Source organism: Nonomuraea monospora (genome assembly GCF_039531895.1).
Classification (GTDB): domain Bacteria; phylum Actinomycetota; class Actinomycetes; order Streptosporangiales; family Streptosporangiaceae; genus Nonomuraea; species Nonomuraea monospora.
Window position 1 is genome coordinate 334782 of record NZ_BAAAQX010000009.1, and the last position, 49133, is coordinate 383914.

General features: G+C 70.5%; 53 protein-coding genes, 1 tRNA gene and 1 pseudogene (1 of these 55 only partly in view). 21 read left to right on the top strand and 34 right to left on the bottom strand.

Features of this window, described 5'->3' with window-relative positions:
- Both ABD331_RS20745 and ABD331_RS20750 read left to right on the top strand, forming a co-directional pair.
- Positions 1-1225: the 3' portion of a peptide MFS transporter gene (locus tag ABD331_RS20745; protein WP_344477118.1), read on the top strand. Its footprint begins 275 nt before the window's first position; 1225 of the gene's 1500 nt are visible here — the last part of the coding sequence; its start codon lies off the left edge, out of view; it ends in the stop codon at positions 1223-1225.
- Between the two features lie 177 nt (positions 1226-1402).
- Entirely contained in the window at positions 1403-2254 is an 852-nt protein-coding gene (locus ABD331_RS20750; RefSeq protein WP_344477120.1) for an AfsR/SARP family transcriptional regulator, read from the top strand.
- A gap of 60 nt (positions 2255-2314) precedes the next feature.
- Here ABD331_RS20750 and ABD331_RS20755 read toward each other — a convergent pair whose 3' ends face one another.
- The 12 genes from ABD331_RS20755 to ABD331_RS20810 all read right to left on the bottom strand — a co-directional run bounded on the left by ABD331_RS20755 (position 2315) and on the right by ABD331_RS20810 (position 11834).
- Positions 2315-3670 carry an acetyl-CoA carboxylase biotin carboxylase subunit gene (locus ABD331_RS20755; protein WP_344477122.1) on the bottom strand — a complete coding sequence of 452 codons (1356 nt, stop codon included), beginning with the start codon at positions 3668-3670 and terminating at the stop codon, positions 2315-2317.
- A gap of 41 nt (positions 3671-3711) precedes the next feature.
- On the bottom strand, positions 3712-4371 hold the full coding sequence (accB, locus tag ABD331_RS20760; RefSeq protein ID WP_344477124.1) for an acetyl-CoA carboxylase biotin carboxyl carrier protein: 660 nt from the start codon (positions 4369-4371) through the stop codon (positions 3712-3714).
- The gene (locus ABD331_RS20765) at positions 4368-6032 is read right to left on the bottom strand and encodes an acetyl-CoA carboxylase carboxyltransferase subunit alpha (protein ID WP_344477126.1); all 1665 of its coding nucleotides are present in this window, start codon (positions 6030-6032) and stop codon (positions 4368-4370) included. Before ABD331_RS20765 ends, accB begins: the two co-directional genes overlap by 4 nt.
- A gap of 165 nt (positions 6033-6197) precedes the next feature.
- Positions 6198-6506 (bottom strand): antibiotic biosynthesis monooxygenase family protein, encoded by a 309-nt coding sequence (locus ABD331_RS20770; protein WP_344477128.1) that lies wholly within the window; start codon positions 6504-6506, stop codon positions 6198-6200.
- Positions 6503-6835, bottom strand: a complete 333-nt coding sequence (locus tag ABD331_RS20775; RefSeq protein ID WP_344477130.1) for an antibiotic biosynthesis monooxygenase family protein — start codon at positions 6833-6835, stop codon at positions 6503-6505. Before ABD331_RS20775 ends, ABD331_RS20770 begins: the two co-directional genes overlap by 4 nt.
- Position 6836: 1 nt before the next feature.
- Positions 6837-7574 carry an SDR family NAD(P)-dependent oxidoreductase gene (locus ABD331_RS20780; RefSeq protein WP_344477132.1) on the bottom strand — a complete coding sequence of 246 codons (738 nt, stop codon included), beginning with the start codon at positions 7572-7574 and terminating at the stop codon, positions 6837-6839.
- A 55-nt stretch (positions 7575-7629) separates the two neighbouring features.
- Positions 7630-8091, bottom strand: a complete 462-nt coding sequence (locus ABD331_RS20785) for an anthrone oxygenase family protein (RefSeq protein ID WP_344477134.1) — start codon at positions 8089-8091, stop codon at positions 7630-7632.
- A gap of 69 nt (positions 8092-8160) precedes the next feature.
- Positions 8161-8628, bottom strand: a complete 468-nt coding sequence (locus ABD331_RS20790; protein ID WP_344477136.1) for an SRPBCC family protein — start codon at positions 8626-8628, stop codon at positions 8161-8163.
- A gap of 2 nt (positions 8629-8630) precedes the next feature.
- On the bottom strand, positions 8631-8885 hold the full coding sequence (locus ABD331_RS20795) for an acyl carrier protein (protein ID WP_344477138.1): 255 nt from the start codon (positions 8883-8885) through the stop codon (positions 8631-8633).
- A complete protein-coding gene (locus tag ABD331_RS20800; protein WP_344477140.1) occupies positions 8882-10141 on the bottom strand; it encodes a ketosynthase chain-length factor in 1260 nt (419 codons plus the stop codon). Before ABD331_RS20800 ends, ABD331_RS20795 begins: the two co-directional genes overlap by 4 nt.
- Positions 10138-11409, bottom strand: coding sequence for a beta-ketoacyl-[acyl-carrier-protein] synthase family protein (locus tag ABD331_RS20805; protein WP_344477142.1), 1272 nt, complete (start codon positions 11407-11409; stop codon positions 10138-10140). The genes ABD331_RS20800 and ABD331_RS20805 overlap by 4 nt, the downstream gene beginning before the upstream one ends.
- Positions 11406-11834, bottom strand: coding sequence for a cupin domain-containing protein (locus tag ABD331_RS20810; RefSeq protein ID WP_344477144.1), 429 nt, complete (start codon positions 11832-11834; stop codon positions 11406-11408). The genes ABD331_RS20805 and ABD331_RS20810 overlap by 4 nt, the downstream gene beginning before the upstream one ends.
- A 183-nt stretch (positions 11835-12017) precedes the next feature.
- Here ABD331_RS20810 and ABD331_RS20815 point away from each other — a divergent pair, with 183 nt between their 5' ends.
- The 4 genes from ABD331_RS20815 to ABD331_RS20830 are packed head-to-tail and all read left to right on the top strand — an operon-like array spanning position 12018 to position 15277.
- Complete coding sequence (locus ABD331_RS20815) at positions 12018-12473, top strand: anthrone oxygenase family protein (protein WP_344477225.1); 456 nt, start codon at positions 12018-12020, stop codon at positions 12471-12473.
- Between the two features lie 23 nt (positions 12474-12496).
- Entirely contained in the window at positions 12497-12970 is a 474-nt protein-coding gene (locus ABD331_RS20820; protein WP_344477146.1) for a pyridoxamine 5'-phosphate oxidase family protein, read from the top strand.
- 32 nt (positions 12971-13002) lie between these two features.
- Entirely contained in the window at positions 13003-14214 is a 1212-nt protein-coding gene (locus ABD331_RS20825; RefSeq protein ID WP_344477148.1) for a cytochrome P450 family protein, read from the top strand.
- Positions 14215-14251: 37 nt separating this feature from the next.
- Positions 14252-15277, top strand: a complete 1026-nt coding sequence (locus ABD331_RS20830; RefSeq protein WP_344477150.1) for a methyltransferase — start codon at positions 14252-14254, stop codon at positions 15275-15277.
- Between the two features lie 293 nt (positions 15278-15570).
- On the opposite strand, the pseudogene ABD331_RS20835 reads toward ABD331_RS20830, so the two are convergent.
- A pseudogene (locus tag ABD331_RS20835) lies at positions 15571-16671 on the bottom strand (FAD-dependent oxidoreductase); the annotation flags it as partial.
- A gap of 128 nt (positions 16672-16799) precedes the next feature.
- Positions 16800-18572: a right-handed parallel beta-helix repeat-containing protein gene (locus ABD331_RS20840; RefSeq protein WP_344477155.1), complete on the bottom strand. Its 1773-nt coding sequence runs from the start codon at positions 18570-18572 to the stop codon at positions 16800-16802.
- A gap of 388 nt (positions 18573-18960) precedes the next feature.
- Here ABD331_RS20840 and ABD331_RS20845 point away from each other — a divergent pair, with 388 nt between their 5' ends.
- The gene (locus ABD331_RS20845) at positions 18961-19461 is read left to right on the top strand and encodes a hypothetical protein (RefSeq protein ID WP_344477157.1); all 501 of its coding nucleotides are present in this window, start codon (positions 18961-18963) and stop codon (positions 19459-19461) included.
- Positions 19462-19476: 15 nt separating this feature from the next.
- Here ABD331_RS20845 and ABD331_RS20850 read toward each other — a convergent pair whose 3' ends face one another.
- Positions 19477-20445: an aldo/keto reductase gene (locus ABD331_RS20850; protein WP_344477159.1), complete on the bottom strand. Its 969-nt coding sequence runs from the start codon at positions 20443-20445 to the stop codon at positions 19477-19479.
- Positions 20446-20504: 59 nt separating this feature from the next.
- On the opposite strand from ABD331_RS20850, the gene ABD331_RS20855 reads away from it, so the two are divergent.
- The 3 genes from ABD331_RS20855 to ABD331_RS20865 all read left to right on the top strand — a co-directional run bounded on the left by ABD331_RS20855 (position 20505) and on the right by ABD331_RS20865 (position 23037).
- Positions 20505-20966: a MerR family transcriptional regulator gene (locus ABD331_RS20855; RefSeq protein ID WP_344477161.1), complete on the top strand. Its 462-nt coding sequence runs from the start codon at positions 20505-20507 to the stop codon at positions 20964-20966.
- 116 nt (positions 20967-21082) lie between these two features.
- Positions 21083-22402 (top strand): serine/threonine-protein kinase, encoded by a 1320-nt coding sequence (locus ABD331_RS20860; RefSeq protein WP_344477163.1) that lies wholly within the window; start codon positions 21083-21085, stop codon positions 22400-22402.
- Positions 22403-22689: 287 nt separating this feature from the next.
- Positions 22690-23037 carry an STAS domain-containing protein gene (locus ABD331_RS20865; RefSeq protein ID WP_344477165.1) on the top strand — a complete coding sequence of 116 codons (348 nt, stop codon included), beginning with the start codon at positions 22690-22692 and terminating at the stop codon, positions 23035-23037.
- A gap of 56 nt (positions 23038-23093) precedes the next feature.
- Here ABD331_RS20865 and ABD331_RS20870 read toward each other — a convergent pair whose 3' ends face one another.
- From ABD331_RS20870 to ABD331_RS60980, 5 genes are all read right to left on the bottom strand, one after another.
- Entirely contained in the window at positions 23094-23501 is a 408-nt protein-coding gene (locus ABD331_RS20870; RefSeq protein WP_344477167.1) for an ATP-binding protein, read from the bottom strand.
- Positions 23502-23688: 187 nt separating this feature from the next.
- Positions 23689-24297, bottom strand: coding sequence for a cadmium resistance transporter (locus ABD331_RS20875; protein WP_344477169.1), 609 nt, complete (start codon positions 24295-24297; stop codon positions 23689-23691).
- 100 nt (positions 24298-24397) lie between these two features.
- A complete protein-coding gene (locus tag ABD331_RS20880) occupies positions 24398-24661 on the bottom strand; it encodes a hypothetical protein (protein ID WP_344477171.1) in 264 nt (87 codons plus the stop codon).
- 182 nt (positions 24662-24843) lie between these two features.
- A complete protein-coding gene (locus tag ABD331_RS20885; protein WP_344477173.1) occupies positions 24844-25950 on the bottom strand; it encodes an amidohydrolase family protein in 1107 nt (368 codons plus the stop codon).
- A gap of 417 nt (positions 25951-26367) precedes the next feature.
- Complete coding sequence (locus ABD331_RS60980; RefSeq protein WP_425566017.1) at positions 26368-26574, bottom strand: serine hydrolase; 207 nt, start codon at positions 26572-26574, stop codon at positions 26368-26370.
- Between the two features lie 491 nt (positions 26575-27065).
- On the opposite strand from ABD331_RS60980, the gene ABD331_RS20890 reads away from it, so the two are divergent.
- Together ABD331_RS20890 and ABD331_RS20895 are read left to right on the top strand one after the other, a co-directional pair.
- Positions 27066-27329, top strand: a complete 264-nt coding sequence (locus ABD331_RS20890; protein ID WP_344477175.1) for a hypothetical protein — start codon at positions 27066-27068, stop codon at positions 27327-27329.
- A 50-nt stretch (positions 27330-27379) separates the two neighbouring features.
- Entirely contained in the window at positions 27380-29305 is a 1926-nt protein-coding gene (locus tag ABD331_RS20895) for a WD40 repeat domain-containing protein (RefSeq protein WP_344477177.1), read from the top strand.
- A 6-nt stretch (positions 29306-29311) separates the two neighbouring features.
- Here ABD331_RS20895 and ABD331_RS20900 read toward each other — a convergent pair whose 3' ends face one another.
- From ABD331_RS20900 to ABD331_RS20910, 3 genes are all read right to left on the bottom strand, one after another.
- Positions 29312-29674, bottom strand: a complete 363-nt coding sequence (locus ABD331_RS20900) for a hypothetical protein (RefSeq protein ID WP_344477178.1) — start codon at positions 29672-29674, stop codon at positions 29312-29314.
- Positions 29675-29943: 269 nt separating this feature from the next.
- A tRNA-Pro gene (locus ABD331_RS20905) sits at positions 29944-30017 on the bottom strand.
- A 66-nt stretch (positions 30018-30083) separates the two neighbouring features.
- On the bottom strand, positions 30084-30947 hold the full coding sequence (locus ABD331_RS20910) for a metallophosphoesterase (protein WP_344477227.1): 864 nt from the start codon (positions 30945-30947) through the stop codon (positions 30084-30086).
- A 110-nt stretch (positions 30948-31057) separates the two neighbouring features.
- Between ABD331_RS20910 and ABD331_RS20915 the strand changes: the two genes are divergently transcribed.
- A complete protein-coding gene (locus ABD331_RS20915) occupies positions 31058-31513 on the top strand; it encodes a GatB/YqeY domain-containing protein (protein ID WP_148438131.1) in 456 nt (151 codons plus the stop codon).
- Between the two features lie 137 nt (positions 31514-31650).
- On the opposite strand, the gene ABD331_RS20920 is transcribed toward ABD331_RS20915, so the two are convergent.
- On the bottom strand, positions 31651-33924 hold the full coding sequence (locus ABD331_RS20920) for a transglycosylase domain-containing protein (RefSeq protein WP_344477181.1): 2274 nt from the start codon (positions 33922-33924) through the stop codon (positions 31651-31653).
- Positions 33925-34166: 242 nt separating this feature from the next.
- On the opposite strand from ABD331_RS20920, the gene ABD331_RS20925 reads away from it, so the two are divergent.
- Entirely contained in the window at positions 34167-34463 is a 297-nt protein-coding gene (locus ABD331_RS20925; RefSeq protein ID WP_020542548.1) for a WhiB family transcriptional regulator, read from the top strand.
- A gap of 48 nt (positions 34464-34511) precedes the next feature.
- Here the strand turns inward: ABD331_RS20925 and bagB are convergent, their stop codons facing one another.
- Together bagB and bagA are read right to left on the bottom strand one after the other, a co-directional pair.
- The gene (gene bagB, locus ABD331_RS20930) at positions 34512-35639 is read right to left on the bottom strand and encodes an ATPase BagB (RefSeq protein WP_344477184.1); all 1128 of its coding nucleotides are present in this window, start codon (positions 35637-35639) and stop codon (positions 34512-34514) included.
- Positions 35636-36637: an ATPase BagA gene (gene bagA / locus ABD331_RS20935; protein ID WP_344477186.1), complete on the bottom strand. Its 1002-nt coding sequence runs from the start codon at positions 36635-36637 to the stop codon at positions 35636-35638. Before bagA ends, bagB begins: the two co-directional genes overlap by 4 nt.
- 77 nt (positions 36638-36714) lie before the next feature.
- On the opposite strand from bagA, the gene sp36 reads away from it, so the two are divergent.
- From sp36 to ABD331_RS20955, 4 genes are read left to right on the top strand one after another with little or no spacing between them, the layout of a single operon-like run.
- The gene (sp36, locus tag ABD331_RS20940; protein WP_148438127.1) at positions 36715-36870 is read left to right on the top strand and encodes a Sp36 family protein; all 156 of its coding nucleotides are present in this window, start codon (positions 36715-36717) and stop codon (positions 36868-36870) included.
- A complete protein-coding gene (locus tag ABD331_RS20945; RefSeq protein WP_148438126.1) occupies positions 36867-37328 on the top strand; it encodes a RidA family protein in 462 nt (153 codons plus the stop codon). The genes sp36 and ABD331_RS20945 overlap by 4 nt, the downstream gene beginning before the upstream one ends.
- Before the next feature lie 56 nt (positions 37329-37384).
- Entirely contained in the window at positions 37385-38167 is a 783-nt protein-coding gene (locus ABD331_RS20950; RefSeq protein ID WP_344477229.1) for an NUDIX hydrolase, read from the top strand.
- Positions 38164-38955, top strand: a complete 792-nt coding sequence (locus ABD331_RS20955; protein WP_344477190.1) for an MBL fold metallo-hydrolase — start codon at positions 38164-38166, stop codon at positions 38953-38955. Before ABD331_RS20950 ends, ABD331_RS20955 begins: the two co-directional genes overlap by 4 nt.
- On the opposite strand, the gene ABD331_RS20960 is transcribed toward ABD331_RS20955, so the two are convergent.
- Positions 38937-39617, bottom strand: a complete 681-nt coding sequence (locus ABD331_RS20960; RefSeq protein ID WP_043629901.1) for a Crp/Fnr family transcriptional regulator — start codon at positions 39615-39617, stop codon at positions 38937-38939. The genes ABD331_RS20955 and ABD331_RS20960 overlap by 19 nt on opposite strands.
- A 158-nt stretch (positions 39618-39775) precedes the next feature.
- Positions 39776-40228, bottom strand: a complete 453-nt coding sequence (locus tag ABD331_RS20965; protein WP_344477192.1) for a hypothetical protein — start codon at positions 40226-40228, stop codon at positions 39776-39778.
- A gap of 87 nt (positions 40229-40315) precedes the next feature.
- Here ABD331_RS20965 and nth point away from each other — a divergent pair, with 87 nt between their 5' ends.
- Positions 40316-41038, top strand: coding sequence for an endonuclease III (nth, locus tag ABD331_RS20970; RefSeq protein WP_344477194.1), 723 nt, complete (start codon positions 40316-40318; stop codon positions 41036-41038).
- Between the two features lie 39 nt (positions 41039-41077).
- Positions 41078-41728: an NUDIX hydrolase gene (locus tag ABD331_RS20975; protein WP_344477197.1), complete on the top strand. Its 651-nt coding sequence runs from the start codon at positions 41078-41080 to the stop codon at positions 41726-41728.
- Here ABD331_RS20975 and ABD331_RS20980 read toward each other — a convergent pair.
- The gene (locus ABD331_RS20980) at positions 41714-42247 is read right to left on the bottom strand and encodes a HEAT repeat domain-containing protein (RefSeq protein ID WP_344477199.1); all 534 of its coding nucleotides are present in this window, start codon (positions 42245-42247) and stop codon (positions 41714-41716) included. The two genes, ABD331_RS20975 and ABD331_RS20980, sit on opposite strands and share 15 nt — an antisense overlap.
- A gap of 82 nt (positions 42248-42329) precedes the next feature.
- Between ABD331_RS20980 and ABD331_RS20985 the strand changes: the two genes are divergently transcribed.
- Positions 42330-43520: a MarP family serine protease gene (locus ABD331_RS20985; RefSeq protein WP_344477201.1), complete on the top strand. Its 1191-nt coding sequence runs from the start codon at positions 42330-42332 to the stop codon at positions 43518-43520.
- A 51-nt stretch (positions 43521-43571) separates the two neighbouring features.
- Here ABD331_RS20985 and ABD331_RS20990 read toward each other — a convergent pair whose 3' ends face one another.
- The 5 genes from ABD331_RS20990 to acs form a co-directional block, all read right to left on the bottom strand.
- Complete coding sequence (locus ABD331_RS20990; protein WP_344477203.1) at positions 43572-44015, bottom strand: DUF309 domain-containing protein; 444 nt, start codon at positions 44013-44015, stop codon at positions 43572-43574.
- Positions 44012-44932 (bottom strand): alpha/beta fold hydrolase, encoded by a 921-nt coding sequence (locus tag ABD331_RS20995; RefSeq protein ID WP_344477205.1) that lies wholly within the window; start codon positions 44930-44932, stop codon positions 44012-44014. Before ABD331_RS20995 ends, ABD331_RS20990 begins: the two co-directional genes overlap by 4 nt.
- Complete coding sequence (locus ABD331_RS21000; protein ID WP_148438115.1) at positions 44922-45362, bottom strand: phage holin family protein; 441 nt, start codon at positions 45360-45362, stop codon at positions 44922-44924. Before ABD331_RS21000 ends, ABD331_RS20995 begins: the two co-directional genes overlap by 11 nt.
- A 31-nt stretch (positions 45363-45393) precedes the next feature.
- Positions 45394-46596, bottom strand: coding sequence for a Na+/H+ antiporter NhaA (gene nhaA, locus ABD331_RS21005; protein WP_344477208.1), 1203 nt, complete (start codon positions 46594-46596; stop codon positions 45394-45396).
- Positions 46597-46737: 141 nt separating this feature from the next.
- Positions 46738-48711, bottom strand: coding sequence for an acetate--CoA ligase (gene acs / locus ABD331_RS21010; protein ID WP_344477210.1), 1974 nt, complete (start codon positions 48709-48711; stop codon positions 46738-46740).
- Between the last annotated feature and the right edge of the window lie 422 nt (positions 48712-49133).

The following is a 49133-nucleotide window of genomic DNA, read 5'->3' on the forward strand; positions in this document are numbered from 1 at the left end:
CGGCGGCGTCGTCATCGCCCTGGGCCACTACCTGATGATGGTGCCGGCCCGGCCCACCGCCTATCTCGGCCTGGTGACCATCGCCGTGGGCACCGGCCTGCTCAAGCCGAACATGCTGGCGCTGCTGGGCCGCTTCTACGGCCCCGACGAGAGCAACCGGCGTGAGGCCGCGCTCGTCGTCTTCTACATCGGCATCCAGATCAGCGCGCTGCTCGCGCCGCTCGTCACGGGCTTCCTGGGCGAGCGGATGAACTGGCACCTCGGGTTCGGCGCGGCGGGCCTCGGCATGACGTTCGGCGTCATCCAGTACGCCATCGGCTCGCGCAGGTTCGGCACCATCGGCCGCGCTCCCGCGCATCCGGCGAGCCGCGACGAACTGCGTACCGTGGCGAGACGGATCGCGATCGCCGCCGCGGTCGTGGGCGTGCTGCTGACCGGCGCCGTGCTGACCGGCGCCTTCGCGATCACGCACGGGATCGCGCTCGTCGGCCTCGTCACGCTGACCGCGCCGTTCGTCTACTTCGCGGTCCTGCGCCGCCGGGCCCGGCTCAGCCCGGAGGAGAGCCGGCGGCTGTCGGCGTTCCGCTGGGTGCTGCTGTCGGTGGCGCTGTTCTGGATGTTCGTCATCCAGGCCGGTTCGACGCTGAGCCTCTTCGCGCAGCGGCACACCGCCCGCGAGCTGGGCGGCTTCCTGGTGCCCGCGAGCTGGTTCCAGTCGGCGATCCCGCTGTTCATCCTCCTGGCCGCGCCCGGGGTGGCGTGGCTGCTGGTGCGTAAGGGCCGTCAGGTCGGCGTAGTGGACAAGATCGCATTCGGGCACTGGCTCGCCGCCGCCGGCTTCGGGGTGATCAGCGTGGCGGCCATGCTGGCGGCGGGCGGGGAGCGCGTCTCCCCGCTGTGGCTGCTGTTCGTGCTGCTGACGCTGGCGTGCGGCGAGGTGATACTCGGCCCGACGGTCATGAGCGCCACCGTGGACCTCGCCCCTTCCGCGTTCGCCGGCCGCACCATGGCGCTGTACTGGATGTTCGCGGGCGTCGGCGGCGGCCTCGGCAGCCTGCTGGGCAGGCTGGTCTCCGCCGGGGATCCACAGCCTGTGTACTACCTCGCGCTCGCCGCGCTGGCCCTGCTGACGGCGACGGGCTTCGTCGTCGCCCGCCGGCGGCTGGCGGCGGCCATGTCACAGCCGGCATTTCCGTCGCGTCACCGGGACCTCACGCCCAATTGAGCGCGAAAGAGAGACGAAAGCGGCGCTTTACCGCAGTCAACTAGAAAGGCATCCGAGGGGATCGCGAAATTCCTTCAGGTACGGGAAGACCCACAAGTCAACGCCGCTACGTGAGGATCATGCGAGATGCGTTTTCAGGTGCTCGGAACATTGGAGATCCACGATGGTCCGCGCCGGTTGACACCGAGCGCTCCGAAACAGCGCAGCGTACTCGCGCTGCTGCTGTCCTCGGCGAACGAGGTCGTGCCGACCGAGGCACTGATCGAGGAGCTCTGGGAGGGCCACCCGCCCGTGAGCGCGCTCACCACCCTGCAGACCTACGTCTACCAACTACGCAAGCTGCTGACACGCAACGGCGAGGAGGAGGACGGGCCCCGCCTCCTCACCAAGCACGGGGCCTACCTGCTGTCCGTGGACGGCGGCATGCTGGACGCCGTCGAGTTCGAGCGGCTGATCGACGTCGCCCGCCGGCACCTGCAATCCGACGACCTCGAACCCGCCTCCGCGACCCTGTGCGCCGCCCTGGACCTGTGGCACGGGTCGGCCCTCGCGGACGTGGTCGCCGGGCCCAGGCTGGCCATCTACCGGACCCGGCTGGAGGAGCTGCGCGTCCACGCCGTCAAGCTCAGGATCGACACGTGGTGGCGGATGGGGCGGCACCACGAGACGATCGCCGAGCTGAAGGAGCTGGCCGCGACCCACCCGCTCGACGAGTGGTTCCACCTGAGGCTCATGGAGGGGCTCTCCCGCGAGAGCCGGCGGCACGAGGCGCTGGAGGTCTACCACAACCTGCGCTCCATCCTGCGGGAGGAGCTGGGGCTGGAGCCGGGGTCCGAGATGCGGGAGCTGCAGCAGACGGTGCTGGCCCTCGACCACGCGCCGCACGCGCCGCACGCGTCCATCGACCGCTCGCCCGAGCCCGCCTTGGCCGGGCGGAACGGGCGCCGGCCGCTGCACGACCCAGTGCGTGACCCAGTGCGTGACTCGGTGCGTGACCGGTCACCGCGGAAGGCCGGCTGCGCCCTGTGAGACGCGAGCCGGGCCCGGCTCAAGGCCGGGCCTGGCGTTCCGCTTGAGAGCCCACGTTCCTTACGAGTCCGCGGCCACCATGACGTCGGCGAGCGACGTGGTGTGCCGCGCCTCCAGGAACCGCGCGTCGGCCATGATGTCCTGAAGGAACCCGATCGTCGTACAGATCCCGCGCCCCGACACGCGGAACTCGCTCAGGGCCCGCCGCATCCGGGCGACGGCCTGATCGCGATCCGGAGCCCACACGATCACCTTGGCCAGCAGGGAGTCGTACTCGGCGCCGATCGAGACGCCGTTCGCGCCGTGCGTGTCCACCCGGGTGAACGGCCCGCCCGGCGGCAGGAACTCCTCCACCACACCGGGCGTCGGCAGGAACCCGCGCCGCGGATCCTCCGTGTTGACCCGGCACTCGATCGCCACGCCCCTGAGCTCCACGTCCTCCTGACGCAGGCCCAGCGGGCGGTCGGCGGCGACCAGCAACTGCTCCCTGACCAGATCGACGCCCGTGACCATCTCGGTCACCGGGTGCTCCACCTGGATCCGGCAGTTGGCCTCGATGAAGAAGAACGCCCCCGCGGGATCGACCAGGAACTCGAACGTCCCGGCGCTCGCGTAGCCGACGGCCCGCGCCAGGGTCACCGCCGCCTCCCGGATCCGCCCCGTCAGCTCGGGGGACAGGCCGGGCGCGGGCGACTCCTCGATCAGCTTCTGCCTGCGCCGCTGGACGGTGCAGTCGCGCTCGCCCAGGCTCACGATGCCGCCGTGGAGATCGCCCAGCACCTGGACCTCGATGTGGCGGGCGTTCTCGACGTACTTCTCGACGAAGACCCGGCCGTCGCCGAACACCGCCTGCGCGCTCGTCCGGGTCTCGGCGCACGCCCGCAGGAAGTCCTCGGGGTCGCGGACGACGGCCATGCCCCGCCCGCCGCCGCCCGCCACGGCCTTGATGATGACCGGGTACCCGATCTCGTCGGCGACCTGCTTGGCCTCCTGCCCGGTGCGCAGCGGCGCGGGGCTGCCCGGCAGCACAGGCAGTCCCGCGGCGGCGGCCAGGTTGCGCGCCTGCGTCTTGTCGCCCAGCGAGGCGATCACCGACGGCGACGGGCCGATGAACGTCAGCCCCTTCGACTCGCACATCTCGGCGAAGTCGGCGTCCTCGGACAGGAAGCCGTACCCCGGGTGCACGGCCTGCGCCCCGGCGTTCAGCGCGGCCTCCAGGATCGCGGGCGGGTAGAGGTAGCTGCGCTTGGCCATCGCGGGGCCGATCTGCACCCGCTGGTCGGCCAGGCGCAGCGCGGGCGAGTCACGGTCGGCCGTCGAGTGGATCATGATGACGCGTACGCCCAGCTCGCGACAGCTACGGGCGATGCGCAGCGCTATCTCGCCACGGTTGGCGACGAGGACCGACGAGAACATGGAGCCTCCAGGCGCCTTCCCGGCGCGGTCGGAACGGTCGTTCAGTGGGTCGCGGGCGGGGCGACGGCGATCAGCTTCTGGCCGTACTCGACCGGCGTTCCGTCCGGGACGAGGATCTCGACGACCTCGCCTGACACGTCGGCCTCGATCGGGTTCATCAGCTTCATCGCCTCCACGATGCCGACCTGCTGGCCCTTCTCCACCGTGTCGCCCACGGCGACGAAGGGGGCGGCGCCCGGCTCGGGGGCCCAGTAGAACGTGCCCACCATCGGCGCGCAGACGTGGCGCAGCTCCTCGCCCTCAGCCGTCGCCGCGCCGTCCTGCGCGGCCCCGTCCTGCGCCACGCCCTGTGCGACGTGCGGCGCGGCGTAGGGCGCGGTGTGCGGTGCCGGGTATGTCACGCCGTGCGGCGCGGCGTAGGGCGGCGCGAACTGCGGGAGTGCGGTGTGCGGGAGTGCGGTGGCGGGCGGACCGGCGGCGATGACGGGCGGGCCCGCGGCGACGTCCGGCCATTCCAGCTCGACCACCGCGTCACCGGCCTGCAGCCGGACCCTGCGCATCCTGCCCCCGGCCGCGATCAGCTCAGCAGCCTGACGGCACAGCTCTCCCATCAGCGCCTGCGTGGAGCCCTCATCCGCCCGCCCCGCGGCCTCCTGCCCGGTGACGCCGTCCGCCCGCCCCGCGGCCTCCTGCGCGCTCATCGCGACCCCGCGTCGAACTGGCGGAACCGCTGCCGCCGATCCGCGATCAGCTTGCGCGGCTCATGAATGGCGAGGTCGTCGAACGCCTCCGCCACCGCCGCCCCCACCAGCCGAGCGGTGGCCGCCGGATCCGTGTGGGCGCCCTCCCCGGGCTCCGGGATCACCCCGTCCACGATGCGATGCCGCAGCAGCTCCCGCGCGTCCAGCCGCAACGCCTCGGCGGCGAGCGGCGCGGCCGACGGGCTCTTCCACAGGATGGACGCGCACCCCTCGGGGCTGATCACCGAGTACACGGCGTTGGACAGGGCCAGCACCCGGTTGGCGACGCCCAGCGCCAGCGCGCCCCCGCTACCTCCCTCACCGGTGACGACGGCGACGACGGGCACCGGCAGCGTGGACATCAGCCGCAGGTTCTCGGCGATGGCCCAGGCCTGCCCGTTCTCCTCGGCCTCCAGCCCGGGGTACGCCCCCGGCGTGTCCACCAGCGTGAGGATCGGCAGCCCGAGCTTGGCCGCCAGCCGCATCAGCCGGGCCGCCTTGCGGTATCCGGCCGGGGTCGGCATGCCGAAGTTGCGCTCCACCCGTTCCCTGGTGGTGTGGCCCTTCTGGTGGCCGATGAAGACGATCGGCCGGCCGTCCAGCCTGCCGAGGCCGCCCACGATGGCGGGGCAGTCGCCACCGAGCCGGTCCCCGTGCAGCTCCACGAACTCCTCGAGCAGGTGGCGCGCGTAGTCCAGCGACGTGGGCCGGTCGGCGTGCCGGGCGAGCTGCACGGCCGTCCAGCCGCTCCTGGCGGGCAGCCGTTCCGGCTGGAAGATCAGCCTGGACGGCTCCGCGGCGGGCACCCGCTCGGCTGCGGCCTGCAGCGAGCAGAGGCGGGCGAGCGTGGCGCGCAGCTCCGCGCGTGGACGCACGTCGTCGATGAGCCCTCTGGCCCGCAGGAACTCCGCGGTCTGGAACCCGTCGGGGAGCGCCTGGCCGATGGTCTGCTCGATCACGCGGGGGCCGGCGAAGCCGACGTGGGCGCCGGGCTCGGCCAGGATGACGTCGGGCAGGGTCGCGAAGGAGGCGGCCACCCCGCCGTACGTCGGATCGGTGATCAGCGCGATGGTCAGGATCCCGGCCTCGTCCAGCTCGGCCAGGGCCTGGCTGGTGGTGGCCATCTGCATGAGCGACAGAGCGCCCTCCTGCATGCGCGCCCCACCCGACGCCGTCACCAGCAGGAAGGGCACCCGCTGCGCCAGCGCGGCCTCGGCCGCCGCGACGATCCGCGCGCCCACGGCGGAGCCGAGGCTGCCGCCCATGAAACGGAAGTCCATGACGGCGGCGACGATCCCGTGGCCGTCGATCGTGCCGCGCACGCACAGCACGGCCTCGTCCAGCCCGGACTTGTGCCGCGCCTCGCGCAGCCGGTCGGGGTACGGCTTGCTGTCGGCGAACCCGAGCGGGTCCTCAGGGACCGGCGGCGCCTCGATGACCTGCGTCGATCCTTCGTCGAAGAGCTGGTCGATCCGCTCGCGGGCGGTGATCCTGGTGTGCAGCGCGCACCCGGGGCACACGCCGAGATCGCGGGCGAAACGCTTGCCGTACACGATCTCCCCGCACCGCGCGCACCGGATCCACTCGGCCGCCTCGGTCTTGGGGGGGAGGGTGATGGTCATCCTCGGTGCTCCTTTTCCTCGCTCAACCACCCGTCGGCGAAGCTGGTCCGCCCGATTGCCTGCAGTCCGGCCCACAGGTGCCGCCCCACCGCGCGCAGCGCCCGCCGCACGTCGTACGGGGGAGCGGGCGCTCCGGCGGGGCGGGCCCCACCGGAGCCGGGGCTGTCAGAACTGGTCCACGACTTCATAGATCCCGTAGCCCTTGCCGCGTTCGTCGTCGCGGTAGGAGCGCAGCGCGGACGTCTGCCCCTTGTGCCGCGACCCCTGCTCCCAGGCGTTGAACTCCGACAGGCTGCGCCATTCGCTCAGCACGGCGAACTCGCTCGGGTCCAGGGCCGAGCGCAGCAACTGGCTGCTCAGCAGCCCCGCGGTGCCGCGCATGCCCATGTTGACCCGCCGGTAGGCGTCGATCACGGAGCCCGCGTCCCCGTTGGCGGCCGAGTAGTAGACGAGCACCCGGACCGCTCCGATCATCGTCTGGCCTCCGCGCGCTCGCGGCCGAGGTCGAACACCACGTGCTTGGTCGTCATCGTGCCGTGCGAGCGGTAGGGGTGCAGCTTCTTGCGGTGCTCGACGTGCGCGTCGCTGCGCTCGAACTCGCGGAAGCCGGCCTCGTCGGTCCAGTCGCTCATGATGTAGTAGACGCCGTCCTCCTCGGCGCTCCTGGACAGCCACTGGCCGACGTTGGCGGGGTTCTCGCCGACCACGTCCGCGACGGAGTACCAGACCCGCTCGAACTCCTTCTCCTTGCCTGGATGGATCTGCATCCGCAGCATCACCCGGAACACCTGCGTGTCAGCCATCTCAGATCCCTCCATCGACGTGGACGGTCTCGCCGGACATGTAGCGGGAGCGGTCGCTGGCCAGGAACAGCACGACGTCGGCGATCTCGTCGGGCTCGCCGAGCCGGCCGAGCGCGGTCATGTTGCGGTAGCGCTGCTCCTGCTCGGGGCTGAGGCCCTCGGCGGCGTGGGTGGAGATGATGCCGGGGGCGATCACGTTGATCCTGATCCCGTGCGGGCCCAGCTCCTTGCACAGCGACCTGGCCAGGCCGAGCACGCCCGCCTTCGAGGCGGTGTAGTGGGTGCGCAGCGGCACGCCGACCATGGCCGCCTTGGAGCCGATGGCGACCACCGAACCGCCCTGCGACATCAGCGGCAGCGCGCCGTGCAGGACCAGGTACATGCCGGTGAGGTTGGTGTCCAGCACCCGCTGCCACTCGGCCAGTTCGAGCTGGGCGAACGGCACGTGGCTGATGGCGCCGGCGTTGTGCACGACGACGTCCAGCGAGCCGAGCCTGGTCCTGCACTCGTCGATCAGGCGGGTGACCTGGTCGGCGCGGCCCACGTCGGCCTGGATGACGCAGTGCTTGCCCGACGTGGCCGCCAGGTCGCTCTCCAGCCGCGCGGCCGCCTCGGCGTCGCCGCGGTAGCACGCGACGACGTTGCACCCCTCCTGGGCCAGGCTGAGCACGACCGACCGGCCGATCCCTCTGGTTCCTCCGGTGACCAGGACGTTCTTGCCCTCAAGCCGGAAACTCATGATTGCCTCTCCTCTTGGTCTGCGGGGCCGCGCAGCGGCGTTTCAGGGCCGCGTTTCAGAGCAGCGCGACGGCTGCGGAGCTGTTCAGGACGAGGGCGAGCACGGCCAGCCACGTCCTGGTCCCGTTCCACCGCGCCCACGTGCGGCGGAAGGCTTCCATGTCCCACCCGGCGGGCAGCGAGTCGGGGTTCTGCGCCTTGACCCAGCGGTTCATCGGCAGGGTCCTGGTCAGCGACACGACCACCACCGAGCCGGCCGCCAGGGCCGCCGCCGCGCACAGCACCCGGACCGCGATCCGCGGCTCCGCCACGGCGACGAGCACGTCGGCGGCCAGGGTGATGAGCAGGCAGGCGGGCTGGAACGGGTCGTAGCGCCCGACGGCGAAGGCGTGCGCCCTGACGTAGCTGGGCGCGGGGAGCGTCATGTAGAACGGCACGACGCCGAGCACCGTGGCCACCAGCACGCCCGCCGCCAGCCCGTTGGCCAGCAGCGCCAGCGGCAGCGCGACCCCGGTCACGGCACACCGCCCCGGCCCGTCATCCGGCCGGCCCGCTCCGCGCGGGCCCTGTGCGCGGGCATCCCGGCCTCACGCCTTCCTGACCCGACGCGCCGCCCGCTCCACCTTCTCCTTGATCAGTTTCATCTGGACGGGCGAGTTCCCGTCGATCCGCCTGGTCATCTGCTCCAGGCTCACGGGGGAGTCCGGCTTCATCCGGAAGTCCTGCAGCCAGCGCATCTCCACGCCGTCCGGCACCTCGCGGTACTCCCAGCGCAGGTTCATGTACTCGAACCAGCCCGTCTCGACGCGGTGCGCCCGCACGATGCGGGTGCGCGGGTCGGCGGTCCGCTCCGACACCCACGACCAGGCGTTGCCGTTCTCGTCGGGACGCATGGTCAGGCGGAAGCGGACGGTGTCGCCCGAGCGGTGCAGCACCTCGGTGCTGGCGTACTCGTCGAACAGCTCCGGCCACGACTCGACGTCGTTCGTCATGGACCAGACGAGGTCCATCGGCGCGGAGATGACGATCGCGTTCTCGGTGTGTCCGGCGGCCATGGCTAGTTCACCGCCGCCCGCTCGTTGACGTAGTCGAGCACCGCGCGGGGCGTCTCCAGCGTGGCGGCGACCTCGTCGGGGACGACCACGCCCCAGTCGCGCTCCAGGCGGCTGGCCAGCTCCAGCACCGCCAGCGAGTCGTAGCCCATGTCACTGAAGCCCGTGTCGATGATGTCGCCTTCGAGGTCGATCGACTCGTCCTCGCCGGCGCTGATCCGCATCAGGTGCCGCAGGTCGTCGAGCGTGAGTTCCTTCATCGGTCCTCTCCTTGTGTGGAAGTGCCGGTATCGGGGGCGCGGAGCACGAGCGCGGCGTTGAAGCCGCCGTACCCGCGCGCGATGATCAGCGCCGAGCGCACCACGGCGTGCCGGGGCTCGTCCCTGACCAGGTCGATCGCGTAGCCGGGGACGAGGTCGCGGACGCCGATCGTGGGCGGCAGCACCGAGTCGCGGATGGCCAGCAGCGCGGTGGCGACGTCCAGCGACGGCCCTCCCGCGTAGAGCCGGCCGGTCATCGTCTTGGGCGCCGTCACCGGCACGCCGCGGTCGCCGAAGACCGCCGCGATCGCCTCGGCCTCGACCCGGTCGAGGTCGGGGGTGCCGGCGGCGTCGGCGAACACCACGTCGATGTCGCCCGGCGCCAGGCCCGCCTGGGCGAGCGCCTGCTCGATGGCGCGGCGCAGCGCGGGCGGGCGTCCCGTGCCGGGCGCCGGGTCGAACGTGGCGGCGTGCCCGGCGATCACCCCGTACGTCCTGCGCGCCCCGCGCTCCCTGGCCTTGGCCGCGTCCTCCACGATGAGGATCGCGCCGCCCTCGCCGGGCACGTAGCCACCCGCGCCGGCGTCGAACGGGCGGTAGGCCAGCTCGGGATCGGTGTGGGTGCTCATCCGGCCGTTGGAGATCTGGCAGGTGAGCCCGTACGGGCTGAACGGCCCGTCGGTGCCGCCGCTGACCACCAGCCGCGCGCCGTCCTCCAGCACCCGCCGGGCCTGTGCGAGCGACTCCAGCGCCCCGGCCTGCTCGGCGACGACGACCCCGCAGGGGCCGCGCATGCCGTGCCGGATGGAGATCTGCCCGGTGGTCGCCGCGTAGAACCAGGCGATCGACTGGTAGGCGCCCACGTGCCTGGGGCCCTTGCTCCACAACTCCTGGATCTCGCGCTGGCCGAACTCCACCCCGCCGGACGAGCTGGCCGTGACCACGCCCATCTCGTACTCGGGCAGCGCCGCGGGGTCCACGCCCGCGTCGTCCAGCGCCATCTCGGCGGCCAGCAGCGCCATGTGCGTCCAGTGGTCGGTCTGCGGGATCAACCGGCCGGGCACGTTGCCCGGCGCGCTGAACCCCCGCGCCTCTCCCGCCAGGCGCACCGGGTAGGACTCCGCGTCGAACCGGGTGATCCTGTCGATCGCCCGCTTCCCGTTCAGCGTCGCGGCCCAGTGCTCCGCGACGCCGATGCCGGTGGGGGCGACGACGCCGATCCCGGTGATCACCGGCGCGTCCTGAGCCAGGCTCATGCCGCCTCCCGGCCGGGGGCCGTGAGCACCATCGCGGTCTGGAACCCGCCGAAGCCGCTGCCCACGCTGAGCACCACGTCCACCGGCTGCTCGCGGGCCACCTTGGGCACGTAGTCGAGGTCGCACTCCGGGTCCGGCGTCTCCAGGTTCGCGGTCGGCGGCACCGTGCCGTGCTCGATGGCCAGCGCGCTGGCGGCCACCTCGATGGCGCCGATCGCGCCGAGCGAGTGCCCCACCATGGACTTGATGGAGCTGACCGGCGTCCGGTAGGCGTGGTCGCCCAGGCTGCGCTTGAACGCGGCCGTCTCGTGCCGGTCGTTCTGCTTGGTGCCCGAGCCGTGGGCGTTGATGTAGGCGACGTCGTCCGGGTTCAGCCTGGCCCGGTCCAGCGCCACCCTGATGGACTCCGCCATCTCCCGGCCGTCCGGCTTCAGCCCGGTCATGTGGTACGCGTTGCCCCTGGTGGCGTAGCCGGCCACCTCGCAGTAGACGTGCGCCTCCCTGCGCCGGGCCCGCTCCAGGTCCTCCAGCACGAACACGGCGGCGCCCTCACCGAGGACGAAGCCGTTGCGGTCGCGGTCGAACGGCCTCGACGCGTGCGCCGGGTCGTCGTTGCGCGGTGAGGTCGCCTTGATCGCGTCGAAGCAGGCCACGGTGATCGGGGAGATCGGCGCGTCGGTCGCGCCGGCCAGGACGACGTCGGCTGAGCCTTCCGCGATCAGCCGCGCCCCGTACCCGACGGCGTCGAGGCCGGACGTGCAGCCGGTCGAGATCAGCGTGACCTGGCCCTCGGCGCCGCACGTCCAGGCGACCTCGGCGGCCAGCGAGCTGGGCACCAGGTGCCCGTACAGGTGCGGCATCCCGTAGGAGGAGTCGACGAGCCAGTTGCGGCCCGAGTCGCTGACGACGACGTACTCCTCCTCCAGGCTCATCGTGCAGCCGACCGCGCTGCCCAGCGTCACGCCGGTGCGCGTCGGCTCCAGGTCGGAGGGGTCCAGGCCGCTGTCCGCGAGCGCCTCACGCGCCGAGACCACGGCGAACTGCGCCGCGCGGTCCATGCGCCGGATCTCGCGGGCGCTGAGGCCCTCCGCGGCCGGGTCGAAGTCGCACTCCGCGGCGATCCGCGACCGGAACGCGCCGGCGTCGAACATCGAGATCGTCCGCGTCGCCGTACGGCCCGCGGTCAGCAGCTCCCAGAACGCCTTGCGCCCGGTGCCGCCGGGCGCCACGACGCCGAGGCCGGTGAGCGCCACCCGTCTGCCGGTCATTTCTGGTCCCCGACGTTGAGCGAGGGCTCCCCGGCGTTGGGGAGCGGCTCGGTGTCCACGTGGCCGAGCTCCGGCTTCGGCGCCAGCGGCCCGAGGTGGAAGACGGCGACGGCCTGCGTCTCGCCCGGGTTCTCCACCCGGTGCCGGACACCGATGGGCACGTGCAACGCCTCACCCGGAACCAGCCGCACCGGCGTGCCGTCCAGCCGCACGAGCAATTCCCCCTGAATGAGGCAGAGGAACTCCTCGGAATAGGGGTGGTAATGCTCGGACACGAACTCGCCGGGCTCCAGGGTGAGCCGCCCCATGAATCCGGAGGTGGCGCCGACCGTCGCAGGACCGAGCAGAACGCGAATGTCGCCGCCGCGCCGCCGATTCGGCTTGATCTCGTCGACATTCACCTTCGACGCCCGAGTAATCGTCATGTAGAGGCCTCCCTGCCAGGCGGACTACTTTCCTGTGCAGCATCATGACCGGGGCGGCTAGAGGAGACCTCGAAGCGGGCTCAAGCCCGCATTAGACCGCTTTTCCCCAGTCATATTCGAGTCCGCCTCAAGGGGCCGCCCGGATACTTCGGGGTGGTGGCAGAGGGAGGAGCGACATTCGTGATGGTCCAGATTCTCACCGCCGCGGTGCTGGTCACCAGCGGTATCGCCGCGGGTGTGCTGTTCACCCACGCCGTCGGCGTATGGCCGGCGATGCAGGCCATGACCCCCGAGCGTTACGTCGCGGCCCACAAGCTGCTGGGCCGCGCCTACGACCCGATGATGCCGATCATCGTCGGCACCTCGGCGGTCCTCGACGTCATTCTGGCCGTTCTTTCCGGGCCCGGCCAGGCGCGCACCCTGTTCATTGTCTCGGCCGTCTGCCTCGTCGGCGTCGGCGCCGTTTCACAGACTCGGAACGTGCCGATCAACCGGCGCGTGAAATCACTCGATCCGCAGGCCATTCCGGCCGACTGGAAAGACCCGCGCGGCCTGTGGGGGAAATGGAACATCGTGCGGACCTCGTTCGCCGTGCTCGCGCTCATAGGAAATGCCGCGGCCGCCGTATCCGCATTCTGAAACTCGTGCGAAAGGGATTCACCATGACCGCGCCCAGTGCCGCGCGGGGAGCCGGCCTCGCCCCTCCCCGCGAGCTCGCCCAGCGCAAGGCCGACGTGCTCGGCAAGCTCGCGAGCGAAAGGTTCGCCTGGCTCGCGACCGGCGGGGAGTCCGGCGCCCACCTCGTCCCGCTCGGGTGCGTCTGGGACGGCGCCCGCCTGGTGATGGCCACGCAGGAAAGCCACGTCACGGCCCGCAACCTGCGCAAGGACGGCCACTGCCGCGCCGCGCTCGGCGACCCGGCGGACGTTGTGCTCATCGACGGCACCGTGGAGATCGTGGCGCACGAGGACCTGCCCGCCGACGCGCCGTCCGTCCTCGCGAACCTGCCCGTGAACCCCAGCCGGGTGCCGGGCTGCGTCTACCTCTTCCTCACGCCTCAGCGCGTCCTCACCTGGCGGCACCGCGGAGAGATCCCCGACCGGACGGTGATGCGGGACGGCCGCTGGCTCGCCTGACGACGTTTTTTGAGACCTACTGAGGAGCACAGATGCCAGAGGCGGCGACCGTTCCGATCGGCAGCATCCCCCATGCGGCCTTGACCGACCCCTACCCCTTCTACGAGCAGCTGCGGGCGAGCGGGCGGGTGCACCGCCTCGGCACCCCCATCGGGCTGGAGGCGTGGTTCGTCCCGCACTACGAGGACGCCCGCCCGCTGCTCACCGATCCGCGCTTCAGCAAGGCCGCGCACCACTCCGACGTCGTGCACGAGGACGGGCAGAAGGCCGAGAGCTCCTTCGCCGACAACATGGTCAGCACCGACCCGCCCGAGCACACCCGGCTGCGCAAGCTGGTGCAGAAGGCGTTCACCCGGCGGCGGATCGAGCTGCTGCGGCCTCAGGTGGAGAGGTTCACCGACGAGCTGCTCGACAAGATGGAGCGGGCCGGCGAGGCGGAGCTGATGGAGGACTTCTCCTACCCGCTGCCCATGATGGTCATCGGCGAGCTCCTCGGGCTGCCGGTGGAGGACCTGGAGGACCTGCGGCACAAGAGCGTCTTCTGGTTCCTGGAGGAGGACTACGCGGGCAACCCGGTCGACCACTTCAGGGCGCGGCAGGCCGCCATCGGCGAGTACGTCCGCGACCTGATCAAGTACCGGCGCAGCCACCCCAACGACGACCTCGTCCAGGGCCTGATCGAGGCCCGCGACGGCGAGAACCGGCTCTCGGAGAAGGAGCTCGTCGCGACGGTGATGCTGCTCATCTTCGCCGGCTTCCTCACCACCGTGAACCTGATCACCAACGGTGTCCACGCCCTGGTGCGCAACCCCGGCCAGCAGGCCCTGCTCGTCGCCCAGCCCGACCTCATCGGCAGCGCCGTCGAGGAGTTCCTCCGCTACGACAGCTCGCTGTCCCTGATCGAGGGCCACGCGACGGAGGACATCGAGGTCGGCGGCACCGTGATCCCCGCGCACTCGCTGATCATCGTGCCCGTGCACTCGGTCAACCGCGACCCGCAGGCCTTCCCCGACCCGCACCGGCTGGACATCACCCGCAACCCCAACCCGCACCTGGCCTTCAGCCACGGCGTGCACCACTGCCTGGGCGCGCCGCTGGCCCGGCTCGAAGCGCAGGTGGCCATCACCGCGCTGCTGCGCCGCTTCCCCGACATGACGCTCGCCTGCGACCCCGGCGAGGTGCGCTGGCACCGCGACTTCTTCCAGCGCTCCCTGCACGCGCTCCCGCTGCGGCTCAAGCCCTGACCGCTGCTACTGCTGACCGTTTGAGAAAGGAAGCCCGATGTCTCTTCCCGAGACCGCAACGCCCCTTGTCAGGACGGCAACGGGATTCTTCCAGGCGCAGGCCCTGTTCGCCGGGATCGAGCTGGGCCTGTTCGCCCGCCTCTGCACCGCGCCCGCCACCGCCGAGGAGATCCAGCGCGAGTTCGGCCTGCACCCGAAACTGACGCGGGACTACCTGGACTCGCTGGTCGCCATGGAACTGCTCGGCAGGGACGGCTCCGCCTACAAGCCCTCCCCGCTCACCGCCACCTACCTCGACCCGCGCAAGCCCGAGTACATGGGCGGCTTCCTCGCCCACAACCAGCGCCGCCTGTATCCCGCCTGGGGCAAATTGCCCGGCTTCCTGCGCTCCGGCGAGAGCCTCGTGCAGCAGCTCTCCGAAGGCGACTTCACCGACGGCCTGTACGCCGACCCCAAGCGGACCCGCCACTTCGCCGACGCCATGGACGGCTACGCGGTGCTGCTCGGCCGGCCGCTCGCGCAGAAGTACCCGTGGGAGAGCGTCAAGTCCTTCACCGACCTCGGCGGCTGCCGCGGCCTGCTCACCATGCGGCTGGCCGCGGCCCACAGCCACCTGCGCGGCGTCACCTTCGACCTGCCGCCGCTGGAGCCGCTCTTCGACGAGCTCATCGAGAAGGAGGCCGGCGACAGCGACCTGCGCGACCGGGTGTCCTACCACGCGGGCAGCTTCTTCACCGACGACCTGCCCGACACCCAGGTGTACATCTTCGGGCACGTGCTGCACGACTGGGTGGACGAGCGCCGCCGGGCGCTGGTGCAGCGGGCCTTCGAGCAACTGCCCCCGGGCGGCACCCTGCTCATCTACGACAGCATGATCGACGACGAGCGGCGCGACGCGGCGTTCGGGCTGTTGATGAGCCTCAACATGGCGATGATCAGCGGGTCGTCGGAGTACACGGTGTCCGAGGGGGCGGGGTGGATGAAGGAGGCGGGGTTCGAGGTCGAGCGGCCGGTCCCGCTGAACGAGCTCAGCACCCTGCTCATCGGCAACAAGCCGGTCTGACCCTCTCTGTCCGGGCCTGACCAGGCTGCTCCCGCCTGGTCAGGCCGCCCGTCTGTGGGGAAAGGCCGCCTCAGCCCTTGTCAGGCCGCACCGGCCCCGAACGCGCGCTCTTTCAACATCGGCACCCGCTGGGCGGTGCGCAGAAAGGCCCGGAACCCCCGCCGCGCCAGCGGGCTCCGCGTGACGAACCGCCGGGCCGTCCGCAACGAGTCCCGCACGGCGGCGAAGCCGTACTCGCTCATCTGCCTCTCGTAGTCACCGACCGCCGCCACGACCTCCTTGCGGCCACCGGCGGCGGCGCTCAGCTCCTGGCAGAGCAGCCGCGCGTCGCGCAGCGCCGTGTTGGCGCCCAGCCCCAGATGCGGGGCCATGGTGTGGATGGCGTCGCCGAGCAGCGTGATGTTCGTGGCCTGCCACGGCTCGGCCGGCACGGCGCTGCGGATGGGCAGCAGGGACACCGTGTCGGGATCGGTCATCCTGATCATCCGCAGCAGGTCCGGATGCCAGTCCCCGGCCATCCCCAGCACCAGCTCCCGGATCTCCGCCCCGGACAGCTCGGCCGCACCCTCGGGGAAGTTCCGCGTCTCGGCGCCGAAGGCCCACAACACGTAGCTGCTGGTGTTGTCGTGCATCGCCCCGTCCCGCTCGGTCGCCCCGATCCCGCCGGGCAGCACGACCGGATCGCCGCCGAAGTCGTGCGGCGCGCAGAACATCGAATACCCCCTGGCCGGAACGACGTTCGTCAGCCCCTCGTAGAGCTGCGCCGGAACCTGCCGCTTCGTCTCCTCACTGAGCGGGAACTTCCCGGCCACCCGCGTGATGCCGGTGTCGATCCGCTCGGCCTCCGGCAGATACTGCTGCCGCACCCGCGACCCGCTGCCGTCGGCGGCCACCAGGACGTCGGCCGCGGCGGTGGACCCGTCCCCGAAGTGCAGCACGATCCGGCCGTCCGACGCGCGCTCGTACCGCTCGAAGGTCTTGCCGAAGCGCACCACCTGGTCCAGCCCGGTGAGCAGGATCTGGCGCAGCGTGATCCGGCTGACCGAGTGGTGGTCGCGCCAGTTGGCGTCCCTGCGGTCGGCCTCCAGCTTGATGAGCGGCTTGAGCTGCTCCGTCACGAAGACGAAGTCGAGCCCGCCCTTGCCGGTGGTGGACAGGAAGGCCTGCCACAACTCGGGCGTCAGGCACTCGCGCAGCGCCTGGGCGCCGAGCGGGTTGATGTGCAGGCGGTATCCCTGCAGGCGGTTGGCGGATGTGCGGTCGCGCTCGTAGACGGTGACGCGGACGCCGGCCTTGTGCAGGCCCTGCGCCAGGCAGAGCCCGCCTACTCCGGCTCCGACGATCGCTACCTCGATGGTCATGCTTCCCCCGTCCCGGGTCGGCTTATCACTCATTCAGATGACTGATTCCTCCATCGGTATGAGTAACGTAACCCGAGCCCCCGGCCCCTGGCAACGAGCCCGCCCGGCCCAGCGGCTGCGACGCGTCCTCCGCGTCGCAGCCGCCCTCACCTCAGCGACCGTCACGCGTCTGCGGCTCGAATCGCCAGGTCATCGATCTGGAACGCGGACCCGACGACACCCGAACTCCACACAAAGGTCCAGTCGACCCGGGTAGCCCCCGCGGGCGCCGTGAACGTCCCGCTGGCCTCGGTCCAGGCACTCTTCCGCGCCAGCGGAACGGCGTCGGTGCGCAACACCGTCCCCGACTCATCCCGCCACCGCACGTTCCACGTAACGGTGGGCATGGTCGCCACGGCCTCCCGATACCACAGCGACACGTCGTAGCTCGCGCCGGCGACCACACCGCGGTACCCGGGGTAGTTGTCGAGCGCCACCGCGCTGCCACCGGTCTGAGCGCTGGTGAGCTGCAGCGAGCCGTCGCCGCCGTGCGCGCCGCCGCTCTGGTGAGCCACGCCGGCCCCGTACCAGGCCGAGTAGGGCGAGGTGGTCGAGCCGTCCTCGAAGTCGTGCGCGGCGATCGCGGGCGGGGCCGGCGTGCCGCCGTCGAAGGTGCTCCCGGCGTCCTGCCCGTACTGGGGCCCGATCCAGTGGCCGGGCGCGACGCGCGTGTCCATGTCGCCGACCCTGAACTGCCACGGCCCCGTGTAGGTGTTGTCGTGCCAGGAGTTGTGCGAGTCGTGCACGATCGACTTCTGGATCACATCCCCCATGTACGGGGACCAGTCCGGATAGGTGCCCCAGTTGGACAGCAGGGCCATGTGCCCGCAGTACTGCGTCGGGCAGCCGCCGTTGACGTCGCCGGGGTCGAAGGCGAACGTGTTGTGGTGGACGTCGACGTTCTTCGTCCACCAGCGGCAGTCGGTGTAGAGCGGTTCGCTCTTGATGTCAGGGTCCGAGCACTTCGCCTTGTTCGCCGGCCCGACGATCATCGTGCAGTCGCCGGTCGTCGAGGCGGGGCTGTTGCAGAACCGGTCGGCGTTCGCCCACGCGGTGATCCCGCCCCAGTTGTTCTCCAGCAGGTTGCCGGTGATCTCGATCTTGCTGGTCCGTGCCGGCACCCGCGGCTCGCCGTCCGCCTCGGACAGGTAGATCGCCGCTTCGGGGAACGGGTCGCCCTTCGTCGCCCGCTCGGCCCCGGAGTCCCAGGCGTTGCGGCGGATCGTGTTGTTCCTGATCACGGCGTTGTAGCTGATCTCGTAGAAGATCCCGAGCGACTCGTTGTCCTCGATGAGGTTGTCCTCGATGAGGAAGTCGTTGTTGTTCGTGTCCGCCCAGACGCCGGGCCCGTGGTTGCCGTGCACCCAGTTCCCGGTCACGTCGGCGCCGTTCACCGCCCAGAACTTCATGGCGCCGGTGCATCCGCACCCGGGTACCTGGTGCTCCCAGTCGTCGGTGTTGTTGCCGGTGAACTCGTTGCCCGCCACCACCAGGCCGGTGATGGTGTTCCCGGCCTTGTACGCGTTCAGCCCGTACTGCCCGTTGTCCTTGAAGCAGTTCCCGCGGATCTCGTTCTCCGCCCCGGCCATCAGCCCGGCGCCGCCGTTGTCGCGGATCGTGTTGTGCTCCACCACCCAGCCGTCGCCGGAGTCGTGGTTGACCACACCCTCATCCTGCGGCGCGACGAACCCGGTGATGGTCAGGTACTTGATCGTGACGCCGGTCGCGTGCTGGGTGAACGCGTACTGATTCAGCTTCTGCCCGTCCAGCACCGCGCCGGGCGCTCCGATGAACGTGGCGCCGTCACCTGGCATGATCTGGGCGTACTTGTCGGCGCCCAGCGTGTGCGTGCCGGTCGCGAAGTAGTAGGTGGTGTTCGCCTTGCGCAAGTCCACGCCGCTGTTGTCCCCGGAGGGAACCACCACCGCCCCGGCGGGCGGTGTCGCGGGCCCGTTCAGTGACGAACTCCCGCAAACCGCCGCCGCTTCGGTCACCGTTCCCATCGCGATTTCGGTCACCGGATTACCTGCCTCGCCACTCGCCGGCGTCGCACCGCCTATGACGACCGTGGCGAGGGCGGCTAACGCCACCGGCCAAGTTCTTCGCATCCCTGTTCTCCTCCAGGTTCTGACCAAGCCTTGACCGATCTTGACTGCCGGCCGTCGCAAACTGTAGCCACCGCCCCCACCAACCCTCAAGATCGGATAAGGCGGTTCCCGGGCCGTCACCGTCCCTCTTCCAGGGCTTTCGCCGGCGATACGGAAGAAAGGAATTCATCGACCGATGACGCAGCGGCAAGCCTCCGGCCATCCCCCTGACCAGCTCGCGGCCTTACGCGACTGCCTAGCCCGTGCCTACGGCGACCTCGACCATCCGACCTGGCACTTCGTCACGGAGATGGCGGCGCGGCAGCCCTACGCGGACGTCCTGCGTCGTCTGAGAGCGGACGGCGAGGTCACCGACGACACCGACGTCAACTGCGACGTGTCCTTCACCTACCTCGCCAGACGCAGGAGATACCTGACCGTGCGCCTGTCCATGGTCGGGCCGTACGCGGCCATCCTGTCGTCCGGCGCGGACGGCCTCGGCCCCTTCCAGGTCATCTCGACGCGCGACCAGTGCGCGGACGCCTCCGAACAGGCGATCTTCGACCTTGTGAGCCGGAGCGGGTTCGTGATCCTCTCAAGGGAAGAGCTCCAAGAAAGGATGCCCATAAGCCTGCGTGAGACCGGCCGGCCCAGCACCGTCTATGCGGCGTTCTTCGAACCCGACGGGCACATCTGACCCCGCTCGAACCGGTCACCACGCGTACGCCTCGGGGGCCGGCCCCGGGCCGGGAAAGATCTCGTCCAGACGGGCCAGCTCGCTCGCGCCGAGCTCCAGTTCGAGCGCGTGCAGCGAGCGATCGAGCTGGTCCACGGTACGCGGCCCGATGATCGGGCCGGTGACACCGGGCTGGTGAAGCAACCAGGCCAGGGCGACATCGGCCGGGGGACGCCCAAGCTCATCACAGAACGCCTCATAAGCCGCCACCCGCTCACGGTTGGCCGCGAGCCGCTTGGACGTGAGGTCCGACCCCGAGACACGTCCTGTGCGGGTCTTGCGCAGGATGCCGCCAAGGACCCCGCCGTACAGCGGCGACCAGGGGATCACCCCGAGCCCGTACTCACGCGCGGCCGGCAACACCTCCAGCTCCGCGGTGCGCTCGGCGAGGTTGTACAACGACTGTTCGCTCACGAGACCGAGCGAGTGCCGTCGTCTGGCCGCCTCACTGGCCTGGGCGATGTGCCAGCCGGCGAAGTTGGAGGACCCGACGTACAGGATCTTGCCCTGCTCCACCAGCAGGTCCATGGCTTGCCAGAACTCCTCCCACGGCGTGTTCCTGTCGACGTGGTGGGCCTGGTAGAGGTCGAGGTGGTCGGTCCGCAGCCGGCGCAGGCTGTCCTCCACCTGCCGGCGGATGTGCCGGGCCGACAGTCCGCGGGTGTTCGGGCCCTCGCCCATCGGCTCGTAGACCTTGGTGGCCAGGACGACGTCGTCGCGCCGCCCCGTCCTGGCCAGCCAGCGTCCGATGATCTGCTCGGTCCAGCCTTCCCCCAGCCGCCAGCCGTAGATGTTGGCGGTGTCGAAGAAGTTGACACCGAGGTCGAGGGCACGATCCATGATCGCGTGGCTGACGTCCTCGGGGGCGTCGGGCCCGAAGTTCATGGTGCCCAGGACGAGCCGGGAAACCCGCAGGCCGGTGCGGCCCAAAGAGGTGTACTCCATGGGGCCGACGCTAAAGTTTCACATCGATGGGAACGTCAAGCTGATATGGGGCAGATCACATGCTCATCGGCGAGCTGGCGCGCCGCACTTCGGTCAGCACCCGGCTGCTGCGCTACTACGAGGACCAGGGCCTGCTCACCTCCGTCCGGCTGGCCAACGGCTACCGCGACTACGCCGACGACGCGCCGGTGATCGTCGCCCAGATCCGGGGGCTGCTCGCCGCGGGGCTGTCCACCGAGGTCATCCGTGAGCTGCTGCCGTGCGCGGCGGGCAAGCAGCCGCGGCTGACCATCTGCCCGGACCTGGTGGGAATCCTGGGGGAGACTCTTCAGAACATCGACGCGCAGATGGAGGTTCTGAGCCGTAACCGGCAGGCGCTCCTCCGCTACCTCGACGCCGAGGAGACCCTGCCCCAGCCCGCCTCGCCACGACCTCGCCGTACGATGCCTGTGCGGTGGAAGCGTGGCAGCCGGCTCAGCCCTTCTCAGGTGGCGGCAGCGGACATGAAGGCGCGTTCGTAACGCCCCCACGCTCGCTCGGAAGGACCCTCACGCTGATGGCAGGCGAGGGTTGCATGAGCGTCCAGTGATCGGGTAGGCCGGGCGCCATGTCGTTCTCGCGGTGTGAAGGCCGGCTCTTGGCCGGACGCTACCGGCTCCAGGCCGAGCTGGGGCGCGGCGGCATGGGCCGGGTCTGGCGCGGCCACGACGAGGTGCTGGACCGCCCGGTCGCGATCAAGGAGGTCACCCTCGACGAGCGGCCGCCGTCCGAACGTGAGGCGCTGCTCGGGCGGACGATGAGCGAGGCCCGGCTGGCCGCCCGGCTGTCGCACCCGCACATCGCCGCCGTCTACGACGTGGTGGAGGCCGATGGGCGGCCGTGGATCGTGCTCCAGCTCGTTTCGGCGCCCACCCTGGCCGGCGTGCTGGCCGAGCGCGGGCCGCTGCCGCCCGTCGTGGTCGCCCGGATCGGGCTGCAGCTGCTGGAAGCCCTGGGGGCCGCGCACGCCGCCGGGATCGTGCACCGCGACGTCAAACCGGCCAACATCCTGCTGGACGCCGGTCTCGGCCATGCCGTGCTGACCGACTTCGGCCTGGCCACCAGCCTGGAGCGGCCGGTGGACCTCACCGGGTCGGGCGTCGTGGTGGGCACTCCCGCGTTCATCGCCCCCGAACGTGCCCGCGGCGGCCCGGCCACCCCGAAGACGGATCTGTGGTCGCTGGGCGTGACCTTGTACACGGCGGTGGAGGGACGCTGCCCGTTCGACCAGGGCGGCGCACTGGCCACGATCAGCGCCGTGCTGACCGCGCAGCCGTCCCCGTTCGAGCGCGCCGGAGCGCTGGCTCCCCTCCTGGCGGGCCTGCTGCACAAGGACCCGGAACAGCGCATGGACGTCGGCGCCGCCCGCCGCCAGCTCGAACAGATCTGCGCCCCGTACCCTGGCGGCCTGCCACAGACCGGGGATCTGATGCCGGCAGCCGCCGCGCCGGTCGCGCCGTCGCCTCCCAGCCTGCCTGCGTCCGACGCGGGCCGCCCCCGCCGGTCTGAGTGCGCCCGCCCGCCCGGCCAGGAGCGGCGCGCGCAGCTACGGCACGTGGCCGTAGCCGCCGCGCTGACCGTCGGCGCGCTGGCCGCCGGCTTCTGGACGGACGCACCGGCCGAGCCGCCCTCAGCCGCACAGCGTCCCGGCAACCGATCCCAAACCGTGCCGGCCACGCCTGCGACGACATCAGCCCCCGAACCCGTCACTACGGCGACAGCCGACCCCGGAACACCGCAGACTCAGCAGGTCTCGATACGGCGCCGCACCGAGGACCGCGAGCACGCCGGCGCGCCACCCGCGGCGTCCCCGCTACCGCCGGGCCAGGCCAAGAAGTCGACCACCGCCCATGGCCGCATCCCGCCCGGACACAGTGCCGGGCACCCCGGCAAGGGCAAAGGGAAGGGACGTCACTGACGCGAGGACGATCGGGATCGACCCAGCTTGGTCTCATGCACCGCGTGGACGACGCCCCCGCTGACGACGCGCCGGGCAGGACCGGTGAGTGCTCAAGACAGCGATACGCACTCACCCAGCCGGCCTTCTGTTCGCCGGCGTGGGAGAAGCCCGCTCAGCAAGGCCGAGCACGACTCGTCTTTAGCGTCCGGCTGGCTGGGTAGAGGCAAGGGCCGAAGTGGCTGCGGCGGCACCCAACCGCAGCACGGGACAGGCTTCCTGCCCCGCGTCGACCCTCTCCGAAAGGCATGGCACAGTTAACGATCACCATCAAGCAGCGTTCCCACTTCTCGCTCCTGGGACTGGAGGGAGAGCTGGATCGCGAGACCCACACAGCCCTGCTGGAGGTCCTGGATCCGCTTCTGATCGCATCCCGACCGCGGATCGTGGTCGATACCGAGGAACTGAGCTTCTGCGACTCCCACGGCCTGTGGGTCCTCGTCGACGCCCAGCGCCGGGCCGAGAAACGCGGCGGAGCACTGCGGCTGATCGGCGTGCAGGGCACGTTGGCCCGGCTGCTCACGATCACTCAACTCGTGGATCTGTTCCCGCCCTACAGCGATCTGGCGCAGGCCTCGTCCTGGCCGCACGACTGACAGACCGCCGCACTGTCCGCCCCACCCCGCGCATCGCCGGTCCCCGGCGTCGCGGGTCAGGTCATGTCGGGAAGACGCCGGGTGAACCGCAGGCGCAGGCGGCAGCCGCCCTCAGGATGATCGATGAGCACCTCGTCGGACAACTGGGCGATCACCCATAACCCGTAACCACGGGAAGCGATCGGCGGAGGCACCGCGACGCGCTGCTCGAAACGCTCGCGGGTCAACGTGCCGGTCGGATCGATGACCTCGACCCAGATGCCCTCGGCATCAGCGTGGGCCACCACCGTGCCAGAGCCGCCACCGTGCTCCAGCACGTTGTCGGCCGCCTCATGCACCACCAGCACGACATCACGCAACCGCACACCGGCAAAGCCCGCCGCCGCCGCGAAGGAGCCCATCTGCTGCCGCAGGAGCCCCAGATCCGCGGTGATCGGGCAGCGAAATGTGGTCAGCTCGCCCATGCCCACCCTCCACACCTCTCACCAACCGGCCGCCGTCTACCCTCGGCAGGCTAATCCACGCCTACCTGCCCGGGGCGCGTGGTTCTTCACGGACCGCGGCCGGCCGTGGCGAGCACGTCGGCCGTGCCCGCCACCACCACGATGACCGCAGCGGCGGTGACCTCACGCGGCCGGCCAGCTCTGAACGTCATGACCAGAGCCGGCCGAAGGCGCCGCCCTCGATGAGGATGAGCAGCCCGATGCCGATCAGGACCACGGGCAGCAGGAGGTGGCCCCAGCGGCTCAGCGCCTTGGCGATCACCGGGCGGGTGGCGAAGAACCGCCCGGCCAGGCACCACACGGCGACCAGGACGAGGAAGACCACAATATAGATGATCATCCCGACGGTGCCGGCGGTGGCGAAGACCGGCACGTACACGCCGATGTTGTCGCCGCCGTTGGCGAAGGTGACCGCGGCGACCGCCAGCACTCCCGGCCCGCCGGAGTTGACCTGCCCTTCCTCGTTCTCCCCGTCGCGGCGACTCTTCCAGGCCTGCCAGGCGGCCTTCAGGCCGAGGGCGAGCGGCAGCAGACCCAGATAGGGGATGACGGAGTCGGGCAGGAACGTCGCCCCGAAGCCGGCGGCGACGGCCACGGCCAGGATGGCGGTGAAGCCGAGATACTGACCGGCCACGATCCGCGCGCTCGCGCCGCGGTGCCCGGCGCCCTGGGCGAAGAACAGCGCCAGGATCAGGATGTCGTCGATGTTGGTGACGGCGAACAGGGCCGCCGCCTGGCCGACGATGCCGGCGTTCACGACCGCGTCCCCGCCTCATCGGCGCGGTGGCAGGGGCAGGCGGGGAGATGACCGGTCCCACCGGAGCAGGCACGGCGGAACCCGGGAGGTGAACACATGATCAGCCTTCAGGTGGCGTGGTGCCCGTCAGGCACAGGTCGTCCCCGCCGGGCGGAGCATGCGCCTCAGCCCACTCGCGAGGCGCCATGGCCACCTCATCCGAGGCGGCCATGGACAGCCCGGAGTCATCATGCGCGGAATCAGCGGCCGATGTCTGCCCCGCATGGACACCGATGACGGGAAACGCCGCAGCGCTCGCGGAGGGCACGAAAGGGTCGGGCATGACGAGGTACACCAGCAGTGTGATGGCCTGCGGCACAACCACCGCCCACCACCATCGCCTCACCGAATCCTCCCCACGCCCGCCATGTCCCGTTGCGCGACCTGCCGTCACAGCGGCACAGCATCGTACGGACTCCCGCTCGCGTCGGCACCTGGCCCTCGGCCAGCCGGCGGCGCGGCCTGTCATTACTGCCCCGGCGACCCGTACCGGAAGCTTTGAGCCGGTCAGCTCGTGCAGACGGGCGGGGCGGTGTCGCGCAGGCCGAGCAGCCGGAAGTAGTTCTGGCCGAGGGCGATGTTGCGGAAGGACTCGTCGTTGACGTACTGGTAGATTCGGCTGTTGACCTCCAGCTCCTCCTGGTAGACGGCGTAGCTCTTGTCACGGGAGGCGACGAAGTCGGTGCCCGGGATGACGCGGGTGGAGTACTTGTCGAAGAAGGCGGCGTAGGACTCGCTGACGCCCGGCTTGCTGAAGTACAGGTCCTGCAGGATGCGCCAGCTCACGTCGAGGTAGAGGTTGGGGTGGCGCTTGAGCAGGCCGTCCAGGACGCGCTGGTGCAGGGCGGTGTCGATCGCGGGCAGTTCCCTGGACAGGCCCATGTGCGCCCACAGGATCTTGTTGTTCGGGTAGCGCTGCAGCACCTCGCGCATCAGGCCGAGGAACTGGGTGGGGTTGTCGGCGTTGCCTAAGTCGGAGTGCAGGGTGATGGGCATGTTCCGGTCGCGCAGGATCTTCATGAACGGCGCCCAGGCCTCGATGTCGGCCTTGGTGGCGGGCTCGAAGTGGTTGGGCAGGAGCGCCTGCTTCATCACGTTCGCCTCGCCCATCCAGGTGAAGATGCGCGGGTACCAGCCGTCGAGGGTCGCGATCTGGCCGGGGATGCCGGCGGGGTTGGCCAGGTCGGGGAACGTCATCGACATGCTCAGGCGGACGTCGTCCGGCTTGTCCTCGGTGTAGTTCTCGGCGTTGACGTAGTCGTTGTTCATGGTGGGCAGCACCGGGGTGCCGGGGCAGTTCAGGTAGTAGGTGCAGGGGGAGTCCACGGGCAGCGCCTGGCCGATGCCGAAGACGTTGGCGTACTTCACGCCCGCCTTGGCCAGGTAGCCGTTGACCTCGGTGAACGGGATGGCCGGGCCGCCGAAGGGGCGGTAGTGCAGGTGCGCGTCCACGACCATGGTGTAGGGCTGGGTCTTACGGTCGAAGCAGGCCGCGCCGGCGTCCGAGGCCGCCGTGACCAGGGTGGTGCAGGCCAGCGCGGCGATGGCGACGGCCGGCCAGCGGCGGCGGCTGGCCGGGCGCGGGGGACGGGGGTGGCGGATGCGTGCGAGCATGGCGGACCTCCGCAATGAGGGATGGCGAGGTTCAGGCGGCCGGCATCGGCTGCGCCGGCGGATATGGACGACCGGACAAGGCCTCCCGTCCGGGCACACCGCGCGCTGACGACCCCCGAGTGGCAAGCGGGCTCCTACCATGCGCGGCGATCTCTAGCTTCCGCCTGACTGATAGTGGCCGTCACCGGTCAGGCCCTGTCCAGATGCGGCCATCTGCCGCGGCCCAGGCGCGTCTCACCGGCAACGCCTCTTCCCACCCGACCGGTGGGAGGCGCCGTGAGGAACCCAGGCGGAGGTATCGCCCGCGAAGGGCGTTGCGGACGTCGGTCAGCTATTGACGATCTCTGCCGTAGTACAGCCGGTTTGGTGGTTGCGGCTCGCAGGAGATGGCGTAGGAAGAGCGTCAGGCCGCGTTCATCACGGAGAAGACGCCCGCGATGCCGCTGACGCCGCCAAGCGGGCGGGGTTCCTGAGGTCGGCGCGTAGTGGCAGGCCGGCGGTGTGGATGAGGAGCTGGTGTACGGTCACGCCGCCGAGCTGATGGCCGTCCAGGTTCGGCATGAGGCCAGAAAGCGGGTCATGCAGCTCCAGGCGGTGTCCTTGCCGGAGGGAACGCCCGTGCAAGCAGTCGAGCCAGCGCCATGACCTGTGGTGAGAGTGCAGGACGAGCGGCGGGGTTCAGCCCCCGTCACTGCGCAGGTGCCCAGACATGCGGTCTGAGCGCGGTCACGTCGGTTGTGTGCTCGGCGGCGCCTGACCGGACGGGGCGATGCCGGCGATCTCCTGCCAGGAACGTGTTTCAGACCTCCGCTGGAACGCACATCCTGGTCACGGCCGTCAAGAAGCGGACCGCCATACAGCGGGTGGCGGCGTCGTGCCACCCGAGGTACGGCGGCACCTGGAGACCCTGGGACGAGAGCTCGGCTGGCACGGCGCGCTGTTGGCCGACGTCATACTCGGCGAGCGGGGACCGGCGTTCATCGACCTCGACCCTCGCCTGGTCGAGCCGGTGAACGCTCTGCTGTCCGGGGTGGACCTCCGCACGCCGATGCTCGCCCTCGCACGCGGCCGGCCGCCTGCCCGGCAGCCCGCCGCCAGGCCAGGCCCGGCGTGGCGTGGCCACACACCAGCTGCTGCTTGTTGTCCTGGGTACGGCGCAGCGTTTCGGGCGGCGCGGGGCCGTACTGGGTGAACTCGCTGCCGCCGCCGCACGCCGGAGCCGCTACGCGAACAGCCGGGAAGAACTCACGCCAGCGTTCGACCCGCGCAGCACGCTGCTGCTCGCGCTCGCCGCGACCGCCACACTCGTACGTCCGGAGTTCTGGCAACGATTCGCCTCCGGCAGCGTGTCCGCGCACACCCTCAGCCAGGCAGGATGACGGCAGATTCTTGAGCACAAGCCTTCATGACCGGTTGTACGGTGTGCACCATGTCAAAGCGGGAGATCAAGGGATGGGGCCTGCGATGGGCCTGGCGGTCGACCGGGGAGGTGGCGTCCATACCGCCCCTTGGCCAGGCGGCTTACGGAAAGATCCACGCGGTCGCCACCACGGTCCTCGACGGCCTGCCCGTCGCCGTCACCGCCTCACAGGACGGCTCGTTGGCGTTATGGGACCTGGCTACCCAGCAGCAGATCGGCAGCACCCTCACCGGGCACGCGGGCTCGGTGTACGGCCTCGCCACCGCGACGCTCGACGGCCGGCCCGTCGCCGTCTCCGCCAGCAACGACAAGTCGGCGCGGGTGTGGGACCTCGCCACCGGCCGGCCAATAGGCAGCCCGTTCACGGCGCACGACGGGATCGTGCGAGGGGTCACGACGTCCACGCTGAACGGCCGGGCGGTGGCGGTCACCGGCGGCTCCGACGGCGCGGTGCGCGTGTGGGACCTGGCCACCGGCGAACAGCTCGCGAAACCGTTCATCCCTTACGAGTACGCGGCGAAGCACGTGGCCACGGCCGAGCTGGATGGCAGGACGGTGGTGGTGTCGAACAGCGCACTCGGGGAGATCCGGATATCGGACCTGGCCACAGGCGAACAGCTCGGTGAACCGTTCACCGCCCACAAGGACACCGTGTCCACGCTGGCCACGACCACCCTCCACGGCCGTCCGGTCGTCGTCACGGGAGGCCACTACGACGGCACGGTGCGAGTCTGGGATCTGGCCACCCGCCGAATGGTCGGAGAACCGTGGACAGGCCACGACCGAGGAGTGGACGGTGTCGCCTTCACCACGATCGACGATCGGCCGGTGGCGCTCAGCGCGGGCGTCGACCGTACCGTGCGGCTCTGGGACCTCGCCACCGGGAAGCAGCTCCACGTCTTCACCGGGCACACCGACTACGTGTGGTCGGTTGACGTGGCCGTGCTCGACGACCGGCCGGTCGCAGTCACGGGCGGCAGCGACGGCAGAGTGCGGGTATGGGACTTGCGGTTCGGGCTGGAGGCCGCGGAGTCCTCCGTGGGACAGATGCGAGCGGTGACCACCGCCACCGTGGACGGACAGCGCGTCGTGGTCACCGGCGGCGACGACCACAGCGTCCGGCTGTGGGATCTGACCTCGGGGCAGCCGATCGGGCAGCCGCTCACCGGGCACAACGGGCCGATCAGAGCCCTCGCCACCGTCGACGACCGCGCCGTCGCCGTCACCGGTAGCGACGACTGCACCGTCAGGATTTGGGACCTGGCCACCGGCAAGCAACTCGGCGCTCCGCTGACCAGGCACACAGCCGCCGTCAGCTCGGTCGCCACCTCCTCGGCCACCGGGCAGCCGCTCGCCGTGACCGCAGGGGCCGACAAGACCGTACGGGTGTGGAACCTCGCTACCGGCCAGGAGATCGGCGCACCCGGCGTCAGCCACCGCCGCTGGGTCCGCGCCGTCGGCACCGCTGTGGTCGATGGCGCACCCGTCTCCGTGTCCGGTGCCTTCCACGGCGGCCTCCGGGTCCGGGACTTGGCCTCCAACCGGGCAATCAGTTCGTCTCAGCACCACGGCACGCCTGTGCTGCAGCTCGCCACCACCGAGGTCGGTGGTAGAGCGGTCGCTCTGACCGCGAGCGAGGTGCGGTGGAACCGGCAAAGGGACGTGCCGGTGGAGCTGTGGGAGGTGGCCACGAACCGGCTCATCGGCAAACTGCCTGTCGTCAACGTGGAGTTGCTCGCGGTGGCATCGCTGGACGGTCAGCCCGTCGCTGTGACCACGAAGGGCTCTCTGGTGGAAGTGTGGGACCTCACCACCCGTCGGCAGCTCGGCCGCCGCCTTCAGCTCCCCGGGGTTGTGACAGCCATTGCCATGAACGAGTCCGGGGACATCGTCGGCTGCTTCGCCAGCGGCGTCGCCGTCTTCGCGGCCGAGTAAGGGAGCCTAGTCGGCGACGAGCCGGACCTGGCCCGCCTGCTCACGCTGCCGCCGCAGCTCGTACGTCCCGGGTGCGATGCCGGTGAAGGCGTGTTCGGGGTGCGCGAGGTAGGCGGTCGCGCTCTCCTCTACGGTCAGCAGGCCGAGCACCAGCGCGCGCCCGCTCCGGTCAGGGGTGAAGAACGCCGGGCCCGTCTCGACCCGGAGGCGGGTGTTGGCCTGGTCCTGCCCGCGCACGACCGGGACGCCGGAGGCGGGGATCGGGGTGCGGGACGGGTCCCTGGTGACCGGCACGACGGCCACGTCGCCCTGGAACTGCAGGCCGGACAGGACCGAGATCTCCGCCTGCCGGTCGAGGCGCTCATCCACAGGCCGTAGGGCTGATCGCGGGAACCTGACGCCGCTGAGCGCCGCCGGATACCAGCGAGGGCGTTGTCCAAGTTGGCAGGGCATCTCCTGTGCAGGTCCTCCGTCTGAACCTGCCCCCGCCGACTGCACGCTTGCAGTTGGGATCACGGTGCCCTGCAAACCTGTTTGAACCCGTCAGTGTCCCCGGGCGGCGTTCATGCGGACGGTCAAACGATCAAGGGCCTAGCTCTCGATCTTGAGAACCAGGCCCTTGACTTGCGGTACAGCTGTCGGGGTGGCGGGATTTGAACCCACGACCTCTTCGTCCCGAACGAAGCGCGCTGCCAAGCTGCGCTACACCCCGGCGCACACACCCGTCGTGTGCGTGCTTGAAAAGTCTAGCGGACTCTCAAGGTGGTTGTGACCGCCTTTATCTCCGAGGCACCAGCGTCAGCAAGGTGGCCTCGGGGAAGCAGGCGAACCGCACAGGCGCGTACGGCGAGGTCCCGAGCCCGGCGGACACGTGCAGCCAGGCGGAGTCGTGCCGGTTGAGGCCCTTGACGCGGGCCCGGTCGATGCCGCAGTTGGTGACGAGGGCGCCGTAGAAGGGGATGCAGAGCTGGCCGCCGTGGGTGTGGCCGGCCAGCAGGAGCTGGTAGCCGTCGGCGGCGAAGCGGGTCATGTTGCGGGGTTCTGGGGAGTGCATGACGCCGAGGCGGAGGTCGGCGTCGGCGGGGGCGGGGCCGGCTACGAGGTCGTAGCGGTCGCGGTTGATGTGGGAGTCGTGGATGCCGGCGACGGCCACGTCGAGGTCGCCGACCTTGACGCGGGCGGTGGTGTTGTTCATGTCGAGCCAGCCCTCGGCCGCCATGCCGGCCCCCAGCTCCTCCCAGGGCAGGGAGGGCACGTGCTGGCGGTGGTCGTTCTTGGACGTGCGCCACAGGTAGCGGGCCGGGTTCTTGGGCACGGGGGCGTAGAGGTCGTTGGAGCCGTAGACGAACAGGCCGGGGCGCGACAGCAGGGGCTCCAGAGCGTGCAGGAGCGCGGGGACGGCCTCGGGGTGGGCGATGGAGTCGCCGGTGTTGACGACGAGGTCGGGCTCCAGGGCGCCGAGCGAGCGGACCCAGTTGATCAGCATCGTGCGGCGCGGCGTCAGGTGCAGGTCCGACAGGTGGAGGACGCGCACGGGACGCTGGCCGCGCTCCAGGACGGGGACGTCGAAGCGGCGCAGGCGGAACCAGTTGCGCTCCACCACGGAGGCGTAACCCAGCCCGGCCAGGCCGAGACCGAGCATGGACAGGGGTACTGCGACGGCTTTCCTCACCTCTTCATGATGCCCGACTTCGGGCGTGACATCGGCCGGACCGCGACGGACGGGTCCGCGCAGGCGGCAAGATGGAGCGCATGAGCGCATTGAAGGACAAGCTGAAGGCCGACTTGACGGCCTCGCTGAAGAGCAAGGACGAGGTACGGCTGCGGACGGTCCGCATGGCACTGGCCGCGATCAACGTGGAGGAGGTCGCGGGCAAGGAGGCCAGGCAGCTCTCCGACGACGAGGTCATCAAGGTCCTCACGAAGGAGGCCAAGAAGCGGCGCGAGGCGGCCGAGGCGTTCGGCAACGCGGGCCGCAAGGAGCAGGCGGAGGCGGAGCTGGCCGAGCAGGCGGTGCTGGAGGAGTACCTTCCGGCGCAGCTGTCCGACGAGGAGCTGGCCGAGCTGGTGGAGGCGGCCGTGGCCGAGACGGGCGCCGCGGGGCCGCAGGCGATGGGGCAGGTCATGAAGGCGGTCAACCCGAAGGTCGCGGGCCGGGCCGAGGGCGGCCGCGTGGCCGCCGCCGTCAAGGCCCGCCTGGCCAAGTAAGCCTGGGTAAAGCAGGCCCCGGTAAGCCCAGGAGCGCTTGTCTGCGCCCCTGAGGGCCTCTCAGTGCCCTCAGGAGTCCGAGGCCTCCCCCCACGCCCCCGCGACTTCCGGGACGTGAGCGGAGGCCTCAGCGCCTCTCAGCCGCCGGGCGTGATGATCGGCCCCGCGTCGCCGGCGCCACGCCCGCCGCGCCCGCCGCCGGGCCCGTCATCGTCGCCGCCGCCGCGCCCGCCGAACGGCCCGTCGCCGTTGTTGCCGGGGTCGAAGATGTCGAACGGGTCGTCGGGCCCGTTCTCGTCCTTCTTCTTCTTGGGCTTGGGCGCGCAGTTGTCGGTGCAGCCGCCGAAGCGCGAGGTGTCGACCGAGCGGAAGTCGACCGGCTCGACGCCCTTCAGCGCCTGGATCATGGAGTCCTTCCAGATCCGCCCCGAGATGGACGACCCGTACACGTACGGGTAGTAGCGCCCGCCGATGGTGATCCCGATGAGCTTGTGCGCCGAGGTGCCGCGCGGGTCGCCCAGGCTGACGGCGGAGGACATGTTCGGGGTGTAACCGGCGAACCAGGCCGACATGTAGTTGTCGGTCGTGCCGGTCTTGCCGGCCGCGTCGCGCCCGATGCCGCCGACGTCCGTCATGGTGCCCTTGGTGAACACGCCGGACAGGATGCCGCTGACCGCGTCGGCGACCTCCTCCTCCAGCACCTGCGAGCACTTCGGCTTGTACTGCTTGGCCTTGCCGAAGCGGTCCTTGATCTCGGTGATGGCCAGCGGCTTGCAGTACTGGCCGCGCGAGGCGAAGACGGCGTACGAGCTGGCGATGGTGACGGGGTCGACCTCGTTGACCCCCAGCGTGAACGTCTCGACCTCGGACAGCTTCTGCCCGTCGGCCCGCTTGACGCCGAGCTTCTTGGCCATCTTGACCGTGTCGCAGAGCCCGACCTTCTCCTGCAGCTTGATGAAGAACGTGTTCACCGAGCCCCAGGTGCCGGTCTGCAGGGTCTTGAAGCCGCCGCCGCCCTCGCTGGAGTTGCGCACGGTGTGGGTCGGGTCGCCGACGTTCTGGTTCTTGCAGTTCTTGAACGAGCTGTAGCCGCTGGCGGTGTAGCCGGCGGGGGAGGGGAAGCCGTCGCCGTACTTGAGGCCCTCCTCCAGCGCGGCGGCCAGCGTGTAGACCTTGGCGGTCGAGCCCTGCTGGAACCCGCGACCGCCGCCGTGCGCGGCGTCGGCCACGATGTTGTAGCTCATCTCGTTCTTCTTCTTGCTTCCGCCGAACTTGCGGGAGGCGGCCATCGCCTTGATCTCGCCGGTGCCGGGCACGACCATGGCCTGCGAGGCCACGGGCTTGTCCTTGGTGCTGACGTACCTCTTGATGGCCTTCTCGGCGGCCTCCTGCATCTTCGGGTCGATCGTGGTCTTGATCCGCAGGCCGCCGCGCTGGAGCAGCTTCCTGCGCTCGTCCTGGTTCTTCCCGAAGTCCTCGTTGTTGAGGATCTCGTACTGGACGTAGAGGCAGAAGTACGGGTATTTGCTGGCCTCGCAGCCGCCGGGCACCTTGACGTCCTTGTAGCCCAGCTTCTTCTCCTTGGCGGCCGCGGCCTCCTCGGCGGAGATCTTCTTCAGCTCGGCCATCCGGTCGAGCACGATGTTGCGCCGCTCCAGCAGCCGCTGGCGGGACTCGGGGCCGACGTTGGGGTCGGTCCTGGCCGGGTTCTGCACGGCGCCGGCGAGCGTGGCGGACTCGACGAGGTTGAGGTCGGCGGCGGACTTGTTGAAGAAGCGCTTGGCGGCGGCCTGGATGCCGTGGGCGCCGGCGCCGAAGTAGGCGATGTTGAGATATTTCTCGAGAATCTGGTTCTTCGAGTACTTCTTCTCGATCGCCATGGCGTTGCGCAACTCGGACAGCTTCCTGGAGACGGTCGGCGCGATCGCGGCGGCCTGCTCCTCGGGCGTCTCGGCCTTGTTGACCAGCACCTGCTTGACGTACTGCTGGGTGATCGAAGAACCGCCCTGCATGACGCCGCCGCTGCTCACATTCTTCAGCAGCGCTCTGACCGTTCCCTCCACATCGATCGGCCCGTGCTGGTAGAAACGGAAGTCCTCGATCGCGATCAGCGCTGTCTGCATGATCGGGGCGACCTTGTCGAGGGTCACGGACTGCCGGTTCTCGAAGTAGAACTGGGCGATCTTCTTGCCGTCGGCATCAAAGATCTCGGTGCGTTCGGACAGAGGGGGTTCGTCGAGCTCTTCCGGCTTGAGGTTGAGTGCGTCCACCGCGCTCCTGGTGGACATGCCCGCCCCGCCGACGGCGGGCAGGGCAACGGCAGCCGCGAGCACCCCCGCAGCCGCGCCCGCGATGATGAGCCGCAGGACGTTGAGCACGGGGTTGGAGCGATCTTTGCGCTGCGCTTGCACGCTACCAAGAGTACGCGGAAACACTGACCGAATCGGTAGCACGACACCATTTCGCCTTGACTGACGGGGGTGACTAGTCATTCCCGGTCAAGATGGCCGCGAGAAATTGGTCCTCTGGGGTCTGTCGGCCCGAACGTGTAGTTGCGTACGTTCTCCCTGCGGCAACTGAATACGGAGGCTCGGCGCCCGCGCCCGTCGGCCCCAAATGACGACTGACCACCTAAGGGGAGTGGGGTCGAAAAATGTGGATCACGGATTGGACCTCCCGTGCCGCCTGTAAGGGTGCGGATCCGGATGCCCTGTTCGTGCAGGGCGCCGCGCAGAACAGGGCCAAGCTCATCTGCCGTGGCTGCCCGGTCCGTACTGAATGCCTCGCCGATGCGCTGGACAATCGCATCGAGTTCGGGGTGTGGGGCGGTATGACCGAACGGGAACGACGTGCGCTGCTTCGACGGCGGCCCGACGTGGACTCGTGGCGAGAGCTGCTCGAGTCGGCCAAGGAAGAGTACGAACGAACCAACGAGCTGATCGCCGGCTGATCCCAGCCCGGCGACCGCGTACGGCCGGCGTCGCCGCCGGCCGTACTTCTATGCGGTGGCCAGCAGGTTCCCGATCTCCCGCAACCCGGCGAGATCGTGGACGTCCTCGGACATGGCGCGGACCTGCACCACGGGCACCGTGGGGTGGGCCGAGACGAAATGCTCCTGCTCGCGGCTCTCGCGAGCGGCGAGCTGCATTCGCCCGGCGTGCAGCCGCAGCACGGCCGCGGTGAGCTCGTGCTCGCCCCTCGACTCCAAGTCCTCCGCGGCGGCGGCGCTGCGGGCGGCGGAGAGCCCTGACGCGGGAGCCACGTGCACCCGGTTGACGACGAGCCCGGCCAGGGGCATGCGCTCCTCGGCCAGGCGCTCGACGAAGTAGGACGCCTCGCGCATCGCGTCGCGCTCGGGCGCGGCCACGACCACGAAGGCCGTGCCGGGCGCCTGCAGCAGCCGGTACGTCATCTCGGCCCGCTGCCTGAACCCGCCGAACACCGCGTCCAGCGCGGACACGAACGTCTGCAGATCCTTGATCACCTGGGCGCCCAGCAGCTTGGTCATCGCTCCGGCCATCAACCCGAACCCGGCGTTGAGCAGCCGGAACGCGCTGCGCCCTCCTGCCTTGGCAGGCGCGGTCAGCAGCTTGATGAACCGGCCGTCGAGGAAGCGCCCGAGCCGCTCTGGCGCGTCGAGGAAGTCGAGCGCCGAGCGCGAGGGCGGCGTGTCGACGATGATCAGATCCCACTCGTCGGAGCGGCGGAGCTGGCCCAGCTTCTCCATCGCCATGTACTCCTGCGTGCCGGAGAAGCTGGAGGACAGCGACTGGTAGAAGGGGTTCGACAGGATCTGGCGGGCCCGCACCGGGTCGGCGTGCGCCTCGATGATCTCGTCGAACGTGCGCTTCATGTCGAGCATCATCGCGTAGAGCTGGCCACCGCCCTCGGGCGAGCTGACCAGGCGCGGGGTGTTGTCCAGCTCGGTCAGCCCCATCGACTGCGCCAGCCGCCTGGCCGGGTCGACCGTCAGCACGACGGCGCACCTGCCGCGCTCGGCGGCCCGCAGACCGAGCGCCGCCGCGGTCGTGGTCTTGCCCACGCCGCCGGCCCCGCAGCAGACGATGATCCTGGTGCCCTTGTCGTCGAGGATGGCGTCGACGTCGAGCCTGGCGGGCTTCTTCACGCTGCTCCCTGGGTGCGCATGTTCTCGGCCAGCTCGTACAGGCCGGCGAGGTCCACGCCGTCGGCCAGGAGCGGCAGCTCGTACCTCGTCAGACCGGCCCCGGCCAGCGTCTCGCGCTCGGCGCGCTCCAGCTCGGTGCGGTGGGCGTGCTCCACGACCTCCTCGGCCAGCGCCCCGGCCAGCGCGTCGGCCTGCGAGCCGTCGGTGATGCCCGCCGCCTTGAGGCCCAGCGCGAGCTCCTCGGGGTCGAACCGGCCCTTGACAGCCGTGTCAAGGGCGGCCTGCGGCAGCAGGGAGCGGCGCACCATGTTGATGAAGATCCCACCCGCCGGAAGGCCCGCGGCGCGCAGCTCGGCGATGCCGTCGAGGGTCTCCTGCACCGGCATCTCCTCCAGCAGCGTGACGAAGTGCACAGCCGTCTCCGGGGACTTCACGACGCCGCTGACCAGGTCGGAGTGGTTCTTGATGGGCCCGACCCTGGCCAGGCCCGCGACCTCCTTGGTGACGTTCAGGAAGCGCGTGATGCGGCCGGTGGGCGGCGCGTCGAGCACGACGGCGTCGTAGACGCGGCGGCCGTTCTTGCCCCGCCTGCGCACGGCCTCGGTGGTCTTGCCGGTGACGAGCACGTCGCGGAAGCCGGGGGCCACGGTGGTGGCGAAGTCGACGATGCCCATCTTGGTCAGCGCCCGGCCCGCCCTGCGCATCCCGTAGAACATCTCCATGTACTCGAGCATGGCCTCCTCGGGGTCGATGGCCAGCGCGTACACGTCACCGCCTGACGGCGCGACCGCGATCCTGCGCTCCTCGTACGGGAGGGGCGGCAGATCGAAGATCTGCGCGATGCCCTGCCTGCCCTCGACCTCCACCAGCAGCACCTTGCGGCCGCCCGAGGCGAGCGCGAGCGCGAGAGCGGCGGCGACGGTCGTCTTGCCGGTGCCGCCCTTGCCGGTGACGACGTGCAGTCGTACGTCGGCCCAATCAGTGTCCGGGGACTCCACGCTTCCACGCTACCGAACGGTCACTTGTCGTCAGTCTGCGACCAACCTTTGAGATTGCTCACACTAATGTGATCCCCATGAAGAAATGGGAGTACCTCACGGCACCCGTGCTGATCCACAACACGAAGATGATCCTCGACAACTTCGGCGCCGACGGCTGGGAGCTGGTCCAGATCGTCCAGGGCGCCACGCCCGAGCAGCTCGTCGCCTACTTCAAGCGGGAGAAGCAGTGACGACGCCCGAGCAGCGAGTCGAGGAGCTGGGGTTCACCCTGCCGTCGCCCGCCAAGCCCGCGGGCTCCTACCTGCCCGTCGTCCGCACCGGTGACCTGCTCTACACCTCGGGCCAGGTGCCGATGATCGAGGGCAAGCTGCACCAGACCGGCAAGCTCGGCGTCGACCTGGGCGTCGACGAGGGCAAGGCGCAGGCCCGCATCTGCGTGCTCAACGCGCTGGCCGCGCTGAAGGCCGAGCTGGGCGAGCTGTCCCGGGTGAGGCGGATCGTCAAGGTCGTGGTCTTCGTCGCCAGCGCCCCCGACTTCACCGAGCAGCCGCAGGTGGCCAACGGCGCGAGCGACCTGCTCGCCGAGGTGTTCGGCGACCAGGGCAGGCACGCGCGCAGCGCCGTGGGCGTGGCCGCCCTGCCGCTGGACGCGCCCGTCGAGGTGGAGCTGATCGCCGAAGTCGGCTGAGCGGGCATATGTCACCATGACCGAGTGATGTTCTAGGAGGAGGTCATGTGACCGGATTGCCGCTTCCAGCCGAGCTCGCCGACCGGGCGCGGGACGTCCTGTCCGGCCGGGTCCAGCCGGTGCCGGCGCGGGACGCCGCCACGGTGGTGCTCCTGCGCCCGGGGCCGGAGGTCTATCTGCTGCGCCGCAAGGCGACGATGGCCTTCGCCGCGGGCGCCTACGTCTTCCCCGGCGGCTCCGTGGACGTGCGCGACACCGACCAGGCGGTCGCCTGGGCCGGGCCGTCCCCCGCGGAGTGGGGCGAGGTCTTCAAGGCCGACGAACGGCTGGCGCGCGGGCTCGTGTGCGCGGCCGTGCGCGAGACGTTCGAGGAGTCGGGCGTGCTCCTCGCGGGCCCGGGGCCCGGCTCGGTGGTCGCCGACACGACGGGGGACGACTGGGAGTCCGACAGGCTGGCGCTCATCGACCGCAGTCTCGGCTTCGCCGACTTCCTCGCCAGGCGCGGCCTGGTGCTGCGCGCCGACCTGCTCAAGGCCTGGGCCCACTGGATCACCCCCGAGATCGAGCGCAAGCGCTTCGACACGCGCTTCTTCGTCGCCGTGCTGCCCGAGGGGCAGCGCACGCGCGACGTGGGCGGGGAGGCCGACCGGGTGGTGTGGCGGAGCCCCGGCGAGGCGCTGAACGGCGAGTTCTTCCTGATGCCGCCCACCCACGCCACACTGACCGAGCTGAGCGCGTACGACAGCGTGGCCGACGTCCTGGCCGCGCCCCGCGAGATCGAGACGATCATGCCCAGGGCCGTGGAGATCGAGGGTGAGATGCGGCTGGTGACGCGATGAGCGGCCTGCACATCCCGATCGGCACGCCCGACGGCTCCCGTACGGAACACGCCGAGAACCTGCTCGCCCCCAACCCCTCCCTGATGACCCTCGACGGCACCAACACGTGGGTGATCGGCACCGGCGAGGAGGTGATCGTCGTCGATCCCGGCCCCGACGACCAGGCGCACCTCGGCCGCGTACGCGACCATCTCGGCGAGCGCCGCGTCACCCAGATCCTGCTCACCCACGGCCACTTCGACCACAGCGGCGGCGCGCGCCGCTTCGCCCGCATGGTGGACGCGCCCGTACGCGCCCTCGACCCCCGCCACCGGCTGGGCGAGGAGGGCCTCGGCGACGGCGACGTGGTGACCGTGGACGGCCTGGAGATCCACGTCTACGGCACGCCGGGGCACTCGTTCGACTCGCTGTGCTTCTGGCTGCCCGCCGACAGGGCGATGCTGACCGGCGACACCGTGCTCGGCAGGGGCACCACCATCATCGCCCGCGACGGCGGCCTGGCCGACTACCTGCGCAGCCTCGACCGGCTCAGGGCCGCGGCCGAGGGCCTGGAGGCGCGGGCGCTGCTGCCCGGCCACGGGCCGGTGCTGCCCGACCCGATCGGCGCGCTCGACGGCTACATCGAGCACCGGCGTCAGCGCCTCGACCAGATCAGGGCGGCGCGCGCGCAGGGCGCCCGCACGCCGCGCCAGATCGTCAAGATCGTGTACGCCGACGTCGACCGCTCACTCTGGCCGGCCGCTGAGATGTCGGTGGCGGCCCAGCTCGACTACCTCGATCGGTTGTAGAGCCGGTCCATGTCCAGGATCACCACGGCCTTGGCCTCGATCCGCAGCCACCCCCGCTGCGCGAAGTCGGCCAGCGCCTTGTTGACCGTCTCCCGCGAGGCGCCGACGAGCTGCGCCAGCTCCTCCTGGGTCAGGTCGTGGTGCACCCGCAGCCCGTCGTCCGTCTTCGTGCCGAACCGCTCGGCCAGGTCGAGCAACTGCTTGGCCACCCGCCCGGGCACGTCGGTGAAGACCAGGTCGGCCAGCACGTCGTTGGTGCGGCGCAACCGCTGCGCCAGCGCGCGCAACAGGTGCAACGCCACCTCGGGCCGGCCGGTCAGCCAGGGCCGCAGGTCGTCGTGGCCCAGCCCGGCCAGCCGCACCTCGGTCAGCGCCGTCGCCGTGGCCGTACGCGGCCGCGGGTCGAACAGCGACAACTCGCCGAACATCTCGCTCGGCCCCAGCACGCTCAGCAGGTTCTCCCTGCCGTCCGGTGAGGTGCGGGAAAGCTTGATCTTCCCCTCCAGCACCACGTAGAGCCGGTCGCCCGTCTCGTTCTCGTGGAAGAGCGTCTGCCCCTTCGACAGCTGGACCTCGGTGATGCTCGTGCGCAGCGCCGCGGCGCTCTCGCGGTCCAGCGCGGCGAACAGGGGGGCCTTGCCCAGCACATCTTCGGTGTTCACTCTGCCTCCTCTGCTGCCATTGTGACTCACCCCACTCTGGGCAGCACACACAGGTTATGGGAATGCCGGAGTGTTCTGGGCTTGCCCGGGTGCGTGGAGCCCCGGGGGAAAGGTACCGGACCGCCGTTTCCGTACTGTGACCGGACCTGGTCCTGGGCTCAGCTCGCCTGGGACAGCAGGTCGTCCACGGAGGCGACCGCCGCCGCCATGGACCGGCTGAGCAGGACGCGAAGTACGTCCACCGACTTCGGGCGCGCCGCCGGGTCGGGCAGCCGGCACTGCTGGATCGCGATGCGCAGCGCGGGCGTCAGCACGCGGAGGTCGCCGTCCTCGGAGCCGGTGGCCGCGAACACGACCAGGTCGGCCCACGCCCGTACGTCCTCGGCCTCCGGCAGGTCGCCGCCGGCGGGCGCGGTCTGCCAGCCGATGAGCACCTGCCCCCGGGCCCCCAGCGCCACGCTCTCCTTGCCGGGCCTGATTCCGGCGGTGCCGCGCGCGTGCAGTTTGGCCATGGCGGCCACGCAGCTCACGGCCAGCCGGTGCAGGGCCTGCCCGCGCAGCGGCCCGGTCTGCTTGACGAACTCCGCCAGAGTGGAACCCTGATCACCCATGTCACCGACCCCTTCCGTCGCGCCAGGTTGTACGCGGTCGGGTCCGTCTTGGGTTCAACCGTTCCCGGGAGCTTCTACTCTTGCGGCATGGCGACGAACGCGGCGGGGCGCAAGCCGGAGAGCCAGCTCGCACTGGTCCGGCGGGCGCGCAAGATGAACCGCATCCTCGCGGAGACCTACCCTGACGCGCACTGCGAGCTCGACTTCCGCAACCCGCTGGAGCTGCTGGTCGCGACCATCCTGTCCGCGCAGTGCACGGACAAGCGGGTCAACATGGTCACCCCCATCCTCTTCGCGAAATATCCGACGGTGGAGGACTATGCCGCCGCGGACCGGGAGGAGATGGAGGAGATCATCCGCTCGACCGGCTTCTTCCGCGCGAAGACCAACAGCATCATCGGCATGGCGCAGGCGGTCTGCGACCGGTACGGCGGCGAGGTGCCCGCCAAGCTGAAGGACCTGGTCACGCTGCCGGGCGTGGGCCGCAAGACGGCCAACGTGGTGCTGGGCAACGCCTTCGACGTGCCCGGCCTGACCGTCGACACCCACTTCCAACGGCTCGTGCGCCGCTTCGGCTGGACCGAGGAGACCGACCCCGTCAAGATCGAGCACGTCGTGGCCGAGCTGCTGCCCAAGCGCGACTGGACGATCTTCTCCCACCGGGTGATCTGGCACGGCCGCCGCATCTGCCACGCCCGGCGGCCCGCGTGCGGCGTGTGCCCGCTGGCGGCGCTCTGCCCCTCGTACGGCACCGGCCCGACGGGCGAGGCCGAGGCGCGCAAGCTCGTCAGATCCGGCCCGTTCTCCTGATCGGGGAAGTCATTCGCGCCGCGGCGTGTTGGAGGATGCGTGACCCAAGTGCCCGGCTGGCTGGAGAGACTGGCGGCGCAAGCGCAGCGGATCCGCGTTCCCGTACCCCTCCGGCCCCCTGACGGGCGCGGGCGCGAGGCCGCGGTGCTGATGTTGTTCGGCGAGGGGCCGCACGGCCCTGACGTGCTGCTCATCCAGCGCAGCGCGCGCGGGCGCAGGCACGCGGGCCAGCCGGCCTTCCCTGGCGGCGGCGTGGACCCCGAGGACGCGGGGCCGATCGAGGCCGCGCTGCGGGAGGCCGAGGAGGAGACCGGCGCCGACCCGCGCGGGGTGCACGTGATCTGCACGATGCCCGAGTTGTACCTGCCCTACAGCGACAACCGGGTCACGCCCGTGATCGCCTGGTGGCGCGAGCCGTCCGCGGTGCACGCGGCCTCGCCCGACGAGGTCGACTCGGTCGAGCGGGTGCCGATCGCCGAGCTGGTCGATCCGGCGAACCGGGTGACGCTGCGGCATCCGCGCGGCACGGCCGGGCCCGCGTTCCGGGTGCGCGGGATGCTGGTGTGGGGGTTCACGGCGATGGTGCTGGACACCGTGCTGCGCGAGGGCGGGCTCGAACGTCCGTGGGATCCGGAGCGCATGGAGGACCTGCCGCCCGACGTGGTGCGGCTCGCCTCACGTACCGGCTGAACCCGTTGAGTGCGCCGCCCGCAGCGCGACCCCGAGCGAGGCCCATCCGGCCACGTCGGCGTCGCTGTCGGTGGCCAGCGTGCGCAGCGTCGCGAGTCCCGCCCTGTCGGGCGGATCCCCGAGCACGTGCTGCAGCGCGTACGCGGCCCCGTACCGCACCCGCGCGTCGAGGTGACCGGCCAGGTCGATCACGGACGGCAGCGACCGCGGGTCGGCCAGATGACCGAACGCGATCAGCACCGAGTACAGCACCATGGCGTCGTCCTCGCTGGCGGCCAGGTAGCGCAGCACCGGCAGCGTGCGGTCCACGAAGGGCCGCAACATGCCCATGATGTCCACGCCGAGCAGCCGCTCGGCGACGGTGTCGGCGGCGCACAGCCGCCTGGCCTCGATGAACGACTCCAGGTCGCCCCGCTGACGCAGCAACGAGATGACGTGCCAGCGCAGCGGGCCGTCAGGATCGGTGTCGCGCAGCGCAGCCTGGATGAGTTCGCGCACTGTTCCCTCGTCCGGCGGCATACCGCTCAAGATAGCCAGGTGAGTGACGCCGTCCTGATCGAAGACGTGCACACTTGACCGTATCGCTGGTTACCTTTGAAGCGTGCGCGGTGATCTGCTTGACCTCATCTTGATCGGCCTCGTGATCGCCTTCGGCATCTCGGGTTACCGGCAGGGTTTCATCATCGGGGCGATGAGCTTCGTGGGGTTCGTGGGCGGTGCCGTGCTGGGCGTCTTCATCGCGCCTCCGGTGTCCAAGGCGGTCGTCGACGGTGACACGCCGCAGGCGTTGCTGGCCATCGTGATCGTGTTCCTGTCGGCCACCATCGGGCAGTTCGCCTCCTCCACGCTGGGCGCCGTGGTGCGCAGCCACGTCACGTGGGAGCCGGCCAAGATGGCCGACGCGATCGGCGGCACGTTCGCCAGCGCGCTGTCGGTGCTGGTGATCGCCTGGCTGATCGGCTCGCTGATCGTCTCGACCGCGTTCACCCCGCTCGTCGACCAGGTGAAGAACTCCGCGCTGCTCACCACGGTCGACGACGCGATCCCGCAGGCGGCGCGCAACTGGCAGCAGCCGTTCAAGAAGTTCATCGACCGCTCGGAGTTCCCGCCGGTCTTCGACGCGATCGGGGCGGGCACGCTGATCGACGTGCAGCCGCCCGACCAGAGCGTGCTGCAGGGCGCCAAGCTGGGCCGGGCCAGGCAGGCGATCGTCAAGGTGCAGGGCAACGCCGAGAGCTGCAACAAGCACATCGAGGGCACCGGCTTCGTCTACTCGCGCGGCCGGATCATGACCAACGCGCACGTGGTCGCCGGCGTCACCCGCGACCTCCAGGTGATCGACTACAACGGCGACCGCCACGCGGCCACGGTCGTGCGCTACAACCCGCGCCGCGACATCGCCGTCCTCTACGTGCCCGGCCTCGACCTGCCGCAGCTCGCGTTCGACGGCGACGGCAGCCGCGGCGACAACGCGATCATCGCCGGCTTCCCGAAGGGCAAGGGCTTCACCGCCGAGCCGGCCAGGATCGGCGGCCAGGTGGAGGCCGAGGGCCCCGACATCTACCGCGAGAACACGGTCAGGCGGAAGGTGTACGCGATCCGCGGCCAGGTGCTGCCGGGCAACTCGGGCGGGCCGCTGCTCACGGTGGACGGCCAGGTCTACGGCGTGATCTTCGCCGCCGCCGTCAACGAGGAGCAGACCGGCTACGTGCTGACGGCCGAGGAGGTCGGCCCCGACGCCTCGGCGGGCCGCAACGACACGACGCCGGCCAGCACGCAGGAGTGCGACTGATTCTCCATCAGGCGGCGTCTCGATCTCGCAGGTGGGCTGCCGCATGCCGGCTTAGCGGGGGAGCTTCTCCAGGATCAGTGCCACGGCCTCGTCGGGCTCGCTGTCCTGCGTCAGCGCGGAGGCCGCCTTGCCGACCGGGTCGTACGCGCCGCCGTACGACTGCGCCTTGGCCGCCCCCCGGCTGAACAGCGTCACCGCCCCGCGCCCGTTGCCCCGCTGCAGGTGCGTCAGCCCGACGCAGATCTGCGCCAGCCCCTGCCACAGCTCCCGCTCCTCCTCAGGAGCGCACTTCCACCGCCCCTCGAACACCTCGTGCGCGTTGAACGGCAGCCCCTCCTCCAGGAACCGCCGCCCGTCGGCCAGCGCCTGCTCGGTGCTGGGGGCGTAGTCGTCGGGCACTCTGGGCATGCCGGGGGAGCCGTAGGGCAGCGGCCGGCCGTAGGCGTCGCGCGGCCGGGCGTTGCGCGGCCTGCCCTCGGTGTCGCGGTCTCTCATCGGTCGGGCTCCGGATCGGTCAGCCAGCCGAGCAGCTCGGTGTCGAACACGTCGGGGATCTCCTCGTGGGGGAAGTGGCCGGCTCCCTCGAACAGCCGCCACCTGTAAGGTGCCGCCACGTAGCGGCTCGAACCCTGTGCCGTACGGGGCAGGACGCTCGGGTCGAGCGCCCCGTGCAGGTGCAGCGTGGGCGCCTCCACTTCGGTGCGCATGGCGCGGGCGAAGCGCCGCCCGTCGGGCCGGAGCTGGGAGCGGCCGAACCAGCGGTGGTACTCCAGCGCGCAGTGCGCCACGGTGGGGATCCTGAACGCCTCCCGGTACGTACGCGACTCCTCGGGCTCCGGCCACCCGGGCCGCGACCGCTCCTCCAGCAGCCGCCCCACCATCGCCGCGTCGTGCCGGGTGAGCCGGCGCTCGGGCAGCAGCGGGAGCTGGTAGCCGAACGTCCTGCGGCTGGCCTTGAGCTGCCCGAACGGGTCGGTCAGCAGGGCGTTGCGCAGCCGCAGCGGGTGCGGCGCGGAGACGGCGACGAGCCTGCGCACGCACTTGGGGTCGAGCACGGCCATCGTCCAGGCCAGCAGGCCGCCCCAGTCGTGGCCCACCACGATCGCCCCTGTCTCGCCCAGCGCCCTGATCAGCCCGGTCGCGTCGGCGGCCAGCGTGGGCAGGTCGTAGCCGCGCGGCGGCTTGTCGCTGCCGCCGTAGCCGCGCAGGTCGACCGCCACGGCCCGGTAGCCGGCCTCGGACAGCGAGACGAGCTGGTGCCGCCAGGTCCACCAGAACTGCGGGAACCCGTGCAGCAGCAGGACCAGCGGCCCCGTCCCCGCCTCGACGACGTGGAAGCGGGTGCCGCCGGCGTGCACCGCGCGGTGCGTCCAGGGCCCCTCGATGTGGACGACCGACTCGTCAGGTGCCATCGCGGGTCACCGGCTCGCGATCCGGGTTGAGCGCGGGCAGCGCCTGCTCCTCAGGCGTGGCGATCTCCTTCAGGTCCTTGATGGAACGGGTCGTCCGCTTCATCCCGGCCAGCCCCTTGAGCCGGCGGGTGCCGACCCACACCAGGAAGCTCGCGACCACCAGGTAGAACAGGGTCACGATGAGGAAGGCCAGCCAGGTCGGCAGCCACTCGGCCAGCGCGAACCCGATCGCGAACGAGGCGAGGATCAGGCACAGGTGCGCCATGAAGGCGGCCGCGGCGAACAGCCCCGCCGCCGTGCCGACCCGTTTGGCGTCGAACCTGAACTCGGCCTTGGCCAGCTCGATCTCCGAGCGGATCAGGTCCGAGATGTGGCTGCTCGCCTGGGCGACCAGCGAGCCCAGGGATTCTTCCTCGGGAGTCTGCGGCATGAACGTCTCCTATCGAGGCCTGGTGGCCGTGTCAAACATCATCCAGCGCATTGCGACGCTTGCGTACCCTCATGTTGAGCAGCACCGCCGCCAGGATCGACGCGATGACGCTCGCCGCGAGGATCCCGGTGGTGACGGCCTCGGCGCGCTGCCGGTCGTCACCGTACGCCAGGTCGGCGATCAGCAGTGACACCGTGAACCCGATCCCGGCCAGCAACGACACCGCCGCCATGTCCCGCCAGTGGAGCTCCTCCGACAGTCTCGCCAGGCCGAGCCGCACTGACAGCCAGGCACCGCCGAACACTCCGAGGAACTTACCGAGTACGAGTCCCGCTATCACTCCCAGAACTACCCGATCGGCAAAGATAGCGCCGAGGCTTGATCCGTCCAGCTTCACCCCCGCCGACACGAACGCGAAGGCGGGCACGGCCACTCCCGCCGAAACCGGGCGGAAGTAGTGATCGGCGGTCTCAGCCGGGGAGCGCGTCTCGCCGTCGGCCGTGGTGACCCTGGTCATCAGGCCGAGCGCGACGCCCGCGACGGTGGCGTGCACGCCGCTGGACTCCACGGCCCCCCAGGCGGCGACGGCGAGCGGCACGAGCAGCCAGGGGCTGGTGACGTGGCGGCGCTGGGCCAGCCCGTACGCGGCCACGAGCGCCGCGCCGAGCAGCAGCAGGGCGACGTTGACGTGCTCGGTGTAGAAGACGGCGATGACCGCGATGGCGCCCAGGTCATCCACCACGGCGCAGGTCAGCAGGAACGCGCGCAGCGCGGCGGGCATCGCGCCGGCCGTGACGGCGAGGACGGCCAGCGCGAAGGCGATGTCGGTGGCGGTCGGGATGGCCCAGCCCTTGGCCGCGTCCTCCGCGCCCCAGCTCACCAGCAGGAACACGACGGCGGGCAGCACCATGCCGGCCAGCGAGGCGATGATCGGGAGGGCGGCCTTGCGCGGGTTGGACAGCTCGCCGTGGACGAACTCCTCCTTGACCTCCAGCCCGGCCACGAAGAAGAAGATGGTCAGCAGGCCGTGCTGGACCCACTGGTACAGCTCCATGGGGCCGAGCGTGGCGTGGCGAAGCGCCTCGTAGCCGTCGATGGAGACGTTCGCCCAGATCAGGGCGAGGACGGCGGCGACGAGCATGATGATGCCGCCGATCGTCTCCGTGCGCAGGGCCTCGGCGAGGGCGCGGGCGTAGCGGGCGCCGGTGGGGAAGGGCCACTGTTCGATGCGCACGGCACTCCTGGGGTCGGGTCGGCATGACGCTCGCTCGCCTGCCTTGCTTGTTCGCCGACCAGACTTCCCGGCACACCTTCCCCCAAGCGTACCGAAATAAGGCCGCATGTCCCACTTTGTGGGGACATGCGGCCTTGGCTGCTAGTCCTCGGACTTGGCGCTCGGCAGCTTCTCCGAGATCAGGTTCATCACCGTGCTGTCGGCCAGCGTGGTGACGTCACCGATGCTGCGGTTCTCCGCCACGTCGCGCAGGAGACGGCGCATGATCTTGCCGGAGCGGGTCTTGGGCAGCTCGGGCACCACCAGGATCTGACGCGGCTTGGCGATCGGGCCGAGCGTCTTGGCCACGTGGTTGCGCAGCTCGGTGGCGATGTCCGCGTCCTCCTCCGCCGTGCCGCGCAGGATCACGAACGACACGATGGCCTGGCCCGTCACCGGGTCGGTCGCGCCGACCACGGCCGCCTCGGCCACCTTCGGGTGGCTGACCAGCGCGCTCTCCACCTCGGTGGTGGAGATGTTGTGGCCGGAGACCAGCATGACGTCGTCCACGCGGCCGAGCAGCCACAGGTCGCCGTCCTCGTCCTTCTTGGCGCCGTCGCCGGGGAAGTACATGCCCTCGAAACGGCTCCAGTAGGTGTCGACGTAGCGCTGGTCGTCGCCCCAGATCGTGCGCAGCATGGACGGCCACGGCTCACGCACGGCCAGGAAGCCGCCGCCGCCGTTCGGCACCGGGTTGCCCTGGTCGTCCACCACGTCGGCGACGATGCCGGGCAGCGGGCGCATGGCGGCGCCCGGCTTGGCGGCGGTCACGCCGGGCAGCGGGCTGATCATGATGGCGCCGGTCTCGGTCTGCCACCAGGTGTCCACGACGGGGCAGCGCTCGCCGCCGATGTGCTCGCGGTACCAGACGTAGGCCTCGGGGTTGATCGGCTCGCCGACCGAGCCCAGGATGCGCAGGCTGGACATGTCGTACTTGGCGGGGATGTCGTCGCCCCACTTCATGAACGTCCGGATCGCCGTCGGGGCGGTGTACAAGATCGTGATCTTGTACTTCTGGACGATCTCCCAGAACCGGCCCCGGTGCGGCGTGTCCGGGGTGCCCTCGTAGATGACGCTCGTCGCGCCGTTGGCGAGGGGGCCGTACACGATGTAGGAGTGGCCCGTCACCCAGCCGATGTCGGCCGTGCACCAGTAGATGTCGGTCTCCGGCTTGAGGTCGAAGACCGCGTGGTGCGTCCAGGCCGTCTGCGTCAGGTAGCCGCCGGTGGTGTGCAGGATGCCCTTCGGCTTACCGGTGGTGCCGCTGGTGTAGAGGATGTACAGCGGGTCCTCGGCGTCGTGCGGCTCCGCGGTGTGCTGGTCGCTCTGGCGCTCCACCAGGTCGTGCCACCAGACGTCCTTGCCGTTCGTGGCGACGTCCTCGCCGGTACGCCGTACGACCAGGACGTGCTCCACCTGCGGGCACTCGGCGACGGCCTCGTCCACCGTCGGCTTGAGCGCCGACGGCTTGCCCCTGCGGTAGCCGCCGTCGGCCGTGATGACCAGCTTGGCGTCGGCGTCGTCGATCCGGCTCTTCAGCGCGCTGGCCGAGAACCCGCCGAACACCACCGAGTGGATCGCCCCGATGCGGGCGCAGGCCAGCATCGCGATCGGCAGCTCAGGGATCATCGGCATGTAGATGGCGACCCGGTCGCCCTTGCCCACGCCCAGCTCCGCCAGGGCGTTGGCGGCCTTGCTGACCTCCCGCTTGAGGTCGCTGTAGGTCAGGGTGCGGGTGTCGCCGTCGGGCTCGCCCTCCCAGTGGTAGGCGACCTTGTCGCCGCGCCCCTCCTCCACGTGACGGTCGACGCAGTTGTAGGCGACGTTCAGCTCGCCGCCCACGAACCACTTGGCGAACGGCGCCTTCCACTCCAGCGTCGTGTCCCACCGCTTGGCCCAGGTCAGCCGCTCGGCCGCACGCTCCCAGAAGGCCAGGCGGTCGGCGGCGGCCTCGTTGTAGGCGGCTTCGGTCACGTTCGCGGCCGCCGCCAGGTCTGCCGGGGGCGCGAACCGGCGGTTCTCCTTCAGCAGGTTGGACAGCGCCTGGGGCTCATTACCAGCGGTCTCCGGGGCCACCTCGTGCTCCTTCTATGGCCAGATTGGTCAGGTTCGTGTCCCACTTCACCAGCTCATGACCGTCGTACACAAGAGGTCTAGACAGGTCTGTACCGAGTCGGTGGGGGTGGGTGATGTTTATCGGTGCGCATGACAAACGCTATTGAAATGTTGTCATCCTGAAATCTTGAGAATATGCGGGTGGGGGATGTGGGGGGTGCTTTATGGGTCCCCTTCGTGGCGCTTTTCTGGCGTACATGGGGGAGCGGCGGTCACGCTCCGCCATCTGCCACCCACCAAGCGTCAGGTCGGTCGGACCGCCCGTGACCGCCCCTGACCGCCCCTGGTGACCCCTGAGCGCCGCTGGCCGCCGCTTCCCCGCGCACCCTCACCGCACCCCCGCACAACCCCTGCAAGCCCACCCAGCCACCGCACCATCACCG

Bases quoted from the DNA above. Each gene is read 5' to 3' on its own strand.
- ABD331_RS20855 (WP_344477161.1), top strand. From the start codon at position 20,505: ATGCTCATCGGCGAGCTGGCGCGCCGCACTTCGGTCAGCACCCGGCTG.
- ABD331_RS20845 (WP_344477157.1), top strand. From the start codon at position 18,961: ATGACGCAGCGGCAAGCCTCCGGCCATCCCCCTGACCAGCTCGCGGCC.
- ABD331_RS20825 (WP_344477148.1), top strand. From the start codon at position 13,003: ATGCCAGAGGCGGCGACCGTTCCGATCGGCAGCATCCCCCATGCGGCC.
- ABD331_RS20895 (WP_344477177.1), top strand. From the start codon at position 27,380: ATGTCAAAGCGGGAGATCAAGGGATGGGGCCTGCGATGGGCCTGGCGG.
- nth (WP_344477194.1), top strand. From the start codon at position 40,316: ATGGCGACGAACGCGGCGGGGCGCAAGCCGGAGAGCCAGCTCGCACTG.
- ABD331_RS20810 (WP_344477144.1), bottom strand. From the start codon at position 11,834: ATGACGATTACTCGGGCGTCGAAGGTGAATGTCGACGAGATCAAGCCG.
- ABD331_RS20765 (WP_344477126.1), bottom strand. From the start codon at position 6,032: ATGACCATCACCCTCCCCCCCAAGACCGAGGCGGCCGAGTGGATCCGG.
- ABD331_RS20800 (WP_344477140.1), bottom strand. From the start codon at position 10,141: ATGAGCCTGGCTCAGGACGCGCCGGTGATCACCGGGATCGGCGTCGTC.
- accB (WP_344477124.1), bottom strand. From the start codon at position 4,371: ATGAGCGCGCAGGAGGCCGCGGGGCGGGCGGACGGCGTCACCGGGCAG.
- ABD331_RS20805 (WP_344477142.1), bottom strand. From the start codon at position 11,409: ATGACCGGCAGACGGGTGGCGCTCACCGGCCTCGGCGTCGTGGCGCCC.
- ABD331_RS20870 (WP_344477167.1), bottom strand. From the start codon at position 23,501: ATGGGCGAGCTGACCACATTTCGCTGCCCGATCACCGCGGATCTGGGG.
- ABD331_RS20965 (WP_344477192.1), bottom strand. From the start codon at position 40,228: ATGGGTGATCAGGGTTCCACTCTGGCGGAGTTCGTCAAGCAGACCGGG.
- ABD331_RS20790 (WP_344477136.1), bottom strand. From the start codon at position 8,628: ATGGCCGCCGGACACACCGAGAACGCGATCGTCATCTCCGCGCCGATG.
- ABD331_RS20995 (WP_344477205.1), bottom strand. From the start codon at position 44,932: ATGGCACCTGACGAGTCGGTCGTCCACATCGAGGGGCCCTGGACGCAC.
- ABD331_RS20980 (WP_344477199.1), bottom strand. From the start codon at position 42,247: ATGCCGCCGGACGAGGGAACAGTGCGCGAACTCATCCAGGCTGCGCTG.
- ABD331_RS21000 (WP_148438115.1), bottom strand. From the start codon at position 45,362: ATGCCGCAGACTCCCGAGGAAGAATCCCTGGGCTCGCTGGTCGCCCAG.
- ABD331_RS20755 (WP_344477122.1), bottom strand. From the start codon at position 3,670: ATGTTCTCGTCGGTCCTCGTCGCCAACCGTGGCGAGATAGCGCTGCGC.
- sp36 (WP_148438127.1), top strand. From the start codon at position 36,715: ATGAAGAAATGGGAGTACCTCACGGCACCCGTGCTGATCCACAACACG.
- ABD331_RS20770 (WP_344477128.1), bottom strand. From the start codon at position 6,506: ATGATCGGAGCGGTCCGGGTGCTCGTCTACTACTCGGCCGCCAACGGG.
- ABD331_RS20795 (WP_344477138.1), bottom strand. From the start codon at position 8,885: ATGAAGGAACTCACGCTCGACGACCTGCGGCACCTGATGCGGATCAGC.
- ABD331_RS20780 (WP_344477132.1), bottom strand. From the start codon at position 7,574: ATGAGTTTCCGGCTTGAGGGCAAGAACGTCCTGGTCACCGGAGGAACC.
- ABD331_RS20775 (WP_344477130.1), bottom strand. From the start codon at position 6,835: ATGGCTGACACGCAGGTGTTCCGGGTGATGCTGCGGATGCAGATCCAT.
- ABD331_RS20865 (WP_344477165.1), top strand. From the start codon at position 22,690: ATGGCACAGTTAACGATCACCATCAAGCAGCGTTCCCACTTCTCGCTC.
- ABD331_RS20915 (WP_148438131.1), top strand. From the start codon at position 31,058: ATGAGCGCATTGAAGGACAAGCTGAAGGCCGACTTGACGGCCTCGCTG.
- ABD331_RS20850 (WP_344477159.1), bottom strand. From the start codon at position 20,445: ATGGAGTACACCTCTTTGGGCCGCACCGGCCTGCGGGTTTCCCGGCTC.
- ABD331_RS20830 (WP_344477150.1), top strand. From the start codon at position 14,252: ATGTCTCTTCCCGAGACCGCAACGCCCCTTGTCAGGACGGCAACGGGA.
- ABD331_RS20815 (WP_344477225.1), top strand. From the start codon at position 12,018: ATGGTCCAGATTCTCACCGCCGCGGTGCTGGTCACCAGCGGTATCGCC.
- ABD331_RS20820 (WP_344477146.1), top strand. From the start codon at position 12,497: ATGACCGCGCCCAGTGCCGCGCGGGGAGCCGGCCTCGCCCCTCCCCGC.
- ABD331_RS20910 (WP_344477227.1), bottom strand. From the start codon at position 30,947: ATGCTCGGTCTCGGCCTGGCCGGGCTGGGTTACGCCTCCGTGGTGGAG.
- ABD331_RS20925 (WP_020542548.1), top strand. From the start codon at position 34,167: ATGTGGATCACGGATTGGACCTCCCGTGCCGCCTGTAAGGGTGCGGAT.
- ABD331_RS20990 (WP_344477203.1), bottom strand. From the start codon at position 44,015: ATGAGAGACCGCGACACCGAGGGCAGGCCGCGCAACGCCCGGCCGCGC.
- ABD331_RS20885 (WP_344477173.1), bottom strand. From the start codon at position 25,950: ATGCTCGCACGCATCCGCCACCCCCGTCCCCCGCGCCCGGCCAGCCGC.
- ABD331_RS20955 (WP_344477190.1), top strand. From the start codon at position 38,164: ATGAGCGGCCTGCACATCCCGATCGGCACGCCCGACGGCTCCCGTACG.